This window comes from Paracoccus methylarcula, from assembly GCF_003007735.2.
Lineage (GTDB): Bacteria > Pseudomonadota > Alphaproteobacteria > Rhodobacterales > Rhodobacteraceae > Paracoccus > Paracoccus methylarcula.
Genome location: NZ_PXNQ02000004.1, coordinates 168,735 through 223,353, shown reverse-complemented (window position 1 = coordinate 223,353; position 54,619 = coordinate 168,735). Strand labels below are relative to the sequence as shown.

Here is a 54,619-nt window from a genome sequence, read left to right as displayed (position 1 = left end):
CGCAGTCATCGCCCCTTCGCGGATCAGCCCGGCCTTGCGCAGCTCTCCCATCACCGCCGGCACCCCACCGGCGCGGAAGAAGGACTCGCCCAGATATTCCCCCGCGGGCTGCATGTTGACCAGCAGCGGCACCTCGAATCCGATGCTCTGCCAGTCCTTCACGTTCAGCTCCACGCCCGCATGCCGTGCTACCGCCTGCAAATGCGGCGGCGCGTTGGTCGAACCGCCGATCGCCGAATTGGTGACGATCGCATTCTCGAAGGCCTCGCGGGTCAGGATGTCCGAAGGCTTCAGATCCTCATGCACCATCGTCACGATCCGCTTGCCGGTCTCATAGGCCATGTTCATCCGCTCGCGGAACGGCGCCGGAATGGCCGAATTGCCCGGCAGGCTCATCCCCAGAGCCTCGGCCATGGCATTCATCGTCGAGGCGGTGCCCATCGTGTTGCAATGTCCCAGCGACGGAGCCGAGGCACAGACACGGGACATGAACTCGTCGTAATCGATCTTGCCCTCGGCCAGCAGGCGGCGGCTTTCCCAGACGATAGTGCCCGACCCGGCCCGCTTGCCGCGCCACCAGCCATCCAGCATCGGCCCGCCATTGAGGGCAATCGCCGGGATATCCACCGTCGCCGCCCCCATCAGCATCGCCGGGGTGGTCTTGTCGCAGCCGGTGGTCAGCACCACCCCGTCGATGGGATAGCCATGCAGAACCTCGACAAGGCTCAGATAGGCAAGGTTCCGGTCCAGTGCCGCGGTCGGGCGCTTGCCGGTCTCCTGGATCGGATGGACCGGGAACTCCATCGGGACACCGCCCGCATCGCGGATTCCCGCCTTGATCCGGTCCATCAGGAAGACATGGATCTTGTTGCAGGGCGCAATGTCGCTGCCGGTATTGGCGATGCCGATGACCGGACGCTCGCCCTGCAATTCCCCGCGCGTGAATTGCTGGTTCTGGTAACGCTCGACATATAGCGCCGTCATGCCCGGATTGTTCGGATTGTCGAACCATTCCTGCGAGCGGAATTTTCGGTTCGCGCGCGTATCGCCCATGATCTGATGCCTTTCCCATTGCGGGTAATGCCAAGGCGCATTCCCAGCTTCGGTCTTGAGAAAGGATTGCAGAATGGTATACCAGAATCAAGGGCATTTATCCTGTCCTTCCGCGAAATGAGGAGAATCCGATGGTCCGCAACCTGCTTCTGGCCTTGTGCCTTGCACTGCCCGTCACGGCTTTTGCCGAAGGCGACGAAAACGGGGCCGTGCCGCAATTGAGGGCCTGCGTTGAAGACAGCGCATCGAATGGTGCCGAACTGGCCGGCTGCATCGATGCCGCGCATCGGGAATGCCTGCAATACCCTCCGGATACGGCCCCTGACGCGGCGGCGAAATGCTTTCTCGACCGGAAGAAAACCTGGGGAGACGCCATTTCGGAACAGATGGATTCGCTGAAGGAGGGGACCGGCGGGCAAGCTTTCGAGATCGCGCGTATCGATACCAGATACGACCTGACGGCGAACCTGCTGCAATGCGATCGCCTGACGGAACTGGCGCAACTGCAGGACCTGCCGGATCCGCGGATTAAGGCGCAACAGGCGCGGTGCGAGGCCACTGCAACCGGGTTGACCCTGATAAAGCTGCTGCTGCGGCCCGGAGCCGCGAAATGACTGCACAGCGCAGCGCTTTCCTGGCCGGCTTCCGCGCCTGCGCGCCGTTTTCCCTGATCATCGTTCCCTTCTCCACCCTGTTCGGCGTGGTTGCCCGTGACGCCGGACTGGATGTGCTTCAGGTCATGGCGATGGCGGCGATCGTCATTGCGGGCGCCTCGCAATTCACCGCCATCGCGCTCTTGCAGGACAACGCGCCGGTTTTCATCGCCCTGCTGGCGGCCCTGGCGGTCAATCTGCGCATGGCGCTCTATTCCGCCGCGCTGCAACCGCATCTTGGCCGGGCAAGGATCGGGACGCGCATGCTCATGTCCTATCTGATGATCGATCAAAGCTATGCCGTCGCCGCCAGGCATTTCGACATGACTCCCGCCATGTCCCTCGACGAGAAGGTCGCCTATTACATGGGCTGCGCCATGCTCTGCTGCCCGTTATGGTATGGCGGCTGCCTGGCCGGTGCATTGATCGGACAGCGGATTCCCGCCTCGCTGTCGCTGGATTTCGCGATACCCATCTGTTTCATTTCGCTGATCGCCCCGCTGATGCGAACGTTGCCGCATATCGTCGCGGCCTTGGTCGCGGTGACCGCGGCGATCCTGCTGTCGTCACTGCCCGGCAGTTTCAGCCTGCTGATCTCGGCCATTGCCGCCATGATCGCCGGAGCGCAGAGCGAACTTTGGCTAAGACGGCGGGCAAGGACGGTATCGGAATGATCGGGGACGGAGCATTCTGGAGCCTGACGGTCCTGCTGGGAATCGGGACGTTTCTCATCCGGTTCTCGTTCCTCGGTTTCCTTGGGGACCGCGAATTGCCGGATTGGCTGCTTCTGCATCTGCGCTATGTCCCCGTGGCGGTATTTCCCGCCCTGATCACGCCGCTGATCCTGTGGCCCGAGGCCACCGGCGGCCAACTGGATCCCGCCCGCCTGATCGCCGCCGCAGCCGCCTTTGCCGTCGGCTGCAGAATAAACGTGATCGGTGCGATTCTTGCGGGAATGGCGACGCTTTACCTGATGCAGTACCTGCTGGGATAGAGTGTCACGGCTTGGCGGGAACGGCCCGAAGCCTGCAGATCATACGGACCGGTTCAGCGCCCGCCCGGCATAGGACACTGTCGCATTTTCAAAGGCTCGCCGTGATCCCCCCATCGACATAGAGCACATGCCCGTTGACGAATTGCGAAGCGTCTGAGGCAAGGAAGATGCAGGCCCCGGCCAGTTCCTCGACTTTTCCCCAGCGACCCGCCGGTGTCCGCCTTTCCAGCCACGCGTTGAATTCGGAATCCGCGACCAGCGCGGCATTCAGCGGCGTATCGAAATATCCCGGCGCGATGGCATTGCAATTCAATCCGTATTTCGCCCAATCCGTCGCCATCCCCTTGGTCAGGTTCGCCACCGCACCCTTGGTCGCGGTATAGGGCGCGATACCCGGCCGGGCGAGTTGCGCCTGAACGCTGGCGATATTGACGATCTTGCCCCGACCGCGCCCGATCATGTGCCGTGCGCAAGCCTGACCCACGTGGAAAACGCTGGAAATATTGGTCTGGATCAGCCGCTCGAAGGCGTCCGGCGGAAACTCCTCCAGCGGGGTCCGATGCTGCATCCCGGCGTTATTCACAAGGATATCAATGGCACCGTGCTCGGCCTCGAAGCCGTCGATGGCCCGGCGCACCGCGTCGTGATCGGTCACGTCGAAAGGCAGGGCCAGCGCCTCCGCCCCTTCGTCGCGCAGCGCCTCGGCGGCTTGCTTCAGACGTTCGGCATTGCGAGCGTTCAGCACGATTTCGGCCCCGGCCCGGGCCAGCCCCCGCGCCAATGCAAGACCGATCCCCATGGACGAACCGGTGATAAGCGCCCTCCTGCCCGTCAAATCGAATAGCTTCATGCTTCCCCTTCCTGAAATAACCGGCAGCGGGAAATCGGCCCCTTGATGCTCGCCGCGAATGGTATACCATCCGGGCAGGAAAATTGACAAGCGCCGGATCGGTCTTGCCCTTCCGGCATATTCGGAATGCGTGCCGCGAACATGTCGTCGCGGACGCCCGGCTAGGCCCGAGAGCGAATGGGCAGCACGCCGCAAGCGACAACCAGAGCAGAGGCTTGAAACATGATCCTACCTATCTCCAACCCGCATCCCGATGGATTGTTTGTCGGCCGCCTGTGGCGTCCCGGAATCGGACCATGCGTCGTCGTGTTACGAGGGGACAGGCTGATCGACATCACCTCGCGCGAGGTGCCGACCATGCGCGACCTGATCGAACAGGAGGATGCCGCGGCCCATGCGGCCAGCGCCGAAGGTGAGCAGGTCGGAACCCTCGGCGACCTGTCCGACCCGGCGGAGGACAGGCTGCACCTGCTCGCCCCTTGCGATCTGCAGGCCATCAAGGCCAGCGGCGTCACTTTTGCCGAGTCCATGGTCGAACGGGTGATCGAGGAGCAGGCCGCAGGCAATGCCGACCGTGCGCAGGAGATCCGCCAACGCGTTCAGGCGACCATTGGCGACAGCCTGTCGGGGATCGTGCCGGGTTCGGACAAGGCGATGCAGGTCAAGGAAATCCTGCAGAAGGAAGGTCTTTGGTCGCAATATCTGGAGGTCGGGATCGGTCCCGATGCGGAGGTATTCACCAAGGCCCAACCCATGGCCTCGGTCGGCTACGGGGCGGATGTGGGCCTGCACCCGATCTCGAACTGGAACAATCCCGAGCCGGAAATCGTTCTCGCGGTCGACAGCCGGGGCCGGATTCGCGGGGCGAGCCTGGGCAATGACGTCAATCTGCGCGATGTCGAGGGACGCTCGGCCCTGCTGCTTGGCAAGGCCAAGGACAACAACGCCTCTTGCGCCATCGGGCCGTTCCTGCGGCTGTTCGACGATGGTTTCACGCTGGACGATATGCGCCGCGCGGAATTGACCCTGAAAGTCGAGGGCGAGGACGGTTTCGTGCTGGACGGCCATTCCTCGATGACCAAGATCAGCCGGGATCCGGAAAGCATTGTCGGGCAGACCATCGGCAGACACCATCAATATCCCGATGGCTTCATGCTGTTCCTCGGAACGCTTTTCGCCCCTATTCAGGATCGCGACACACCGGGACAGGGCTTTACCCACAAGACTGGCGACGTTGTGACGATCAGCGAGGCCAACCTGGGCATGCTGCGCAACACCGTCCGGCTTTCGACGGAATGCGCGCCATGGACCTTCGGCACCGGAGCACTGATGCGCAACCTCGCAGGCAGGGGGCTGCTGTGACCGGCAAGGGCCCGGCTTTCCGGTTCGCCGCCGTGATCATGGGCGGTCTTGACGAGCCGATGCAACTCTCACCGCGCCGCGATCGGCGCATGGGACAAATGGGCCGCAGAGATCCGAGGCTGCGGAGCGTAAGTCGAGCCGCAGGAACTGGGGTCTGACAGCGGATGCCGGTTTCCCGGAGATTGAACAAGGTGATCATGCCGACGGACAGGTTCAGGTGGTTTTATGAGGACGTGATGGACTACAAGTTACAGAGGCTTGGGATTGAACCATGCGTTTAGCGATTGCGATTGGAGATGCCTGCGGCATCGGACCGGAGCTGACTGCGGCTCTGCTGGTCCATCAGACCATGCGGGACCGCGAGGTGATCGTTGTCGGCGATGCACGGGTGCTGGACATGGGCAAGAAACATGCGGGCGTCGAATTCGTGCTGCCCATGATCCGGCCGGATGACATCGGCTCGACCTTGCCAGCAGGCCAGGTGATGGTCGATCTCGGAAACTGTCCCACAGATGGCCTGACACTCGGCCACTGGACCATGGAGGCGGGCACCGCATCCCTGCAAAATTTCGCAGCGACACTGCGCCTGGCACAGGCCGGTCTGGTGGATGCGGTGATGTTCACACCGTTCAACAAGCATTCCATGCGTTTAGCGCGGCCTCAATATGTCGATGAGGCCGGCTTCATCGGCGCCATCCTGGACAGCTCGCGCAGCAGTCACGAATTCAACGTCCTGGACGAGGTCTGGAACGCCCGCGTGACATCGCATGTCCCCTTGCGGCAAGTGGCCGAGTTGCTGAGCATCGACCGCATACTGGCGCATATCCGGTTGACGGCTGACGTCATGCAAGGCGCAGGCAAGCCCGGAGCCCGCATCGGGGTGGCGGCACTCAATCCGCATGCGGGCGATGGCCGGAACTTCGGTGACGAGGACGAAGACATCATCGTTCCAGCCGTGGAACAGGCCGCCGCCGAGGGTTTGAACGTCAAGGGACCGATCCCTTCGGACACCGTCTTCGTGCGTGCCCTTCGGGGGGAGTTCGACGCGGTGCTGACGATGTATCACGACCAGGGGCAGATCGCGATGAAACTGATCGGTTTCGACCGGGGCGTGACCCTGATTGCGGGTCACGACTTCCCGATCGTGACCCCTGCGCATGGCACGGCCTTTGACATCGCGGGCCAGGGCAAGGCCGATCTGGGGGCAACGCTGGCGGCCGCCCAACTGGGCGCCGATCTGGCTGCAATCAACCCGCCTCGAACACAGCTTCCCGCACTGCGCCCCGCTTGGGCCGATCCCCTGGACGCCTGACACCCGAACGCGCAGCAGAACGCTTTCCGCCGTGTTTCAAAAGCCAGCGAGCTGCCTGTTTTGCAGGAAAAACCGTGACCGGCGCCTGAACGGGCCCGGTATTCCCGGCCGGGCCATGTATCGGCCCGCACCGCAAAAGCGAGACCGCCAGCCTGTCCGGGATTCCAGGCTGGCGGGATTCGGTGCTGATGATCAGGCGTTGCCGACCTTCTGGGTCTGCGTGCCCAAGCCCTCGATGCCCAGGGACATGACTTCGCCGCCTTTCAGGAAGACCTGCGGCGACTGCCCCATGCCAACGCCGGGCGGAGTTCCGGTGGTGATGATATCGCCCGGCAGCAGGGTCATGAAGGTCGAGCAATAGCTGACCAGTTCCGCGACGCCAAAGACCATCGTCTCGGTCGAGCCTTCCTGGTACCGCTTGCCGTCCACCTCAAGCCACATCTTCAGCTTTCCGGGATCGGGGATCTCATCCGTTGTCACCAGCCACGGGCCGATGGGTCCGAACGTGTCGAATCCTTTGCCCTTGTCCCAGGTTGCCGTGCGTTCCAACTGCCATTCGCGTTCGCTGACATCATTGACGACGCAATAGCCCGCGACATGCTTCATCGCGTCGGCCTTGCCGACGCCCGACGCCCGAGCACCGATGACCACGCCCAGTTCGACCTCCCAATCGGTCTTGGTCGCCCCCCTTGGCACCAGGACCTCGTCATCCGGGCCGGTAATGCAACTGGTCCATTTGTTGAAGACCACGGGTTCGGTGGGCACGGCCATGCCGGATTCGGCGGCATGGTCGGCATAGTTCAGCCCGATGGCGATGAACTTGCGCACCTGGCCCACGCAGGGGCCAAGGCGCAACCCGTTCTGCGGCTCTCCCCCGATCACGGGCAGGTCGGCGGGGTTCAGGGCGCGCAGGCGCTCCAGCCCTTCGGGTGTCAGCACCTCACCGGCGATATCGTCGATATGGTCCGAAAGATCGCGCACCCGGCCCTGATCGTCCAGAGTCCCGGCTTTTCGGCCCCGGCCGGCCCGTAACGCAGCAGTTTCATCCCATCCCCCCAGTTGAAAACTTCGCCGCAGCCTAGTTCACCGGCAAGCGGCTTGCAATCTGGCTGGCAGGTTCTGGCGAAGTCACCGGCAGGGTGATATGTCGAGACCGGGGTATTGGAGATGGGGGAGATCATGCGGCTTTCCGGCAAACGGATTCTCGTAACGGCGGCCGGTCAGGGGATCGGGCGCGCATCGGCGCTGGCCTGTGCGGCCGAGGGCGCAGAGGTCATAGCAACCGACCGCGACCCGCGCTTGCTCGAAGACCTCGCGGCACCCGGATTGCACACACGAGTCCTGGACGTGACCGATGCCGCCATGATCGGGCAGGTGGCGGCAGAGGCCGCTGCCCTGGACGGGCTGTTCAATTGCGCGGGAATGGTGGCCAACGGCACATTGCGGGACTGCACCGAGGAGGATTGGAGCAATAGCTTTCGGCTGAACGTGGATGCGATGTTCCACCTGACCCGCGCGCTGATGCCCGGACTGCTGGAGACCGCTGCGCAAAAGGGCACGGCCAGCATCCTGAACATGTCCTCGATGTGTTCCAGCATCAAGGGCTTCGTCAATCGCTGCGCTTACGGCGCCAGCAAGGCGGCGGTGATCGGTCTGACGAAATCAATCGCCATCGACCATGTCGGGCAGGGATTGCGATGCAATGCGCTCTGCCCCGGCACGGTCGACACCCCCAGCCTGCGCGAACGTATCGCCAGGGCAGACGACCCGGTGCAGGCGGAAAAGGATTTCATCGCCCGCCAACCCATGGGACGGCTCGCCACGGTCGAAGACATGACGCCGATGGTCGTCTATCTGCTCTCGGACGAAAGCCGCTTCGTCACCGGGCAGGCGGTGCTGGTAGATGGCGGCGTGACGATCTGACACGGTCCCCGCGCGGCCATCAAGGCAGCCGACCGGCCCCCGTACGATCGCCACTTGATGGAGGGCTTCCGGATCAGGAATAGCCGGCCATTCGCGACTGTGCCATGCCCCATCTCGCGCTGCGCCGATCTCTGGCGGCGCGGTCGAAACCACCCATGGCTTGCGGATGAAACGGCAAGCAGATCACCGCTGCCTCATGGATTTGCATCGCCTTTCGATGCCAGGGCACCGTGATCCGGTATCTCCATCTCCAGAATGGCGGAGCCAAGGCATTTGCCATGGGCGTCGAGCGCCAGCGATCGCGTCACGCCGCCCCGCAACGCGCCCTTGAGAACGAAATTCAGCGCATGAAGCTGCGGCAGTTCGTAGCGCGTGACCTCGCCCGCGATCTCCGGGCCGAACAGATCTGTGACCCTGGCCACCGTCACGCTTTCGCGGATCAGCGGCCAGTCCTCGGCGCGATAAGCGATGACGGAAATATTCGAGGTGTTACCCTTGTCGCCGGTGCGGGAATGGGCCAGTTCACGCAAACGCATTTATCAGCTCTCCACCATCTGGACGCGGGTTTTCACCAGTTCCTCGGGGATCAATGTCGAGGCGACGCCAAGCATCCGGCGGATGCTGCGGGTTGCACCGCCACCGCCCGAGGGACCGTTGAGATAAAGGCTTTCGACCTCTTCGCCGATACGGGCGGCATCGGCCTGCGTGGCGCAGCGCGCGGCAAAGCGGACGCGAACTTCGCGCGGGCTGCAACCCTGCACCCCGCCCTGCCCGAGTATGGCATCGACGCCGATCAACTCGCCCCGGGTTTCACGGAGGGCGGGTCCGTTTGTGGCGAGACGCTCCCGCAGCAATTCAATGGCCAACCGGCCCCGCGCCTCGGCTCCCGGTCCGGCATATGAGATCTGCCCCTCGCCCAGCCAGCCATCGTCATAGCCCACCGACACTTTCAACATGCCCGTGCGCGGCGCCCCGGCTCCGCCCGAGACGCGGATACGGTCGGGGCCGTCCTCCGTCAGGGTAACGCGGGAGAAATCGGCGACGACATCCGGCTGCAAATAGCGGGACGGATCGTGGATCTCGTAGAGCAGTTGCTCGGTGCAGGTCGCGCGAGTGACCTGGCCCCCGGTTCCGGTAGGCTTGGTGATCACGGCATCGCCGTCCTTGGCGATCTCGGCCAACGGAAAGCCAAGCCGGGCAAGATCCGGGATATCCTTGTAGCCCGGATCGGCGAAATAGCCTCCGGTAATCTGTCCCGCGCATTCCAGCAGATGGCCGACAAGCGTGCCGCGCCCCAACCGGTCCCAATCATCCATCGTCCAGCCAAAGCTGTGGACAAGGGGTGCAAGGAACATGGCCGGGTCGGAGGCGCGCCCGGTCAGAACAACATCCGCGCCCGCCTGCAATGCCGAGACGATGGAAGAGACGCCGATATAGGCATTGGCCGAGATCAACCGGTCGCCCAATGCGCGGGCTGGCGCGCCCGTCTCATCAAGGATGAAATCGCCATCGATCACTGCATCGATCACGTCGTCGCCGGTGACCGCCGCGATCCTGAGATTGCCCAGTCCGAGCCGGTCGGCGATCTGGCGCAGCTTTCTTGCCGCAGCAAGCGGGTTCGCCGCGCCCATATTCGAGATGATCCGCGTGCCGCGCGCAGCGCAGGCCGGAAGCACCGCCCGCATCCGCCGTTCGAGCATCGGGTCAAAGCCCGCATCCGGATCATTCATCCGCGCCAGTTGGGCAAGCGCGATGGTGCGTTCCGCCAGGCATTCGAACACGAGGAAATCGAGTTCTCCCTTTTCGGCAAGCTCCACCGCAGGTTCGATCCGGTCACCGGAGAAACCCGCGCCTGCGCCGATACGGAGCGCCTCATGCCAGCACCTCGCCCTGCCGTCGCCCGATCACCCGGCCCCCGATCAGCAGCGCCAGCGCCGCGAAAGGGGCAGCCGGATGCGGCCAGATCGCAAGACCGACCGCGGCGATCATCAGGGCCAGATCGATGGCCCGCTTTCCGGTCAGGCGAGCGCCGGAGAGAAGGCCAGGGATAGCCAGGACCAGGACAATCCCCGAGGTGACCGCTTCGATGACCGACAACACCCCGCCGCGCATCGTCATGCCCGGATAAAGCAAGAGCATGAACGGCACGACATAGGTCACGGCGCCCAAGCGCACGGCCTCGAAACCGGCAGGCAGCCAATTGGTGCGCGCGATCCCGGCACCGACAAAGACCGCCACGCAGACCGGCGGCGTGATCACCGAGATGGTCGCGAAGTAGAACACGAAGAGATGGGCGACCAGCGGGTCTATCCCGACCGCGGTCATCGCCGGTGCCAGAACGGCGGCGACAAGGACATAGGCGGCGGTCGTCGGCAGTCCCATCCCCATGATCAGGCAGACAAGTCCCACGATCAGCGCCACCAGGGCGGTGGAATCGCCCGCGAGGGTCACGATCAGCGACGACAATGTAACGCCGATGCCGGTCAGGTTGATCATCGAGACCAGCACCTGCGCCCCGGCCAGCAGGACGCCGATGATGACCATGCCCCTGCCCGCGTCGGAAACCCCCGCGATGATACGGCCCGCCATCTCGCGCGGGCTCAGCCGTCCGGCCTGGGTTGCGACAAAGGCCACCAGAAGCCCGGCAATGCCATAGAACGCCGCCGTGGCAACGGAGCGGCCCAGATAGATACCGATACCCAGCCCGGTCAGCGCGGCAAGGATCGGCAGCACCCGGCGCGGCGCGGCAATCGTGGCCCAGGCCGGCAACTCGTCCTCGGGCACGATAGCGAGATTGCGGCGCAAGGCCACGATATGCACGGTGACGAAGACCGACAGGTAGAACAGCGCGGCCGGAATGATCGCCGCGACGATGATGGTGAGATACGGGACCCCGAGAATCTCGGCCATGACGAAAGCCGCCGCGCCCATGATCGGCGGCGCGATCTGTCCGCCGGTGGACGCCACCGCCTCGACCGCTGCCGCGAATGGCCTGGGATAGCCAAGCCGGATCATCATCGGGATGGTGAAATTGCCCGTTGTCGCGACATTGGCAACAGCGGAACCGGAAATCATGCCGAACAGGCCACTGGCGATCGTGGCGATCTTGGCAGCCCCGCCCGGTTGGCGACCGCCAAGGCGCATGGCCAGATCCATGAAGGCCTGTCCCCCGCCCGAATGCAGCAACAGCGCACCGAACAGTACGAATGCCGCGATGACGGTTGCCGCGACGCCGGTCAGCATGCCCCAGATACCCAGGTCTCCGAGGAAAATCGTCTCGGTCACGAAGGCCATGTCGAAGCCGCGATGTCCGAGCGATCCGGGGATATGCTCGCCGAGCAGGGCATAGGCCAGCCCCGCCACCACCAGCGCCGGAAAGACGATCCCCACGGTTCTCCGCCCCAGTTCCAGCACGGCGAGGATCAGACCGGCAGTCATCGCCATGTCCCATCCGGTGGCCCAGGGCAGCGAACCCATGATCGTCTCGTAATTCCAGACGATATAACCGCAGGCGAGGGTCGTGACAGCTGTCAACACAAGGTCGATGGCCAGCCCCACAGGCCGCCAGCGAGTGCCGGCGCCCAGAGGGTAAAGGGCGAATCCGAGTGCCACCACCAGCGCAAGAAATAGGGCCCGCTGGACCAGTCCCTCAAAGGGTCCCGTGGCAGCTGTCCAGAAGACGAACACCCCGACCAGTATTGCCAACCCGTTCTGTATGCGTTCAAGCGTCATGGCCTACTCGACCGGCCGCAGCGTTTCAGGCAGGTCGATCCCCTGCTCTTCGAACCAGCGCGCCGCACCGGGATGAAGAGGGATCGTGCCATAGGTCAGCGTCAATTCCGAGATGTCGTCCTCCTTGAGGCTGGCCATGGCATTGGCCTGCGCGGTCTCATCCTCCATCACCGCCTTGACGATATTGTAGGCGGTCTCTTCGTCCAGCGTGGATGGCGCGCCGACACCGACACCGAAACTCCATGTCGTATAGGCCGGGATGCCCTCTGCCGCGCCCTCGGGAATGTCCACGATCGAGATGTCGGGCATCTTGGTGCGCAAGCTGTCGGCCTGTTCGGGCGTCAGGCCCAGAACCCCGATATCGGTGAAGGTCGCGATATCCATTGTCGAGGCATCGAGCTTCTGCCCCGCCCCGGATTTGACATATCCCGCGACACGGTTGTCCTTGATCGCATCGACGATGTCGGTGGTCGATCCGCGGACATAATCGGCGCCGAGTCCAAGCGTCTCGAACACGGCCTCTGTCGTCGCTTCGGTGGCAGAGCCGCGAATGCCCGGGTTGAAACGCACGCCTTCCAGATCCGCGAGGCTCTCCACCCCGGCATCGGCGCGCATGACCACGTTTTGCGGTGCGCCGGTATAGACCCAGAGCAGCGTCAGATCCTGCGCCTTGCCTTCGAAGTCATTCGTACCGGCCACGGCATGCTGGGCGACATTGGTCGTCACCAGCCCGAGATCGACCTGATCCCGTTCCATCCGTCGGATATTGTCCATCGTCGCGCCGGTCTCCACCACCGAGGCGCTGAGCCCGTCGACCTTTTCGTTGATGAGTTGGCCAACCGCCACGAAATACCCGTAATGGCTGGACGAAGCAGAGGTCGAGCCGATGAGGATATCGGTATCCTGCGCTATTGCCGCCATCGGCAGGGTCAGCATGGATGCGCCGATCAGGGCGCGCGAAATTGTGTTCATGATTTTCCTCCCTCGCGAACCGCACGGGGCCGCAGCATCAGTTTTCCCGAAAAATCCATTGCGATAAATGGCGCATATCGCGATAATTGATGCGAAATGCGCAACAAACTCTCGCTTGACGATTACCAATGCGTCCGCATCCTCACCATCAGCGGCAGCTTTCGGGCGGCAGCCGAAAACCTGGGAATTTCCCCGTCATCGCTGTCACGCCAGATCGGTGCGATCGAGGAATGCCTGGGAACCCGCCTTTTCGACCGCGACACGCGCAATGTCGCGCCGACCGCGCAGGGCCTGCTGCTTACCGATATCGCCGAGCGGATGCTGAACACCGCCGAAAGCGGAATGGTCGAGTTCGAATCCTATCTCGCCGCGCGCAACGGGCGGCTGGTCATCGCGGGTCTTCCCTCGGTCACGGCCAGTCTTCTGCCGGGCCTCCTTCAGCGTTTCACGCTTGAGCATCCGAATGTCGATTTGCGTATCCTCGACGCGTTATCCGACAATGTCCTGCACGCGGTGGAAGCAGGCGAGGCGGATATCGGCTTTACCGCCGGGACGGTCGGCACGCGCGCGCGGTTATCCTTTCACCGCCTCCTCGATGACGAATTCGTCGCCATGGGAACCGCCGACGGACCCCTGGCCGAAGATCGCAACTATTCGTGGCCGGAACTTCTCGACATGCCGTTCATTGCCATGGCACGGGGAACCAGCGTGCGCGAATTACTGGACGGGGCCTGCCTGAGGATAGGCCGCGTTCTCGAACCGCGTTTCGAGGTAGCCCATCTTGCCACCGCCGGCGCATTGGTGGCCCAGGGGCTTGGTATCACGGCGCTGCCGACGCTGACCTTGCCGGTCCTTGGCGCCAACCGGCTTGTCCTCCGTCCCATACCGGATTTCGGAGCCAAGCGACGCATCGGGCTGGTCTGGAGTTCCGGACGGACCCTGTCGCCAGCGGCGCAATCCTTTCTCGACCTTGCCCGAGCCACGCCAATGCGGGCAGGTGATCTTGGGGGCCGCTGATACCCTCCGCCTCAAAGTTTTCCGGCAGCCACGTATTTCAGGGCGCGGGCAACCTCTGAAGGGCTGCGCGCCACGGCATTTGCCGCCGCATCGATTTCCTTCAACGCATGATCATGTTCCGGGGGTTGCAACACGATCAGCGGCTTGCCAAGAGCCGAGGCATAACCGGCATCGAAGGCCGCGTTCCATTGCTTGTATTTCTCGCCGAAACACACCACGACCACGTCGCTGCGGGCAATCGCGGTGCGGGTTCGCACGGCATTCAGCGATGCGCCCTTGCGATCATGCCAGAATTTGCTGTCCTCGGCGCCGAATATCTCGACCCCGCAATCATCCGACGCGGCATGGTCGGTTACCGGACTGTGCCAGTCGATTGCCAGGCCTTCGCAGGCAGTGATGACGCTTTCCCGCCAGTCGGTATGTATCTCGCCAGCCAGATATACACTCAGTTGCATCAGAATTATCCTTGTCTTGCCGCTCGAACCGGGAATTTCGCGCGCCTCGCCGGGTAGCGCGATGATCCTTGACTCTTCGACGATCCCATGGGTTTTCGCAACCGGCGGGATGTTGTTCGTAGCTGGAAAACCCAACCGGGCGCCAAATCCGCGTAGATCGGCGCATGATACCGGCCAAGGGCATCAATGCCGCGGATTCGCGATCTATATTCGGACATCTTTCGCCGATCGGCTATTGCCACGCCCTCCACCACCCTCTTAATTCACAGGGACGGGCAGATGGGATCGGGCAATTCCGTCCTGCGGTCCCGCCTTTCCTGTCTCGACAGGTGGAGTGCATAGCCTTGCGGAACAAGCCGGAAATCGGACGAGAAACCTTGCAGGGCGAATGTCGCGTGCAAGACGATCCGGACGGTTTGATGGTGTTCGACGGGTTGTGCAATTTCTGTTCCGCACAGGTGCGGTTCATCCTGCGAGTCGATCCGGCTGGCGCGATCCGGTTCACCTCGATCCAGTCGCCCTATGGCCGGCATCTGGCAGAGCGTTTCGGCATCGACCCGGACGATCCCTCGACCTTCCTGTTCTTCGATCGTGGCCACCCGCTCCGGGCGAGCGACGCGGTGATCGCGATGCTGGGACGGCTGAGCCGCCCCTGGCGATGGCTGCGCGTCCTACGGATCGTCCCCCGCCCGTTGCGCGATTCCGCCTATCGCCTGATCGCGCGCAACCGCTATCGCCTGCTCGGGCGCAGGGATAGCTGCATGATCCCGCCGCCGCATATTCGGGCGCGGTTCATCGACGATATTCCGCCGGGTGATCCGTGAGGCGGCGCATCGTCCTCGTCGGGGCGACCGGCACGTTCGGCAGCCGATTGGCCGCCATGCTGGCCCGGTTTCCCGGGATCGAACTGGTCCTTGCCGCAAGGCGGGCGAACCCGCTGGAGGTGCTGCGCCGCTCGCTTGAAGAACAAGGCACGGCAGCGCAAATCATCACCCGGATCTTCGACAGATCGCGCCCGGAAGATCTGGCGAGGCTCTCTCCATGGCTCGTGATCGACGCCGCCGGTCCGTTCCAGGGCAGCGATTACCGCCTCGCCCGGGAGGCGATCGGGCTGGGCGCCCATTATGTCGATCTCGCCGACGCACGCGACCATGTCGCCGGTTTCACGGACGCGCTCGACGATGCCGCGCGCAAGGCGGATGTCCTCGCCGTCACGGCGGCCAGTTCCACGCCCGCGCTGTCCCACGCCGCTCTTGAACCGCTGGTCGAGGGATGGTCCCGCATCGACGAGGTGGTGGTGGCGATCTCGCCCGGGGCACGCGCTCCGCGCGGGTTTTCCGTCGTGAAGGCCATTCTGTCCTATGTCGGGCAGCCGGTGCGCATATTCAGGAATGGTGCATGGCGCGATGTTCCCGGATGGTCTGGCACGCGCCGCCTGCACATGCCCGGCCTTGGCACGCGGCTCGCCTCGATCTGCGAGACCCCGGATCTCGACCTGCTGCCGCAGCGCTTTTCCATCCACCGCACCGCACTCTTCATGGCCGGGCTCGAGGTGAGGGCGATGCATATCGGACTCGCGCTGCTCGCCCTGCCGGTTCGCTGGAAGCTAATGCCGTCGCTGCGCCCGCTCGCGAGACCGTTGCGGAGCCTGGCCGGCATCCTTGCCCGGTTCGGCAGCGATCGCGGCGGCATGGTCGTTCAGGCGACCGGCTGCGACCGGAACGACCAGACCGTGCAGGCACGATGGGCACTATGGGCAGAGGCCGGTTCGGGACCGAATACCCCTGCCGCCCCGGCCGCCGCATGGTTCGCGCGCTGCTTGAAGGGCGCGAAACGCGGCGCGGTGCGATGCCCTGTGCCGGGATACTGAAGATTGACGACATCATGCGGGAACTGGCCTCATTCCCGATCCATGCGCGAACCGATGACAGCCTGCCGGACAGCCCTATCCTGTTCGAACGCCTCCTTGGCAGAAGATGGAGAGACCTGCCCGGATCCGTCAGGGCGGTACATGATGGCACTCACCTTTCGGCATCCGGGCATGCCGTCGCCCGCCCGGGAAAAAACATCCCTGCCCTGCTGTTGCGTCGGCTGCTCGGCCTGCCGCGTTCGGGCCATCATGAAGCCTCGGTCACCCTGGAACCGGTTCCCGGCGGAGAAAGATGGACCCGCCGTTTCGGCAGATCCCAATTCTCCTCGCTGTTGACCGATGCGGGACGGAACCGGCTCGGTCTGTTCGAGGAGCGTTTCGGCCCGTTGCGCTTCACCTTCGATCTGCGCCCCGGCCCGGCTGGAGTGACCTGGATATTCCGCAATTGGAGCCTTGCCGGTCTGGCCCTACCCGGATGGATGGCACCGCAGATCAGGGCGGGGGCCGAGGATGCGGGCAAGCTCTATCGCTTCCGCGTGGTGGTGGCACATCGCTGGACGGGGCTTCTTTTTGCCTATCGCGGAACCCTCGTTCCCCCGGTCTCCGGCGCATCCACGGAGGTCACGCGCTCATCGCCAAGCGCAAAGCTGCCGCTGTAACGGAACAATTCGCCGAACAGCGGATGGGTCAATGTCATGCGCATGCTGAAATGCGAGGCGTCCACCGGCCGCTCCTCGATATAGGCGCGGCCCAGCACGAGCCCCACCGGCAACGGCATGTCGATGCCCAGGATCCGCCAGATATAGCCTGCATCGCGAAAGACGAGCGCCCCCTCCTCGGCGGTGACCTTCAGTCGCATGCCGATCCCGAAGCGCACGAATTCGATCACCCGATTGCCGCCGGCCGGCTCCATATGGGAACGGAAATGGAAGGCTGGACGACCGGCAAAATGGAACACCCGGTCCCAATGAATCGTGCTGTCGCCGGGACGGGCACGGTAATCCACCTCGATCGGCACATCCGTGCCGCGATAAGGCACCAGCGCACCGAATATCCGCGCAAACGGGATCAGCAGCCGGGCTGCAGCACCGTGCCAGACCTCGTGCATCCTGCCCCTGACGCAGATATGATCGTCACTGAAGGCTCGCAGGAAGTAATGACGCCGGACGACCCCGCCAAGCCTGTACCAGTCATCGCCCAGTATCTCGTGGAAAACCGGCTGCCGCGGGGTGGCGCCCGATGCCGACGCCTTTGACGAGTCCCGAACGCTATCCGCCATGCCATGCCCCCATCCTTGTTTCACCGCCAGCGTCCCGATCAGGATCAGGCTACCGCTCAAAGCGGGTTTTGCCAGAAATATACATTCGGTGTTAGGGTCATCTCGCCACCACATCCGGAGATCATCATGCGTCTTCTCCTGCCAATCCTTTTCCTCGCCCAGCTCTCGGCATGCGTAGAGGCTGAATCACCGGCGATCCTGCATACCCGGCAGGAGGCCGCATGCACAGCCGTCATCGCCGCGCATATCCAGCGTCCCGCCAGCGAAGTCGCCTCGCGCTGGCTTTCCGAGGCGGGGGGCGTGGCACAAGTCGAGGCGCGGGACGGCAGCCGGCGGCATATCTGTAATCTGGACAGCTCGGCACGGGTCCTGGGCTATTCACATCCGAACGCGTGACCTGAGCCTGTCCGATTGCGCAACTGTATCCGTCGGAAGAGGTAAACCGTCAGTTCGATCCGCCTGCGCCGGACATACCGTGGATGAGCCCCCGGCCCGCCTCATCGCAAGCCAAGGGGCATGTTTCGGCAGGCTTCAATCCGCTGGCAGCATCTGCGGATTCCAGACCACTTCCCACAGATGCCCGTCGGGATCGGTGAAATAGCCCGCGTAGCCGCCATAGAAGGTATCTTGCGGCGCCTTCACGATCTTCGCCCCCGCGCACCGCGCCTTTTCCATGATCTCGTCGACATCCTCGCGGCGCAATACGTTATGGCCGATGCTGACAGCGGTGGAGCAGACCGCATGCCTGGACAACCCGGTGTCATGCGCAAGATCATCCTGCGACCAGATCGCGAGTTTCAGCCCGCCCGAGAGATCGAAGAAAGCCACTGCGCCATGCTCGAACTCGCGCCCGATGATGCCTTCGGTCGGCAGACCCAGCCCATCGCGATAGAAGGAAAGCGATCGTTCGAGATCGATAACGCCAAGTGTCAGAACGGAAATCCGTGGTTTCATGTCCATACCCTTTCCAGCGGCGTCCACATCATGCGGACAGCTCGATAGTCTTGGGCCGTCAACTTGATGACGGAAGGACCCGCCGGGCGGGGGCCGGGCCAACCTTCCCGAACCTAACCTGTTTCAGACAGGACGAGATTATCAACAGGGGGCAGCCCTGGTCAATGCCAGGATCCCCCGCGATTTCGGTGGAGATGTGATCCATTGGCCTTCGATTCTCGGCCATGTCGTCAATCCAGGCATCTTTCCCCGCGGCCATCTCGAAGGCCCGGCGCAAGTTCAGGCCATGTGGCGGGCGGTCACGGCCTGTCGATCCTGGGCGGCAACGGAAATCTTTTCACGAAATCCCCGGCCAACTCATGCCTTCCCTCCAGCCGCAGGTCGCCAGAGGCTTGCGCTTCGCCGATCGGGCGGCCGCCATAGACGACCGAGGCGACCGCTATCGGGGAGCCGCTGAATGTCACATCGGCAGCCTCCGGCTCGTCCCGGCGAATGGCGATCTCGTCGCGGGTGGCACGCGCGATGAACCCCTCCTCCTCCAGCCGGAAACCTATCAGCGCCTCGATCCCGCCCGCATACATCGTCCGGAAGGACAGCATCAAGGACGCCGCCGACAGGGGCAATGTCGGATCATGCGTGGGCGACCTGACCGCCCATCGGCCCAGTGCCTTGATCGCTTCCTCGCTTTCATAGCCCCAGGGCGTCAGCTCGTAGACCCGCACCGAAGCGGGCGGCGGCAGCTTGCGCCGGATCACGATCCCGGCCTGCTCCAGCCCTGCCAGCCTCTGGGTCAGCACATTGGCGCTGATCCCGTTGAGACTGGCCCGAAGATCGCCGAAGCGGCGCGGTCCGAACATGAGTTCACGCACCACCAGCAGCGCCCAACGCTCCCCGATCAGTTCCATCGCGAAAGCTGTGCCACATGCGTCGTCATACCAGCGCTTCATTGCCGATTCACCATTTTAGTTATTATTTTTAACTTTTATGTTGTATTTTATAACTTGCTGGGGAATCCTCGTCAAATACCGAATCTCGAAATTCAGGGAGGCCGAGATGCCCAGGATGATCTTTGTAAACCTGCCCGTCGCCGATGTGGAAAAATCCGCCGCCTTCTACCAGGCGATCGGCGCCACCAGGGACGACCGCTTCTGCCAGGAGGCTGCGGCAGCGATGATGGTCTTTTCGGAGACGATCACATTCATGCTGCTGAGCCATGAGCGTTTTGCCGATTTCACCTCAAAGCAGATCATCGACGCCAAGACCCAGGTCCAGGCCCTGCTCTGTCTCAGCGAAGACAGCCACGAAGCAGTCGATGCCACCCTCGCAAAGGCTGTCGCGGCGGGGGCAAAGGCCGATCCGATGCCCCGTCAGGAGATGGGCGATTACATGTATGGGCGCAGTTTCGAGGATCCCGACGGCCACATCTTCGAATTGGTGTGGATGGATGTCGACAAGGCGATGGCGGCATGGAGCGAAGGGGTGGCGGCGCAGTAACGCCCTGCCAGCTCTGTCGTCGAAACGACAGGACAAGACATACAATGTCTTTCACGAACCGAACCGCGCCGCCGGGCCTCCCGCAGGTTCGCCCGACAGCCAAAAAGGGAAGGAGACAGGATGATGACCGATACCGGAAAACTCGTACCCGCAGCGGAACTTGCGCGATTGAACGATGCCAGCTTCCCCAATGAGACCGCCGAATATCGCAAGGCGCGCAATGCATTGCTTGCCGAAGAGATCGAGCTCCGCCGCCATATCTGGCGCGTCGGGGAAATGCGGCGCGCGCTTCCGCCGGGCGGCGAGGTCACGACGGATTATCGCTTTGTCGGAGCGGATGGCGAGGTTGGCCTCGACGCCCTGTTCGGCAAGCATGATACGCTCGTCATCTACAGCATGATGTATGGCCCCCAACGCAAGCAGGGCTGTCCGATGTGCACCGCGCAGCTAAGCTCGTGGGACCCGGAGGTTCCGCATCTGGAACGGCGGATCGCGCTCGCGGTCGTCGCGCGCTCTCCCTATGAACGGATCGCCGCCTATGGGCGCGAACGCGGCTGGAAGCATCTCAGGCTCTATTCCGATCCAAGCGGGAATTTCACCGAGGATTTCGTCGGCGGTCGAGATGCCGACATGCCTGCCTATACGGTTTTTCAGCGCGACAATGGCAGCATCCGTCATTTCTACAGCGCCGAGGGCAATTCGAAAATGGCCGATCCCGGCCAGGACCCGCATAATGCTCCCGATATGAACCCGCTATGGATCCTGCTCGACACCACCCCCGAGGGCCGGGGCAGCGACTGGTATCCGAAACTGGCATATGACGACTGAACATCCGCGTCCCCGCGTTCTCATTTCGGCAACATGGTGAGCTGCGATCCCGGCTTGATCGGATCGCCGATTGGTTCATGCTGACAGTCAACACGACAGGCGGCATATGAACCATGACAGCGACCGAGACATCCACCCGATTGATCCGCGAAACGGCGGAACTCTTTGCTGCCGAACCGGCCTTGTCCCCGCTGACCGATGCGGCAGCAGAGAATGCGAGGGCAGGATTGTTCCCTGGATCCGGCCACGGTCTGCCGCCACGGAATGCGCAGCCCAGTTCACGGAGTTAATGGAGCACACGGTGCCCGAGGAAGCGCAGGCTTCCATCGACACATTCCTTGTTGATGGGCCAGACGCTGTCCTGATGGGATACCTGTCGGGAACCGTGCGCGCGACGGGCAAATCCTTCGAGGGACCGTTCGCTTTGCGGCTCACAGTCGAGGGTGGCCGGATTACCCGGCATCATCTGCATGAAAACAGCCTGTCGATTGCCGAAGCTTGCACCCCGCGAAAGTTGCGGCGGCGAAGTGCGCGGCTCCCAAACCACTCCGAGTCAACACCAATTATTGTAAGCAGGAGATGGCGCGCCCTGCCGCTCGGATGTATCCGCTTCCGGGATCTTTACCTTCCTCGGCCTGACCGGCTTCATGCCTCGCCGACAGGGACGGGCGCGATCTGGATGAGACCCGCCCACAAATCCGGTTCGAGACGACGGCAAATCACCGAATGTCAGTCGGCGCCGACGAAACGCGCCATCTTGCCCAGGGTTTGCAGCCCCAGTTCCACCGCTCCGAAGCCCTTGGCATCCTGGAACTCGGCAGCCGTGCCGAACACCATGCCAAGCGTCACCTCTGTGGCCCCGTCCACGTCCTCGAACGAAATCCAGGCATCGGCATGCTTCGGTCCGTTCTCGCCCCACAGAAGTGTATAGCCGATCCGCTCTTCGGCCCGGACCTCCTTGTAAAGGTGATGGTTCGGGAAAACCGTTCCATCCGGCGCGGTCATGTCGAAGACCCATTCGCCGCCCTGGCGCAGGTCGATCCTGTGCGTGCGGCAACTGAACCCGTCCGGCCCCCACCATTTTGGCAGCGCCTCGGGATCTGCCCAGGCCCGCCATACCAACTGCCGCGGCGCCCGGATCCTGCGGCGCAGCACCATGGTCCGCTCGGCCACGCCCGCCAGGTTGTCCAGACCCGCGCCAAATCCCTGCTTGTAGCCTGCCTCCATGCCGTCAACCGCAGAGGAAAGCTGAACCGTCAGCATCAACCTGCTGCCCTCGTCCATGCGCGCGAAAGCCGCCGTCACCAGGGCCGAGGATTGCGTCACCTCGCCGGACGATATCACTTCGTAGTTCACGCTGCGCTCCGCAGGCTTCAGTTCCAGCCAACCGCAATCGCAGCGGATATCGGGTTGGCCCTCGACCTTGCAAAGCGAAATCTCGCATCCGCCGACCCTCGTGTCGGCTTCGAGAAACTCGACCGTAACCGCAGGCGAGGGCGCGGCCCAGACCGATCGGGCGGCGGGCGCTGTCCAGGCGTGCCACAGGGTCTCGACCGGGGCGGCGATGTCACGCTCGAAGGTCAGCGTCGCGAAACGGCTGCTCGAGTCGGTATTCGGAACCTGTTCCGGTTTCATTGCGTGCGCTCCTCCATCAGCTTCATCACATATTCATCCATCCGGTCGAGCCGGTCTTCCCATATGGCCCGCTGCTCATCGAGCCATGTCCGCACCGGAACCAGTGCCTCGGGCACGATGGCACAGGAACGCACCCGCCCGTCCTTGGATGTGGCGATCAGCCCCGCCGTCTCCAGCACGGAGAGATGCCGCATCACCGTCGGCAAGCGCAGCCCGGTGGGCCTGGCCAGTTCGGTCACCGGGGCGGGCCCCTCGGCCAGGCGCGTCAGGATCGACCTTCGGGTCGGATCGGCGAGCGCGTGAAAAAGGAGCGAAAGGTCGGGTTCATGCTTAGCCATACGGCTAACTAACACCCTCTCATTCCCGCGGCAAGGAAAAACTTCGCCGATCAGCTAAGTTTTACGCCATGGCCGTTCCCTTGCCCTGCCGCAGCCGGCCGATGGAAGGCATGTCCGGACATCCACAGGCCGGCCAGCCGTGGCTCTGGAAGGCCGCGCTTGCGTCAGCTTCGAATGCCCGCACGCCGCTGGCCGGACACCTCGTGAGACGCCCCCGGCAAGAGCGCCCTGACAGCGCGCTTGAGTGCCACGAAGCACCGGCGAACAATTTTCGCCCGCTCGATCCGTCCCTGCTCGCGGATCCGGTGAATTGCCTCCCGGTCGATACCGGAAGCGGGAACCTGACGGATGAAGGATTTCTCGGGACGATTGTCAGAAAAACTGTCTGTCATTTCGATCTTGCTCCGCTTGATGATTAGCAAAATCTAGCAATTATTGGCGCGAAGGACTTGTCAGAAAAGCTGGATTTCCGTTAGTTTTTCTATCATGAAAAGACAGAACGATATCGCCTGGCTGCCGTTGAACTCCCTTCGCGCTTTTGCGGCGGTGCATGAAACCGGCTCTGTCGGTGCCGCAGCGGATGAGCTCAGGGTGACGCATGGCGCAATAAGTCAGCATCTGCGGGGGCTGGAAGATCGCTTGCAGCGCAAATTGTTCACCCGCTCCGGCACTCGCCTGGTCATGCTGCCGGAAGCCGCGGACCTGGCCGACAATCTCGTTCGGAATTTCAGGGCGATGGCCGGTGATATCGACCGATTCCGACGTGACGATAATATTCTCAATATCACCGTGACGCCGCATTTCGCCCAACACTGGCTGCTGCCCCGCCTTGGCGAATTTCTGCAACGTCACCCGGAAATCGATCTGCGTATCAATACCGATGCAACGGTGCATGATCTTGAACAAGGCGATTTCGATGCCGCTGTTAGGCATGGTGACGGAAACTGGCCGGGGTTGAGTTGCGAAAGGCTGCTGGAAGGTTGGGATGCGGTCGTGGCGGCGCCTTCGGTCCTGGAGTCCATATCCATTCAAACCCCCCGGGATCTGACCAAGCTGCCATGGATCCTGGACGAGGACCGGGACATCGAAATGTCCAGATGGTTCGACGATCATGGCATAGCACATCGCGCTCATACACGGATCACCCGGCTACCCAGTGCGCTGACGCTTGTCGCGGCACTGGACGGGTATGGCGTGGCATGGCTGCCCCATGTCTATGCAGCGCCCTATCTGGCCAGCAAGCGCCTGGTGCAACTATTCGGCGACGATCTTTGGTCGGCAGGGAACACACGCCACTATTACCTGTGCTGGGCAGAGGGCAGGAGCCGCCCGGGCTTTCGGACGTTCCGGCAATGGATAAGGCAGCAAATCTCGGAATAGCCGAGCAATTCGGCGTCTGTGGCCGGAGGGTGAAGCTGTCGCCAAAGGGCGACGTCGTTGCGGCAAGCGAATTTTTCTCTTTACTCACCTGTGAAAAAGCGGGCTGAAACCACAGAAAGCCGTTACTCGAGCCCATGAAGGCCCGCGAGAGGTTGATCTTTGCTCCCGTCTTTGTCTATGAGACCCGCATACGCACGGACCCGGTGAAAGCCCGGGTGGCTCTTCCGGCCGCTGATCCGCCGGATAATCCTTTGGCAAACCCAAACTGCAATGCCGGAACGCTCTCTCAGGGGCTCACCGACACGGGATATCGGACTGCATATGATCTCACTCTCCGCCTACCGCCAGCAATGGTTCGGGAATATTCGCGGCGATCTTCTGGCTGGAATCGTCGTCGCGCTCGCACTCATTCCCGAAGCGATTGCCTTCTCCATCATCGCGGGCGTCGACCCGAAGGTCGGGCTCTACGCCTCTTTCTCTATCGCTGTCATAATTGCCTTCGTGGGCGGACGACCGGGCATGATCTCGGCCGCCACCGCAGCAACCGCCGTCCTGATGATCACTCTGGTCAAGGATCACGGGTTGCAATATCTGCTGGCGGCCACCGTGCTGGCCGGGCTCTTGCAGATCGGCGCCGGTCTGCTGAAACTCGGGCGCTTCATGCGCTACGTGTCGCGTTCGGTGATGACCGGCTTCGTGAACGCGCTGGCGATCCTGATCTTCATGGCGCAACTGCCCGAACTGGACCTGGGCAAGCCGGATGTCACGTGGCTCACCTATGCGCTGGTGGCGGCGGGGCTGGCGATCATCTACCTGTTCCCGCGCATCACCACGGCGATTCCGTCGCCGCTTGTCACCATCGTGCTGCTGACAGCACTGGTCGCGGCGACCGGTTGGGATGTGCGCACGGTCGGCGACATGGGCGCGCTTCCCGACACGCTGCCGGTGTTCCTGATTCCGCAGATCCCGCTGAATTTCGAGACCCTGCTGATCATCTTTCCCTATTCCATGGCCGTCGCGATCGTCGGTCTGCTGGAAAGCCTGATGACCGAGAATATCGTCGATGACCTGACGGACACCAGGTCGGACCGCAACCAGGAATGCATCGGACAGGGCATCGCCAATACCGCCACCGGCTTTATCGGCGGCATGGCGGGCTGCGCGATGATCGGGCAATCGATGATCAACGTCAAATCCGGCGGGCGCGGGCGCCTGTCCACGTTCACTGCGGGATTTGCCTTGTTGATCATGGTCGTCGGGCTTGGCGGCCTGGTGGGTCAAATCCCGATGCCCGCATTGGTCGCGATCATGATCATGGTCTCGATCGGGACGTTCAGTTGGTCTTCGATCAAGGCGCTGCGCGTGCATCCGCGTTCATCCTCGATCGTGATGATCGCGACCGTGGTGACGGTCGTCTACACGCATAACCTCGCCATCGGCGTTCTGGTCGGTGTGCTGCTTTCGGGCATCTTCTTTGCCGGCAAGATCGCGCAGCTGTTCCGGATCAGAACCGACCTGTCATCCGATGGCCGCGAACGGACCTATGTCATCGAGGGGCAATTATTCTACGGTTCAACCGAGGCATTCGCCAATGCGTTCGATTTCAAGGAAGCGGTCGACCGGGTCGTCATCGATGTCAGCCGGGCGCATATCTGGGATATCAGCTCTGTCCAGGCACTCGACATGGCGATCCTGAAATTCCGCCGCGAGGGTGCCGATGTCGAACTGATCGGCATGAACAAGGCCTCGGAAACGCTCGTCGACAAGCTTGCCATCCATGACAAGCCCGGCGCGATGGAAAAGCTGATGGGACATTAGGGAGGGAAAGACGATGAGCAAGATACTCGCATTGGTGGACGGGTCCATCTACTCGGAAAGCGTCTGCCATCATGCTGCCTGGATCGCCAAGCGCCTGAACGCGATGGTCGATATCATGCATGTGCTGGGACGCCGGGAAACCGCGGCCGGCTCAGACCTGTCCGGGGCATTGAAACTCGGCGCGCGCTCGGCATTGCTGGACAAGCTCTCGAAGCTCGACGAAGAGCGCGCGAAGCTTGCACAGGCCCAGGGACATGCCATTCTTGAGGACGCGAAGGCGATCCTTGAGCAGGACGGTGTCGGGCCGGTGGTGTCCCGGCTCCGCAAGGGCGATCTGCTGGAAGCCGTGAAGGATTTCGAGCAGGAGATGCGTGTCATCGTGATCGGCAAACGTGGAGAGGCCGCCGATTTCGCGAAGGGGCATCTGGGCTCCAACCTCGAACGTGTCGTGCGTTCCGCGAAAGTGCCGGTTCTTGTCGCATCGCGGGCCTTCAAGCCGATCAACAAGGTTCTGGCCGCTTATGACGGCAGTAAAAGTGCCGAAGCCGCGATCGCCCGAATGGCCAGCAGTCCGACCTTCAAGGATCTCGACATAACCCTGGTCTATGCGGGCGAGGAGCAGGCGGCGATCCGGAGCAAGCTTGACGATGCAGCCGGGAGGCTGACAGCTGCGGAACGCAAGGCGACAACGCGGATCGTGCCGGGGGAACCTGAAACGGCCCTTGAAAAGCTGGTATCAGAGGAAGGCTTCGAACTTCTCGTCATGGGCACCCATGGTCACCGCCGCATCCGCAGCCTGATCATCGGCTCGACGACGACGGCGATGATCCAGGCCTGCAAGGTTCCGGTTCTGCTTTATCGCTGAGATTTCGCCTGCCCCCGGAATGTCCGGGTGCAGGCGCTTCGACGTTTCGGCAGATCGGCAACGGCTCGGCACGACCGGCAAGGCACCGTGGTCGGGGGATACGCCCCTAATGAAAAGAAGCGTTCACCGTGCCCGGCCTGAAGGGAAGCGGACTCCCATCATTTCACTACCGTTTTATCATCCAGACCATTGCCGTCCTGTATCCGACGCTCTCGAGAAGTGCGATCTTGGAAGTCCAGGCGGCGGGACAGACGGCGAATGCGGTCGTGATTCCGCGCGTGGTGAAAGATGCCTCGGCCGCTTGAAGGAGAGCCTGCCCGCCGGCACCGTTCTTCTGCATCGCGACCGGATCGGCATATTGACGATGGAAAAAATCGTCGATTACGCCGGTTGCGGAAATATCATGCGCTGGAGGGAAATGCAGCCTTGATGCCGGTTGCGCGACGACATATCCATCCAGCCCCCCTTCATCCCCGATAACCAGCATATCCCGGTCCGTGAAGGTGAGACTCTTCCGCATCCAGGCCCCAAACCTGGCATCGGCTTCGGGATGAGGTGCCCAGAACGCGTCCAGTTGATGGAGAACCGCCCCGTTCTCGGCGCTACGCGCCACGATCCCGCCCATATCCCGATCCGTCGCGGCTCGAACGTCCGAAGGCTGCGTTATGTTGTCGAGACCGGATCTGGACATGTATAGGGTCAGGGGCTCATAGCCCCGGCCTCGGAAAGATTCGTGCCATTCGCCACCACAGACAAACGAGGCCAGCAGAATCCTTGCCCCCAACGCGCGCAGATCGGCTTCGGCCGCGTCAATCAGGGCATCCAGAGTGCCTTCGGGCGCGTCCCGGGTGACAAAGCTTTCCGGCATCAACAGGCCGGGATCGCCCCATTTGCCCGCGTAAATGGGAGGCACGGGCAGGCGCGCATCATGGATGATACCGACCAGCCTGCCATCGGCCTCCGCGACCAGCCATTGCTGCCGAAAAGGCTGCTTTTCGGCCGTCAATGCGAAGGTTACCGCATCCGCGATCTGGCTGCGGGCATCATTCGCAAGCACCCATAGCGCAGGATCATGTGCCTGGCGGCGTTCGGCATCCTGCATCAGCAGTTCCACCATGGACGGCAAATCGGGGAGCGTGGCGGCTCTGATCTCGGCGTTCATGCGATTCTCCGGCCATACAGGTGACATGATGTTATGATCCCGGGACGGAGAATGCATCCCGAGGGTAGAAAATCACCGCCAATGGCTGAAAGCCGGTCCTTGCTCCGCATCATCGCATCGCAATAGTCCCTGCGCGCGATATGGAAAACGGACGCCGCGCGGGTCTCCCCGACGCGACGCCCCTTTTTTCGACCGGCTCTCCATCTCCGTGCAGGTCAGCTCCGCAGTTCCTCCAGCATATGCGCGCGGTAATCGCCCTGGCGTTCCAGCATCCAGCCGGGATATTCCGCCGGAAGCCTGGTGGCGGCATCCAGCGCCTCCAGTTCCCCTGTGGTCAGGGAAACCCCTGTCGCGCCGATATTGTCGGTAAGCTGATCGACCCGTTTCGCACCCAGGATCACGCTGGTCACCACATCCTGGTGCAACAGCCAGGCCAGTGCCACCTGGGCAACCGAGCAGTCCTTGCCGGCGGCAATGCCGCGCATCACCTCGATGGCGCCATGGGCGCGATCCTTGTCGATCGGCGGGAAATCGAACTCCACGCGACGGCCTTCCGCCGTTTTCCCTTCCCGGTCGTATTTCCCCGAAAGGTAACCACCGGCCAGAGGGCTCCAGACCATCAGGCCGATGCCCTCAGATTGCAGCATCGGCACGACTTCCCGTTCGAGATCGCGGCCCGCGAGGGTATAATAGGCCTGCAGCGACACGATCGGCGCCAGTTTCCGCGCTTCGGCTATCCCCACTGCCTTGACGATCTGCCAGGCCGCCCAGTTGGACAGGCCCAGGTAGCGGACATATCCCTGCCGAACCAGCGTATCGAGCGCCTCCAATGTCTCGACCATCGGTGTCGCCGGGTCGAAGCCATGGATCTGGTAGAGATCGACATGATCGAGCTGCAGCCGTGCCAGACTGGCCTTGGCCTGGTCCAGGATATGCCCGCGCGAGGCCCCCCGCGCGTTCGGCCCCTCTCCCATCGGGCCAAGGACCTTGGTCGCGATCACCACCTCTTCGCGGGCGATGCCGAGATTCTTCAATGACTGACCAAGGATCGTCTCGCTTTTCCCGTTTGCGTAGACATTCGCCGTGTCGATGAAATTGATCCCCGCGTCGAGCGCGGTCCGGACGAGGCTGTCCGCCTCTTCCTGCTGAAGCTGGCCGATCTGGCCCCATAGCCCGTCAGACCCGCCAAAGGTCATTGTGCCGAGGCAAAGTTCGGAGACGAAAAGGCCGCTATGGCCAAGGCGACGATAACGCATGAGATATGTCCTTCGATAGAATGCCGGTCCAGGTGATCGCGGCACGGTTCCTATCTATGGCCGGATGGCCTGACCGGGCCACGCCGATCCTCGCGAAATCCTGCCCGATCCTCTCATTCCCTTCGGCTTGGCTCTGGCATGGCATCATTGTCCGGCTATATTGACACCATGAAGGAAACCCGTCTGGACACCCTGAAGGCCAGCGCATTGGCGATCTGGCGCGACCATGGGCGAGAAACCCCTTTGCCCGGGCTGTTCGTGACGGTTACCGAGACTCCGACCGGCCCGTTTCATGGCGTCTACCGGCCTTCTCTGATCGTCGTGCTGCAAGGTGCCAAGATCAGCCGTCTCGGGGACCGCGTCTATCGATACGACCAGGGCAAATGCCTGATTGCATCGCTTGACGTTCCGATCCGGGCCGAGATCGTCACCGCGTCGCGTGAGACCCCCTATATTGCCTTCGCCCTCAATATCGATCCCGCAGTCATCGCCGATCTGCTGCTGGAAATGGCGCGCGATCCCGACCGCCCCGCACCCGCACCGGCCGCCCTTGACGTGCATCCCCTCCCCGGCATTGTGATCGACCCGCTCGAAAGGCTGCTGGCACTGGCCGGGAAACCCTGGGACATTCCGGTTCTGGCGCCGATGATCCGGCGCGAGATCGTCTGGCAGCTTCTGAACAGCCCTCAGGGAACAATGCTGCGGCAGATCGGCCTGGCCGATAGCCGGATGGCGCGCATCGGCCGGTCCATCGCCTGGGTCCGCGACAATTTCACCAGCACGATCAGCGTGCCGCATCTCGCGGCATTGGCGGGCATGAGCCCGGCCACATTCCACCGCCATTTCAAATCCGTGACGGCAATGACCCCGGTGCAGTTCCAGAAACAGTTGCGCCTGCAAGAGGCAAGGCGGCTCCTGCTCCGCGACGGCGCGGATGTCGCGCAGGTGGGATTTTCCATCGGCTACGAAAGCCCCTCGCAGTTCAGCCGCGAGTATCGCCGCATGTTCGGTGCTCCTCCGGGACGGGACAGCGTCGAAATCCGCCGTTCCGTCGCCCGGGAAACCTACGCCTGAAGCCGTATCGCGCGGTGCGGATAGGTGATGATCGGCCCCGCCATCGCGTGGCCAGTGCAGGACTTGTTCAACGCCTATCCGATATGGAAGCGCTGCCTGTATTCGCTTGGCGTCAGGCCCACGATGCGCCGAAACACCTTTCGAAAGGTTGCCGGATCGGAATAGCCCACCTCCCATGCGATCGTGTCCACCGGAAGGGTCCCGAACTGCAAGCGCTCCCGCGCCCTGCCGACCCGCAATCGCTGCGCATATTCCGACGAGGTCAGGCCGGTCGCCCTATGAAAGCGGCGCAGAAATGTGCGCTCCTCCAACCCGGCCTGCTTTGCCAATACGGTCAGGCTCGTGTCCCTGGCGCCCGTGGTCTGTAGCCAGTGTTGCGCTTTCAGGATGGCGGCATCGCCGTGGTTCAGCCGAGGCGTGAAACCGCTGTAATATCGCTGCTCCCGTCCCGGGGGATCGACCAGCAGCATCTGGGCGGTTTCCAGCATGACGGTCGGTCCCAGGAAACGGTCTACCAGCTTCAACCCGATATCGGTCCAGGACATCAGGCCGCCAGCGGTCAGGATATCGCCATCGTCGATGATCAACCGGTCGGTATCGACCGCCACGCGCGGAAAGCGGCGACTGAACGCCTCGGTATAGACCCAATGTGTGGTGGCGCTCCGCCCGTCCAGAAGCCCGGTTTCAGCCAAAAGAAACGCACCGCCGCAGATCGACGCGAGAATGCATCCGCCTTCATGGCGCTCACGCAGCCAATGCGCGATCGGCCGGGCTGCCTCGGGTGAAGCCGGTGCGTTCAGGGTGGGAGGCAGGATCAATACGTCGCTGTCACCTCCGGTCTCCGGTGGCGAGGGAAGGCTGCGCCCTTCCTCGAAGGTCCATTGGCCAACGCAAAGCCGTGGCAAATCGGTATCGGGCCGTTTTGCGGCGGCTCGATCCGCGATCTCGAACAGGTCGGCCAATCCCAATACGGCCGAGATCTGTGCGCCGGGATAGAGCACGAGCCCGATGTCGATCTGCGTCTTTGCGGTCATGCCGGCCTCGCAATATGGCGATATCGCCTTGTATTATGTCGATACCGCCAATGGCGGCGCAAGCCATATATGCGGATATTCGTTGCCGCAACCGTTCCAATCGAAATCAAAGGACCATGATATGAGCAAGCGCGCCATCCTCGTCGTCGACCTCCAGAACGAATACTGGCCTTCGGGAAAGCTGCCCCTCACCGGGATCGAGGCCGCCTCGGCCAATGCCGCAAAAGTAATCGCGGCGGCCCGTGACAAGGGGGACATGGTGGTGAACATCCGTCATGAGATGCCCGCGTCTGACGCCCCGATCTTCACTCCCGGTTCCGACGGTGTGCAGATCAACGAGGCGGTGCAGCCGGCCGATGGTGAAGCCGTCATCGTCAAGAACTTCCCGAACTCCTTCCGCGACACCGGGCTGAAGGCCATGCTGGACGAAAAGGGCATCGATGACGTGGTTATAGTTGGCGCCATGAGTCACATGTGCGTTGACGCGACCGTCCGGGCTGCCTCGGATTTTGGCTACAAGACCACCACAATCCACGATGCCTGCGCCACAATGAATCTGGAATTCGGCGAGAGCACGATCCCGGCGGCACAGGTTCACGCCACGATGATGTCGGCGCTGGCCTTCGCATATGGCGATGTGATCGACACCGAGACCTGGCTTGCCAGCTAAGCAAGACCTGACGATCTGCCGGACCTCCGACCTCGGCAAGACGAGGTCCGGCCCTCTCGCGGGATTGAAACACAGCGGTCGGTTTTCGTTTTCATGTCCCGTGCTTGTTGCACTTGGCACGATGCTATTCGTAGTCGTGTCAAGATCCGGGATATGGCGCGGCAGCCTGTTCGAAAGCGCCACGACAACCAGGATGAGAAGCTGCGTGATGTCGTCCACGGTAGCAAAGGCTGGAAACGCGGAGACTGACGGGATCACGGCAAACGCCACCAGAACATCTGCCAAGCTGTTGGGGTATTGGAGTTTGCCTCGTTTCTCCCCAAAGCGACTTTCCCCGCTTTGATTGACGTCGATGTGAGGGCTGCTTGCCGGTTTCGACATCGACAGGATGGGGTTTCCGGTTTATCACCATGTCATGCGGAAGTTTGCGCACATCGTCATGACGCTCTTCCTCGCCCTTTATGCGGCGGGTGCCGTGGTCCATTCGGCAAGCGCTTCCGCGATGACGATCGAAATGGTTACATCGGCAGAGCAGGGCATGGAGATGTCCGGCTGCGAAGGCTGTGAAATCGACGAGGATGCCGCAACAGGCGGACCGGCCTGCGACATGATCTGCACCACCCCTGTCGCCGCTACATTTGCCGTATTGCCCGGACCAGTCCTGGAGGCATCATTGCTGCGGGAACGGCCGCTAGGCGAAATATTGTCGATTGGCCGCACGGGCTCCCCGGAGCCTTTCCCTCCCCGAACCCCCATCTGAAACGGTGCCGACACGCGCTCATGCGTGTCAGGGCATCGCGCTGCGCCTTGTCGGCCCGACTGCCGACGGCGCGCATTCCAATCCATTGGCGCATGCCGCGCATGCATCCAATGCCTTTTGGTGATCAGATGAGACGATCAAATGTCAAAAATTTCCTGTCCCGGATTGTCACGCCGGGGATTCCTTGCCGCTGGTGCCGGAGCATGGCTTACGGTCGCGGCGAAACCGCTGCTCGCGCAAGCCACGGCGCCTGATCCGGCCCTGGCCTTCGATGGTAACCATATTCTCGTCGCCTCAAGCCGCATCCGGCGGTACGACCTGACCGGCGATGCACAGGGGGAATGGGCCGCACCGGGCATCATCCGTGCCCTGGCCACGCATCCCGACCGCTCCGGCCATGTCATTGCCGGGCTCGCTTCGGGAGGGGTCAGCATTTCGGAGGATGGTGGTCAGACCTGGGAAACCCGTGCGACCGGGCTGTCCGAGGGAACGGTTGACGCCGTCGCCATCGCGGCCGGAAACCCGGAACTACTTTATGCGGCGGTGCGCGGGGACGGGCTCTGGAAAAGCGAGAATGCCGGGCGCAGCTGGGTTCTGGCGATGGATCGTCCCTGGCTGAACGAGGCAGAGCATGATCCGCTGACCCTCACCTCGGTCAATCTCGAAACCGGAATGGGCGGCATCTGGATATATGCCGGGACCGGGGCCGGGCTGACCCGCGTGCCCGACTGCTTCTGCCGGTGGCAGGATGTCCAGCCCGGCAACGCCATGGACGCGCTCGTGTCAGGCGAGGCCCCGCCCGCCGAAGCGCCACTGCCCGAGGGCGAGCCGGTTCGAGCCCTCGCCACCGCCCCCTCGGCACCCAAGGTCCTGTACGCCGCCCTGCCCTCGGGCCTGTGGATGTCAGCGGACGCGGGCGTGGTCTGGTCACGTCTCGCCCAAGGTTCGGCAAGCGCGGTCGCGGTTCATTCCGGGAACGCGGACCTGCTGGCCGCCCTCATCGATGGACATCTGAAACTCAGCCGCGATGGCGGCGCGAACTGGGCGGCCATCGCGGCCGCATGAAGGAGCAAGACATGAAAAGACGGACAATCATCGCCTCGTTTGCCACAGTCGCTATCGGCGGAACCTTCGCGTTCACCTCGCTTAGTGGTGCGCAAACCGGCAGTAAAACCATCACGAAAGCACAGACGGGCGAGATGTCGAAGGACATCACCATCTGGCGTGATCCCGGCTGCGGCTGCTGCGACAGCTATGCCGATTATCTCGAAACGAATGGCTACAACGTGACGCGTATCGATGACGTGAATTTCGACAAGCGCTCGATAGAGGCTGGCGTCCCCGCGCAGGGGCTGGGCTGCCATCTGGCCAAGATCGACGGCTATTATGTCAGCGGGCTGGTTCCGGCGGATATCATCGAGCGGCTGCTGACCGACCGTCCGGACGTCACCGGCATCACCCTGCCCGGCATGCCCGCCAATGCCCCGGGCATGGCGCGGGAAAAGACCGGCACCCTCAAGACCTATGCCTTTGGCGAGGGCGGGGTGTCCGTCTATGCAGATGAGTGATTGCATGGGCGGCATGATGATCGTGATGATGGCCAGTGGCGGGCTGATCCTGTTGCTGGCCGTTGCGTTGCTGGTTCTGGGTATCCTGGCCCTGGTCAAATATCTTCGGAGGCCGGTATGACACGCGGTTTGGTGGCTGTGGTCTCGGCTGCGGCGCCGTTTGTGGTGGCTGCGATCACAATGGTGTGGGCAGACGACAGCATAGGCGATGCGGAGGAACTGACCTTCCTCGGCACATCCATGACAAGCGAGGATATCGCGCTCGGACAGCGGCTCTACGGCGAGAACTGCGCTTCCTGCCATGGCACCGATCTGGAAGGGCAGCCCGATTGGAAACGGCGCCTGCCCTCCGGACGGATGCCCGCACCGCCCCATGATGAGACCGGCCACACATGGCATCATTCCGATCAGGACCTGTTCACCATGACCAGTCAGGGCGTCGCGGCCGTCGTGCCGGATTACGAAAGCGACATGCCAGCCTTCGAGACTGTTCTGACCGATGCCGAGATCAAGGCGGTGCTGGCCTTCATCAAGAGCACCTGGCCCGAACGACAGCGTAAGGTTCAGGCCCGGATCAATGGCGAGGGTGAGTCATGAGTGTAGCAGGGAAACGAGGAGGTCTGCTTGGAACCTGCGGCATGATCGCGGGGCTGCCGCTGGCGGTGTTTGCAGGGCTCGGCACCGCCTTTCACTGGGGGCTTTGGAACAAGGATGACGACCTGCCATCGGCATTGATCGGACACGCGGGTCAGGGAACCCAGCCGGTATATCGATCCGGTCGATTGGAGCCGCCCCGCGACGATCACGCAACTCGAACCCATCATCTCGCAAACGGAAAGATGAAACATGACCGAAACATCTGAACCCATGCGGACCGGGCGGTCCGCCTTCATGCAGTTTTTATCGGGTCGCAGGAAACTCTTGATCCTCGCTCTGATCGTCATCGGGGCAGGCGCGGCGTTCAACTGGAGCTGGCTGACCGCGGTCGGGGCCGCCCCCCTGATCCTGAGCTTGGCACCATGTGCTATCATGTGCGCGGCCGGGTTTTGCATGATGTGCCGTTCGAAATCCTGCGCCACCGGTTCGAAATCCTGTTGCGCAGACAGCAATCCGGCCTCGGAGGCCGGTGCAACGAGGGACTAAACCCCAACAGATCAGCAAGGAGAAGACGATGAAACACCTGACACGAATTTCGCTTGCGACTGCTCTTGCGCTTATGGCCGCAACATCCTTGGCCCAGACCCAGGAGAGCGGCACAGAAGAGATGCAGCCGAGTGAAATGATGAAGAACCACGGCATGATGGGTGATGGCGACATGTCCGGAATGATGGGCATGATGCAGATGATGAGTCAGATGGGGCCGATGATGGAGGCCTGTACCGAGATGATGCAGGTCATGAATGACAAGGCCGGGGCAGAGAAACCCGCGCAGCAAGACGGCTGATCCCTCGCCCGCCCGGGCGATACCAGTCCGGGCGGCTCAGCGCGCTCTCCTATTGGCTGCCGGATGTATTCCGGGATGCTGGGACGGATCGGGTGACGAACCGCCTCGTTTCGGGGCCGTGACAGGGGAGGCACAGAATGAAGGAGATATTTTCGTAACAAACGCGGCGCGACCCGCGAATAGGCACATAAGCGGTTTCTGCCTGCATTTACCGTAAAGCCGAAACCGCTCCATTCTTGGACAGGGGGGAGGCCCGTTATGCAACTATTCAAACCAGGAAATAGCGATACGTCTGAAACCCACGATATTCCAACAGCAAGACCGGTTGCGGCGATCATCGGCGGAGTCGCCTGGTCGATGACGATGGCCGTCATCATCGCGATACCGTCGCCTGCACCGGCCGGCGACCTCGCGAATTGCACGCTGTCTGACCCTGCTGCAGAGGTCGGCGACGAGGATGCCGCTGCGTTGTATGATTGCCTGAGCGATGCGCTACAAGAGCAACTGGCAGTCCTTGAGGCGGGCGATAAGATCGACGGGCCGTCCTGGCTGTTGTCGGATCTGCCCGAAGCGCGCGCCTTCCTGTCCTGGGAAAGCGTGACACGCTCGCCCTACATTTCCGCGACCCATGGCGAGCGTTATGTCGTGAACCTTGCCGATCCGGCCGCGATGCCGACCTATAGCCGGTTCGAAGAAGGCGGCCCGATGCCGGTGGGCGGAATTCTCGGCAAGCCGAGCTTCACCATATCGGACAAGGGTCAAGCCAAGCCCGGGCCGCTTTTCCTGATGGAAAAGGCGGAAGAGGGCGCGTTTCCCGATACCGGCGACTGGATATATACCGCGATCAAGCCGAGCGGGGCGTTGATGGGACGAACCGGTGCTGAAAATAGCGGGGGAATGCAGTTCTGTGCCGACTGCCATATGGGAATTGGTGCCGAAACCGACAGCATGACCTATCTGCCCGAAGAATACCGTATCGGGAATTGATCGACCCCACGGATGGCACACGCGTGCTGCGCTTCCGGTCCATGACCTCCTGACCCGTTTCCGCTCGGTATGCGGCAGGTTTCCCGATGCTCCGCCAGGCCGATATACCGCTCCGATCTGCTGGGCCGAGTTCTTTTCTGTTGCAGTATGTCCGGCGTTTGGCTATGTCCCGCAGCGGGACACCCCTCCCCAACGAGGGGCTTTTAGCTGGAAGGCTGAGTTACATGACCGATCATCCGATCCCGGCCACGCGGCCGGTCAACCCGCGTTTTTCCTCTGGCCCCTGTGCCAAATTCCCCGAATATGACCTGAACCTGCTGGCGGATGCTCCGCTTGGCCGTTCGCATCGTGCCGCTGTCGGCAAGGCGAAGCTGGCCGAGGCGATCGAGCTGACCCGCGAGGTGCTGGGCGTGCCGGTCGATTACCGGATCGGCATCGTGCCTGCCTCGGATACCGGGGCGGTCGAGATGGCGATGTGGACCATGCTCGGCGAACGCCCGGTCGAGATGCTGGCATGGGAAAGCTTTGGCGAGGGCTGGGTGACCGACGCCGTCAAGCAGCTCAAGCTGGATGCGGCCGTGCGCAAGGCCGATTATGGCAAGATCGTCGATTTCACGCAGGTCGATTTCTCGCGCGATGTCGTTTTCACCTGGAACGGCACGACCTCGGGCGTGCGGGTTCCGAATGGCGACGCGATCCCGGCGGATCGGGACGGGCTGACGATCTGCGATGCGACCAGCGCCGCCTTCGCCATGGACCTGCCCTGGGACAAGCTGGATGTGGTGACCTTCAGTTGGCAGAAGGTGCTGGGCGGCGAGGCTGCGCATGGCATGTTGATCCTGTCGCCACGTGCAGTCGAGCGGCTGGAAAACTTCACGCCGGACCGCCCCTTGCCGAAGATTTTCCGGCTGACCAAGGGCGGCAAGCTGAACGAGGGCATCTTCCGGGGCGAAACGATCAACACCCCCTCGATGCTGGCGGTCGAGGATTACCTTGCCGCGCTGAAATGGGCGCAGGGGATCGGCGGGCTGCAGGGACTGATCGCCCGCGCCGATGCCAATGCCGCCGCCATTCGCGACTTCATCGCCGACAAGGACTGGATCGCCGACCTGGCCGAGGATCCCGCGACGGCATCGACGACCTCCGTGTGCCTCAAGTTCACCGATCCCGCGATCACGGACGGCGCGGTTTTCGCCAAGGCCGTGGCGAAACGGCTGGAAAAGGAAGGCGTGGCCCTGGATGCAGGGGCATATCGCGACGCGCCCCCGGGGTTGCGGATCTGGTGCGGCTCGACCGTCGAGGCATCCGATGTTGCGGCGCTTATGCCGTGGATCGAATGGGCCTATCGTGCCGAACTGGCGGCGCAGGATTGAACCATCGAACCGGGGGCTGTCTGCCCCCGGACCCCCGAGGATATTTTCATGAAGAAGAAAGCTGAGCCGAAAAGGCTGACAGCTTCTGGTGAAAGGATGACAGACATGCCGAAGGTTCTCGTGTCCGACAAGCTGTCGGAAACCGCCGTCCAGATTTTCCGCGATCGCGGGGTCGAGGTGGATTACATGCCCGATCTGGGCAAGGACAAGGAAAAGCTGGCCGAGGTGATCGGGCAATATGACGGGCTGGCCATTCGCTCGGCCACCAAGGTCACGGAAAAACTGTTGGAGCACGCGGCCAATCTGAAGGTCGTGGGACGCGCCGGGATCGGGGTCGACAATGTCGATATTCCGGCAGCCTCGAAAAAGGGCGTGATCGTGATGAACACGCCTTTCGGCAACAGCGTAACGACGGCCGAGCATGCCATCGCGATGATGTTCGCGGTTGCCCGGCAATTGCCCGAGGCAAGTATCTCGACCCATGCCGGGAAATGGGAGAAGAGCCGTTTCATGGGCGTCGAGCTGTTCAACAAGACGCTTGGCGTGATCGGTGCGGGCAATATCGGATCGATCGTCATCGACCGGGCCCTGGGACTGCATATGAAGGTGCTGGCCTTCGATCCTTTCCTGTCCGAGGAACGCGCCAAGGAGATCGGCGTCACCAAGGTCGAGCTGGATGACCTGCTGGGCCGTGCCGATTTCATCACCTTCCACGTGCCGCTTACCGACAAGACCCGCAACATCCTGTCGCGTGAGGCCATCGCCAAGCTGAAGCCGGGTGTACGGATCATCAACTGCGCGCGTGGCGGCCTGGTTGACGAGGAGGCGCTGGCCGAGGCATTGACGGACGGACGGGTCGCCGGGGCGGCCTTTGACGTCTTCGCGGTGGAGCCGGCCACCGACAGCCCGCTTTTCAACCTGCCGAATGTCGTTGTGACGCCGCATCTGGGGGCCTCGACCACCGAGGCGCAGGAGAATGTCGCCCTGCAGGTAGCCGAACAGATGTCGGATTACCTGCTGACCGGCGCCGTGCAGAACGCGCTGAACATGCCCTCGGTGACCGCCGAGGAGGCCTCTGTCATGGGGCCGTGGATCAAGCTGGCCGGCCATCTGGGCGCCTTTGTCGGGCAGATGACCGATGAGCCGATCAAGGCGATCAACGTGCTGTATGACGGCTGCGTCTCGGAGATGAACCTGAACGCGCTGAACGCTTCGGTGATTGCCGGGGTGATGAAAGCCACGAACCCGGATGTGAACACGGTTTCCGCCCCCGTCATCGCCAAGGATCGCGGCATCCAGGTCGCGACTACGCGGCAGGACCAGGCCGGGGTGTTCGAAGGCTATATCAAGCTGACGGTGGTGACCTCCGAGCGCGAGAGATCCATCGCCGGCACCGTGTTCAGCGATGGAAAGCCGCGCTTCATCCAGATCCGCGGGATCAATGTGGATGCCGAGATCGGCGAGCATATGCTCTATACCCGCAACAAGGACGTTCCCGGCGTGATCGGCGCATTGGGCGGAACGCTTGGAGACCTGGGCGTGAATATCGCGAACTTTACGCTTGGCCGTTCGGCGAATGGCGAGGATGCCATCGCGATCCTGTATCTGGACGAGGCGATCAGCGACGCGGCATTGGCGGCATTGCAGAATACCGGTAAGTTCCTGCAGGCACGCAGACTGCAATTCGAGGTCTGATCGTCCTCTGCGCGCCGTCCTTCGGGGCGGCGCGATACCTGCCCATTTCCGCAGCCGCAGGGAGGCCGCATGCGACTTTACGCCATCGGGGATATTCACGGCCAGTTGGAGCTGCTGAAAGGCGCGCATGCGCGGATCATGCGCGATGGCGGACGGGATGCGCTGATCGTCCATGTCGGCGACCTGATCGATCGCGGCCCGGATTCCCGTGGCGTCGTGGAATACCTGTCCAGGGGTCAGCGCGATGGCCGGTCATGGATCGTGACCCGTGGCAATCACGATCGCTTCCTGGCGAATTTCCTGCGCGATCCCGACTGGATCGATCCCGGCCTGAGTTCGCCAGAGCATTGGGTCGATCACCCGGGGCTGGGCGCTGCGGCAACGCTTGCCTCCTACGGTGTCGATCCCACGCTGCCGCGGGACCGGCTGCATGCCGAGACGCAGCGCGCCGTGCCCCCCGAAGATGCGGTGTTCCTGTCCTCCCTGCCGCTCTGGTTCCTGCATCCGCTGGCCCTGGTCGTCCATGCCGGGATCCGCCCCGGCATAGACCTGCAGGATCAGGCCGAGCTGGACCTGGTCTGGATCCGCAAGGGTTTCCTGGAAAGCGACGCGGATCACGGCCCGTTGGTGGTTCATGGCCATACCGCGATTCGCAGCACCACCCATTACGGCAATCGCCTGAATATCGATGGCGGCGCGGCCTATGGCCGTGATCTTTGCGCCGTCGTGATCGAACCGGAAGGGGCGTGGCTTCTGACCGACGAGGGCCGCGCGCCCCTGCTGCCGGAACCGGCCGGCAAGGCGGGCTAAGACCCGCACAAGCCGACCGGGACATCCTGCGAACCGGATGCCTTCCGGTTCAATACTCGTCATGCAGCCGCACCCAGCTCATCGTGCCGCCGGTCTCGTTCCGCCCCCTGGGCGCCATGTCGAGCCAGTTGAATGCACCCATGAGCAATTCGGTGCCGCGCTGATAGGTCGAGTAACTGTGGAAAATGCCGCCATCCTCATCCTTCACGAAGATGCTGACGCCATGCATGTCCTCGCTGTTTTCGATCACCGTGCCGTAATTGTAGATCGCACATCCGGCGGCACGATCTTCGGCGGTGAAGGACACGCCGAAATCATAGTTGAAATCGCTGTCTCCCGAGGACACCCAGGGGAAAGTCCAGCCCATCCGGGTCTTGACCTCGCCGATCCGGCCGATCGGGGCGCGCGAGACTGCGGCGAATGCCAGATCCGCCTGCTCGAAATGCTGCCGCGCCGCATCGACATGATCGGCGGTATAAGAGCAGCCGGGGCAGATGTGATCCGAGCCCGGGGCCAGCATGAAGTGATAGACGGCAAGCTGACTGCGGCTGCCGAACAGGTCACCAAGCGTGCATTTTCCCTCGGGGCCCGTGAAGACATAGGGTTTCTCGATCCGGACCCAGGGCAGTTTCCGGCGTTCGGCCCGCAATTCGTCGAGCCGGTGGGTCATGTCGCGTTCCCTGGCGAGCAGCGCCTTGCGGGCTTCCAGCCATTCTTCGCGTGAAACGATCGCATGAGTCATGGTTCAGTCTCCTTCTGTTGTCGGTTGAATATTTGTCCTCGATCCGTGGGGGCCGCGCTTCAGCCAGGCCGACAGGTGAAACAGGCTCATCAGCAGATACATGATGCTCATGCTGCCGATGGGCAGGATACCCATGCCCGGTGAGCAAACTGCGCCCATCTCCCCGGCCTCGACCCAGGCCATGACGGCGAAGACCGGCGAGGCGGCAAGGGCAAGCAGATTGCGGGCTTGCGATAGGGCCGAGCCCGTGCTGTCTGCGGCTGAAAAGCTTGTCATTTTCCGGCTCCCGATCAAATCTTCCGTAGGACCAGTTCGGAAGTTACGGCAAAGCGGAGGCCGGGTGAGAGTAACAAGCGTGACGGGATTTCGATGGACAGGCTGATCGCGGCGGCGGCCCGGGCGCTGGCGGCGGGCGATCCGCTGACCGCGATGAAGCGGGTCGCCCTGCGCGAGGATCCGCCCGCGCTTGCCCTGCGCGGTATCGCCATGGCCCAGATCGGCGATCTTTCCCTCGCGCGGGAATTGCTCCGGCGTGCCGCCCGGGCCTTCGGATCGGCTGAGCCGATGGCCCGGGCGCGCTGCATTCTCGCCGAGGCCGAAATCGCGCTCGTGCTGCGCGATCTTGGCGACACCCTGCAGACCCTGGGCCCTGCGCGAAAGGAGCTCGAAGCGCATGGGGACCGAACCAATGCCGCGCATGCCGCCTATCTGGAAGCGCGCCGGTCCCTGCTGATCGGGCGGCTCGAAGAGGCCGAGCAGGCGCTTGACCGGCTCGATCCCGAAATACTCCCGCCTGCCTCGCGCTGCGGATACTGGCTGGTCGCCACCGGCATAGCCATGCGGCGCATAAGGACAGAAGACGCCCGGTCGGCGCTTGACCGCGCGTGCGACGCCGCCCGAAAGACCGGGATCCCATCGCTTGCCGCCGAAACCGACCGCGCCGCTTCCATGCTCGCCGCCCCCGCAGCCCGCCTGATCGCGGATGGGCGAGAACGGCCACTCGTTCTCGCCGAGGTCGAGGCGCTGATCCAATCCGGGATGCTGGTCATTGATGCCTGCCGCAGCATCCTGCGCAGCCGCAATACCGTGATCCCACTCACCGGCCGGCCGGTGCTTTTCGCACTGGCACGCGCGCTCGCCGAGGCATGGCCACAGGATGTCTCGCGCGAAAGCCTGCTTGCGGTCGCCTTTCGCGCCAAAGAGGCCGACGAATCGCATCGGGCAAGGTTGCGGGTCGAGATGGGCAGGCTTCGCAGGATCATCCGGCCTCTCGCCGGATTGCAGGCGACGGAGCGAGGATTCCGGCTCGAACCGAATGGAACGGCGGCGGTTGCCCTGCTGGCGCCGCCGGTCGATGGGGAACATGCCGGATTGCTGGCATTGCTTGCAGATGGCGAGGCATGGTCCAGCTCGGCCCTCGCCCTGGCGATGGATGTCAGTTCCCGCACCGTTCAGCGAGCGCTTGAAGCTTTGGCCGAAGCGGGTAAGGTCGAGTGGTTCGGTCACGGGCGCGCACGCCGCTGGATCGCATCGAATGTGCCGGGCTTCCCGACAAGCCTGTTACTCCCGGCGCCGCTGCCGAAAGGTTAGGATCAGGTCATGAAACACCGTCATGCGGAAATCCTTCGCGAATATGGCCCATTCCCGGGCACCGATGCCGTGCACGGGGTCAGTTTCGACGGGCGGAACGTCTGGTTCGCCAGCGATGCGGGCTTGCAATCCCTCGATCCCGATAGCGGAGAGACGGCCCGCAAGCTGGCGGTCCCCGCCGACGCGGGAACGGCTTTCGACGGAAAGCACCTGTTCCAGATCGCCGAAGCGGTGATCCGCAGGATCGACCCGGAAACCGGCGATGTCCTTCACACGATCCCTGCACCGGGCAATGGCGAGGATTCCGGTCTTGCCTGGGCAGAGGGCTCCCTATGGGTTGGTCAGCATCGCGGCCGCAGGATCCACCAGGTCGATCCGGAAACCGGAACCGTGCTTCGGACGATCGAATCCGATCGTTTCGTCACCGGCGTCACCTGGGTCGATGACGAGCTTTGGCACGGCACCTGGGAGGGCGAGCAAAGCGATGTCCGGCGCATAGACCCCGAGACGGGCGAGGTGTTCGAGCGCATCGAGATGCCGGAAGGATACGGCGTATCCGGGCTTGAATCGGATGGTGGCGACCGGCTGTTCTGCGGCGGCGGGCCAAGCGGAAAGATCAGGGCGATTCGCCGATAGGCCAAGCCTCCGGGCAGGAATGCGGCGCGCGGGACATGCCGTTTTGCATCCTGGCATGTCCAGCATCCGCCGCTCGGTGGCTTTTCTTTGCCGATCCGGCGCCTGCCAAAACACGTCTATCAGCGGATATCCGCGCCGAAACCAAATCACCGGCGAGTTGCCCGAACCATTCCCCGAGCACGGTGTTAGGGCAGAGTGCGCGTCACGGCACGCGCATCCAAATGACGGAAAAGGAGTTACACATGTTCCGCCAATTCGCATTCGCTCTGGGCGTTTCGCTCGCCGCTTCCGCCGCCTTCGCGCAGGACACGGCCGAGACGCAGGAGGCCCCGGCAGCGGGTGCTACCGATCCGGCTCTCGCCTATGAGGCGGCGCGTAATCAACTCGGCATCCTGAAATTCTGCGAAACGCAGGGATTCACCGGCGCGAGGCAATCGCCGCCCAGGAGAAGATGATCGGCATGCTGCCCGAAGGCGACACCGAGGCCGGTGCCGCAGCCGAACAGAAGGGCGGCGAAGGCACGGTCTCGGCAGGAGGCGCCGAAATATCCCTGGAAGAGGCCGCCAGCCAGCAGGATACCACGGTCGAGGCCCAGTGCCAGCAGATCGAGGCTGCGGTCAATCAGGTCGCGGCACAGCTGCCCGAAGGGTAAGTCCCTCCCCTACCTCCCTGATTGGACGCGAAAGAACGGGCCGGTGCACTTACCGGCCCGTTCGATATTCCGGGAACCCGGCAACAGTTCAGATCGCGTGATCGCCCTTGGCATCGATGACCCGCGTGGGCAGCCCCATCTCGCCCAGAAGTTCAAGGAAGGGGCGCGCGGGCAATTCCTCGACATTGACCATCTTCTTCACGTCCCAGTCTCCCCGCGCGATCAGGATCGCGGCGGCGACCGGGGGCACACCGGCGGTATAGCTGATGCCCTGGCTGCCAACCTCTTCATAAGCCAGCTTGTGATCGGCGACATTGTAGACGAAAACCTCGCCCTCCTTGCCGTTCAGGCTGCCCTTGACCAGATCGCCGATGCAGGTGTTGCCCTCGTAATCGGGCGCAAGGCTGGCAGGGTCGGGCAGCACCGCCTTGACCACCTTGAGCGGCACGACCTCCTGCCCCTCGGCGGTCTTGACCGGGTGCTCCGAGAGCAAGCCAAGGTTCTGCAAGACGGTGAACACGTTGATATAGTGATCGCCGAAGCCCATCCAGAAACGGACATCCGAATCCTTGTAGCGGGCAGAGAGGCTGTGCACCTCGTCATGCCCCGACAGATAGGCGGTGCGCTTGCCGACCACGGGCAGGTCCCATTCGCGGCCCACCTCGAACATCCTGTTCTCTTTCCACTCGCCGCCCTGCCATGAATAGACGGTGCCGGTGAACTCGCGGAAATTGATCTCGGGGTCGAAATTGGTGGCGAACCAGCGGCCATGGCTGCCGGCATTGATATCCACGATGTCGATGGAATCGATCTTGTCGAAATACTCGTCCTCGGCAAAGCGGGCATAGGCGTTCACCACGCCCGGATCGAAACCGGCGCCAAGGATGGCGGTGATCCCGGCTTTCTCGACATCGCCGCGCCGCTTCCATTCGTAATTGGCATACCACGGCGGCGTTTCGCAGACCTTGGCCGGATCCTCGTGGATGGCCGTGTCGATATAGGCGGCACCCGCACGGATACAGCCTTCCAGCACGGTCATGTTGATGAAGGCAGTGCCGACATTGATGACGATCCCGGCGTCGATCTTTTTCAGCAGCGCCTCGACATTGTCGGGATTCATCGCGTCCAGCGCATGGCTGGTGAAGGGCATCTCGTGCCCTTTCTCGCGCAGGCTGGCGATGATCGCATCGGCCTTGGCCTTGGTGCGGTTGGCGATATGCAGCTCGCCGAATTCGGGCGCCCATTGCGCGAGTTTGTGCGCCGATACCTGGGCGACGCCCCCGGCGCCGATGATGAGGATGTTCTGCTTGGCCAATTCTGTCTCCATTTTCCCGGTGGCAGAGGTGGGGTCGCCTCAGGAGAGGCTGCCTTTGTAATCGTCGTAACCGAAGCTGCGGACGCTGCGGATGCTGCCATCCTCTTCGCGGATGGCGATGGCGGGCATGGCCACGCCGTTGAACCAGTTCTTCTTGACCATCGTATAGCCCGCCGCGTCGGCGATGCTGATCCGGTCGCCGATCTTCAGCGGCTGCGCGAAACGCGCGTCGCCGAAGATATCGCCCGCAAGGCAGGTCTTGCCCGCGATCTGGTACTCGTGCTCGCCATGCTGCGGCAGTTTCGCGGTCTCGCGATAGATCAGCAGATCCAGCATATGCGCCTCGATACTGCTGTCCACGATAGCCACGTCCTTGCCGTTATTGATCAGGTCAAGGACCGAGACCTCCAGCGTGGTGGATTCGGTGATGCTGGCCTCGCCCGGCTCCAGATAGACCTGCACACCGAATTTCCGGCTGAACGCCGCCAGCCGGTCCGCAAGGCGGTCCAGCGGATAGCCTTCGCCGGTGAAATGGATTCCGCCGCCAAGGCTGACCCAGTCCAGCTTGTGCAGGATATCCCCGAACTCGGTCTCAATCCGCGCAAGCTGGTGGTCGAACAGCTCGAAATCGCCATTCTCGCAATTGTAATGGATCATCACGCCGCTGATCCGGCCCATCGCGGCCTCCAGCCGGGCGGTGTCCCATTCCCCAAGGCGCGAGAAGGGCCGCGCCGGATCCGCCAGATCAAAACCGCTGGTCGAAAAGCGCGGATTCAGGCGCAAACCCGTGGTGATGCCCTTCGCCCGGTCGCCGAAACGATCAAGCTGCCCCAGGCTGTTGAAGATGATCTTGTCGGCATAGCCGACCGCCTCGTCGATCTCGTGATCGGCCCATGCCACGGAATAGGCATGGGTCTCCTTGCCAAATTCCTCGTGCCCAAGCCGCAATTCGAACAGCGAGGACGAGGTCGTGCCATCCATGAAATCGCGCATGAAGTCGAAGACCGACCATGTCGCGAAACATTTCAGCGCCAGCAGGGCCTTCGCGCCCGAACGTTCGCGCAGGCGCGCCACCTTTTCCATGTTACCCCGCAGACGGGCCTTGTCGATCAGGTAATAGGGCGTCTGCAGTTCGGACATGGCGCAACCTCGGGTCAAAGCGAAAGCCCGATATAGCTTCCGCCCCCGCTTTTCGCAAGGAATGGTGACGCCCGGGTGACGGCGGGAATATCCGTTCAGCCGGGTGTCGCGAGGCGGCGGAACTCGCGCTTGAGCAGCTCCAGCTCCGACCGCAAAAGCTGCACTTCGGCCAGCAGCGCATCGTCAAGCGGCGCCCCGGCCATCACGTTCAGCCGGTCCAGTTGCGCGGCATCCGACTGAGGTGCCTCGCTTCCCTCTCCGTCATCCGCGAACAGGATGAAACTGTGTACCCCGTCGGCAAGCAGTTCGGACGGCAGATCGACCGAAACCTGCCATTGGCCGTCGCCGGCCCCGGTCACATGCGCAACTGACACGACCTCGCCCAGATGGGCCAGGAAAACACGGCCGGGCGCAGCCTCTGCGGTCAGAATCCCCGACCATGCGCCAGCCTTCAACCCATGACTCTCGAATTGCGGCATACCCTCTCCTACAGCTCGGCGCGCGGATAGCGCGACAACACCATGTCGCTCACCGTCACGGCGTTCATATATGGTTCGGCAAAGATCAGATCCAGCCAGACCTTCTCGATCGGGCGGTCGGACAGATCGGCATAGGCCAGGTCGTATTCCGCCGTTCTCCGGCATCTGTCCCGCGAGATCGGGTCCCCCAGTTGACGCAGCACCTGCTCGGTATTCGGGCCCTGCACCAGGTTCAGCCGGCCATAGACGGTGATCGGTGTCTCGGCCTCCAGGCCGGTTTCGAGCCGCAGGATGTGATCCTTGCCAAGCTGGTCCAGGACATCCCCGGGCAAATCCAGCGACAGTGAAAGGTAGCTGCCCGAAAAGCCCATGACCTCCAGCCGCAATCCGAACGGGGCCTGGTCATCGGAATGACGATTCATCACCTGCCGCAAGAGCAATGCGCGATGCGCGCAATCATGCCATACCGCGATCTCGTCGCCGAGCGTCTCGCCCGCCTCGGGCTCGACCAGTCCCGCGGGCGCGACCGGCCCGCATAGAAGCGCCGACCGCCAGCGCCAATCGGTGCCCGGCTGGCTGATCAGCTTGGCCAGCCCCCCGCGAGCGCGAATCGCGCGCGGATCGGAAAGCTGCAGGAAGGTTCCCAATTCACGATACAGACCCACCGCCTCGTCGCGCAGGCCACGCGCGGGCAGACGCCCTCCGTTCCTCAGCGATTCGGCGAGAGAGGCCCATTTATGCGCGGTCTTTTCGCGGGCGACAGGCTTTGGCCAGCCCTTCAGTCCAAATGCCATTCAAATGCTTCCTCGGTCAAAAACTACTGCCGGAATAAACCGGCTGGACCGAAGGAACAAGCGTCAGGCGACCAATGCGTTAAGCCTTGCGGCGCAGATGAAATCATTCTCGGTCAACCCGCCTGCCTCATGGGTTGTAAAGGCAACTTCGCAATAACCCCAACCGAAAGCGATATCAGGATGATGCCCCTGTTTATTGCCCAGCCATGCCGCGAGATTCGCCATCTCGACGGCCTTGGCGAAACCCTTGAATTCAAAGCGCCGGCGAATGGTCGTGCCGTCATCCGACAAGCTCCAGCCGTCCAGTTGCGCCAACATCTGCCGAGCATCATCCCCCGGCATCGGCGGAACTCCGCCCTTGCAGGGCTCGCAAGTCTTGTTGGCCAGATCACAAGTTGTCATGGGCTTCTCCTCAGGCGGCATCTTTCGGCGGATATTTCGGCGCGTGCAGTCCCATCGCGCGGGCCTCGGCGATATCGGCCAGAAGGTCGCGCTTTGCCGCGGCGAACAGATCCTCCAGATTGTCTATCACGAAATAGACCGGCTGGTGAATGTCGATCCGGTAAGGCGTGCGCAGGATGTCGATCACGTCGAAGGGCCGATGCTCCGGCTTGTCCGAGATCGACCAGGGCAGTTCCGTCACCGAACTCGCCAATCCCGAACCGAGCGCCTTGAGTCGCCCGCCCTCACGCATCAGCCCGAATTCGATCGAGAACCAGTAAAGCCGAATCAGCCAGCTGTAATCGGCCTTGTCACAGCGCGTCCCCGCCTCGCCGATAACCTGGCTGAAGGCCGCGAAGGCCGGATCGGTCAGCAGCGGCGTGTGACCGAAGATCTCGTGGAAGATATCCGGCTCCTCGATATAGTCGAAATGCTCGCGGTTGCGGATGAAGCTGGCCGCCGGAAAGGTCCGGTTCGCCAGCATCCCGAAGAATTTCCCGAAACCGATCAGCGCCGGCACCGGCTCCACCTGCCAGCCGGTCAACGCCCTCAGCTTGCTGGATATCTCGGGACATTGCGGCACCCGGTCGGTGGGCATGTCCAAAAGCTCCAGCCCCTTCAGATAGGGTTGCGCCATATTGGCCCGGACGGCGGGAAGCTGACGGGTGATCAGGTCATGCCAGACGGAGTTTTCCTCGGCGTCATAGCTGATGAAGCCGTTCCGGTCAGGGGTCTTGGCCTGGTATTGGGTCGATTTTGGCATCCGAGTCTCCTCCTTGCCAATATTCTACCCCAATGAAGAAGAATTTCTTGTCAGATTCGCCTTGATTTGGCATTATCTGGAAAATTATTACCTTCAATAAAGAGAAATCAGGCAAGATATGCCCGACCTGGACGAGACAGATCTCCGCCTGTTGCGGCTGCTGCAAAGGGACGCCACCCTGTCCAACCAGGCCTTGGCCGAAAAGACCGGCCTCTCGACCTCTCCGGCATGGCGGCGGATCCGCAGGCTGATCGAGGACGGGGTGATCGAGCGTCAGGTGGCCTTGGTGCGCCCGCGCCGGGCCGGGCTGCACGCGATGGCCTATGTGCAGGTCTCCCTGCTCGATCATACCGAGGATTCGATCGCCCGTTTCGACCTGTTCGTGCAGACCGAAGACCAGATCATCGAATGCGCGACGATCACCGGCACCTCGGATTACCAGCTGAAGATCGTCGCCCCCGATCCGGAGGGGTTGGAGCATTTCATCATGCGCCGGATGCTGGCACTCGGGATCATTCGCGACACGGTGACCCATTTCGTGCTGCGGCAGACGAAATACACCACCGCGATGCCGATCTGACGGCCGTGGCGCATCACCTGCCCCGGTTTCAACCCTTGGCTTTCGCGGCAAAAAGCCCGTCGAAACGCTTCAACGCCGCCTCTTCGACGGCCACGCCGGGCCGGACGGCCTCGACATCCGGAGGAAACAGTTCGGGCCGGTCCGGGAACCATTCCTCGCGCAGGCGCCGATTCGATTCGGCATGGTGATCCATCAGGGCCCGCGCCAGCTCCGGCGGCAGCATGTCGCCCCGGCCTGCCGCCGCCTCGCCGAATTCCTCCATCACCTGCCGGTTGGCCTTGCGCAGCGACCGCCCCCGATCCGAGGGGATGGTGTTGTAATGCGCGATCAGCTCTGCCCCGGGGGACAGGTTCCTGCGCCATTCCGCGCTGTCCGCGGGGATCAGGTCGGGCCGCCCGATGGCGGCAAGCAGGGCTGCCACACTGTCGGGCTTCTCGCCGGAACTGGCCTCGGCATAGATTTGCGGAACGAGGCCGACATCGGGAAACGCTTTCCGCCAAGCCTGCAGCAAAGCGGCGTAATCGAGCTGCCTCAGCCGTCCGGGCCGGGCGAATTCCTCGATGCTGCCGGTGCGGCCGCTCCACTTGACCGCCTGCTTGTACAGCGCCTCGGCAAAGCGATCCTGGCGGCGCAGCCATATCAGGATGGAAATCTCGTGCCCGCGAAGGGCATCCACCAGGGGCGCCAGCGAATGCGGGCCATGATTGGAAAAGGCCTCGGACGAGATCAGCACGTCATCGACCTCACCGCCCGCCTCGTCGATCTGTTGCAGCACCTTGGCGATCAGCTTCTCACCCTCCGGGCCACGCCGGGCGAGGGCATCCGCCATCGGCCCGCAGGCCGGCAGATGCTTGCGCACCCGCACGTAAAGCAGCCGCTGCCGGCGCAGCTCGTCCTCATGCTCGGCGCACCATTGCTGCATCGCAGTGGTTCCGGTCTTCAACATCCCGATATGCAGCCAGATGCGTGGCACGGCACTTTCCCCGCTTCAAACCTAGCGAAATCCCGCTATGCGCCACCACTATCGGATCACGGGCCGGCGGCCAACGGCTAGAGCAACGGCGAAGCCAGTGCCAGCAGGTTATTGCGCAGCCGCCTGAGCCAACTCCAGTCGCGAACCTCCTGCAACGAGATCTCGTGCGCACGCTCGGCATAGCTTTGCTGACGCTGGTCCAACCCGGCCACGAAATCCGGATCGAACAGCGCCATGTTGACCTCGTAATTCAACTCGAAGCTGCGGCGGTCCAGGTTGGCGCTGCCCACCATCGCCATGCGCCCGTCCACCGTCATGATCTTGGCATGCAACAGGCCGGGCCTGAACAGGTGCAACCGGACACCGGCAGCCAGCAGCCCGTAATAGAACCCTTCGCTGGTCGCCCCCACCACCAGCGAATCGTTGCGGGCGGGCAGGATCATGTTCACCTCTACCCCGCGCCGCGCCGCCGCCCGGATCGCCGCATCCAGGGCCGCGTCCGGCACGTAATAGGGCGTGGTGATCGTCACCCGCTCCCGCGCGGCATGGATCATCGCGCTCAGGCAGTCCGAGACAGTGCCCGCCCGCCGATCCGGCCCGGTCGCCACGATCTGCGCGGCCATGCCCGGATCCTCGACCGCCTCGACAATTTCCAGCATGTCGCCCAGGTCGCGCCCGGTATAGCTCATCCAGTCGGCCAGGAAGACCGATTGCAACTGCCGCACCAGGGGACCCTCGACCGAGATCAGGATATCGACCCATGGCGCGAAGCGCGGCTTGACCGCGAATGCCATGTCCGAGCAGTTCCGGCTGCCGGTAAAGGCGATCCGGTTGTCCACCACCACGACCTTGCGGTGATTGCGCAAATCCAGCCGCTGGAACAGGAAGCTGATGAAGGGCAGCCCCCAGGGAAAGGCGGTCACGCAATCGGCCCCCGCCCCCTTCATCCGCCGCCACAGTTCCGAACGCACCAGCCCGCGCGAACCCAGGGCATCCACGATCACCCGGCATTCGACGCCACGGGTCTTGGCGCGGATGATCGCCTCGGCGATCTTTTCACCGCTGCGGTCGGGCAGCCAGATATAGAACAGCACATGGACATGATCCCGCGCCCCGTCGATGGCATCCACCATGTCATCGATGGCCGCATCCGATTCGTCCAGCAGGCGCAGCCGGTTCCCGTCCACCGCCGGCATCCCGCCCACGGCGGCATTGGCGGCGATCACCGGGCGGGCAAGGTTCGGAGGCTCGCGCAGCACCCGGCTGCTGGGCTTGCGCAGCCCGGTCAGCCGGTCGCGCACATCGGCCATGCGCTGCACCTCGGCGTGGTTCATCCGCACCTCGCCGAACAACAGGTAGGCGATGATCCCGACCAGCGGCACCGCTTCGATCACCATGATCCATGCCAAGCGCGCCGCAGGCTCCAGCCGCGGCCGCAGCAGCACCCGGCCCACCAGCGCCAGGGCAATCGCGGTATGTACGAAAACGAAGATCGAAGCCCACATGCCGACATCTATTCAGCACCACGCGACAATTGCAATTCCCGTCGTCGCCGCCTATCTGGGGCCTGCAACAGCAAAGGCCGTACGCGATGAACTGGATCACCAATTACGTCCGCCCGCGCATCAACTCGCTCTTTTCGCGCCGCGAGGTGCCCGAGAACCTGTGGACGAAATGCCCCGAATGCGGAACCATGCTGTTCCACCGCGAGCTGTCGGACAATCTCAATGTCTGCACCAATTGCGACCACCATCTCGCGATCACCCCGCGCGAGCGCTTTGCCGCGCTCTTCGATGGCGGCGTCTTTTCCGAGGTGAAGGTCCCCGAGCCGCTGGCCGACCCGCTGCAATTCCGCGACCAGAAGAAATACCCCGACCGGATGAGGGCGGCGCAGAAATCCACCGGCGAGAAAGAGGCGATGCTGGTCGCCGAGGGCGAGATGGGCCGCACCCCGATCGTCGCGGCCGCACAGGATTTCAGCTTCATGGGCGGCTCCATGGGCATGTATGTCGGCAATGCCATCATCGCCGCCGCCGAACGCGCGGTGAAACTCAAGCGCCCGCTGGTGCTGTTCTCGGCAGCCGGCGGCGCCCGGATGCAAGAGGGCATCCTCAGCCTGATGCAGATGCCCCGCACCACCGTCGCGGTCGAGATGCTGCGCGAGGCCGGTCTGCCCTATATCGTCGTGCTCACCCATCCCACTACCGGCGGCGTCACCGCCAGCTACGCGATGCTCGGTGATATCCAGATCTCGGAACCCGGCGCGCTGATCTGCTTTGCCGGTCCCCGCGTCATCGAGCAGACCATCCGCGAGAAACTGCCCGAGGGCTTCCAGCGCGCCGAATACCTGCTGGAACATGGTATGCTGGACCGGGTGACGCATCGCATGCAGCTGCGCGACGAGCTGATCTCGATCCTGCGGATGCTGGGCGGCATGCCCGCGCCGACAAGGGCGGATCTGCCCGCCCCGGCGGAAACAGCCGTTCCCTCGCCAGAGGACAACGTGAAACCCGAAGAAAAACCGGCTTCCTGACTTCTTCTTCATGCAAATATCCCGGGGGTCCGGGGGCTGGCCCCCGGCTTGTGCGACAATGAGCCATTCCGACGCCATCCTTGCCCGCCTCATGTCGCTGCACCCCAAGGTCATCGACCTGTCGCTTGACCGGATGCACCGCATCCTCGCCGCCCTCGGCCATCCCGAGCGCGACATCCCGCCGGTGATCCATCTCGCCGGAACCAATGGCAAGGGCTCTACCCAGGCCATGATCCGCGCCGGGCTGGAGGCAGGCGGCGCCCGCGTCCACGCCTATACCTCGCCGCATCTGGCCCATTTCCACGAACGCATCCGCCTTGCGGGAGAGCTGATCGCGGAATCCGAACTCGCCAGCGCCCTCGAGGAATGCGAGACCGCCAATGACGGCCAACCGATCACCTTCTTCGAGATCACCACGGCCGCCGCTTTCCTCGCCTTCTCGCGCAGCCCGGCCGATTACACCCTGCTCGAGGTCGGACTCGGCGGGCGGCTCGACGCGACCAATGTGATCGACGCCCCGCGCCTGACGGTCATCACCCCGATCAGCATCGACCACACCCAGTATCTGGGCGAGACCCTGCCCGAGATCGCCGGAGAAAAGGCCGGGATCATCAAGCCGCGCGTGCCCTGCATCGTCGGCCCGCAACAGGACGAGGCCCTGCGGGTGATCGAGGCCCGCGCCTCGGGCCTGACCGCGCCGCTCTCGGTCCATGGCCAGCACTGGCAGGTCGCGCCCGATCGCGACGGCATCATCTGGCAGGACGATCACGGGCTCTGGGATCTGCCGCGCCCCAACCTGATCGGCGACCACCAGGTCCAGAATGCCGGAACCGCGCTGGCCGCCCTGCGCGAACTCGGCGCGACCGAGGCGCAGGCCCGTGCTGCCGTCACCCGCGCCGAATGGCCCGCCCGGATGCAGCGCCTGACCCGTGGCCCGCTGATCGATGCCGCAGCTCCGCAGGCCGAGCTCTGGCTCGATGGCGGCCATAACCCGGCGGGAGGCGAGGCATTGGCCGCCATCCTCGGCAACCTGCCGCCCCGTCCGACCCATCTGGTCTGCGGAATGCTGAACACCAAGGATGTCACCGGCTACCTGCGCCCGCTGGCTCCGCATGCGGCCAGCCTCACCGCCATCGATATCGAGGGCGAGCCGAACACCCTGCCCGCCTCTGACACCGCCAGCTTTGCGAAACAGGTCGGAATGCAGGCAGGCACCGCCGACAGCGCGCAAGATGCGGTCCAGCGCATCACCGACGCCGATCCCCGCGCCCGCATCCTGATCTGCGGCTCTCTCTACCTGGCCGGGCGGATCCTGCGCGAGAACGGGTAAGACTATCCCTTCATCCGGCGGATTTCAGGCCGTT

At 63.0% G+C, this 54,619-nt stretch carries 62 protein-coding genes, 1 pseudogene and 1 other annotated feature (2 of these 64 only partly in view); of the genes and pseudogenes, 34 read left to right on the top strand and 29 right to left on the bottom strand.

What is annotated here, in order from left to right:
* Positions 1-1,053: pseudogene (locus A7A09_RS08550) on the bottom strand (IlvD/Edd family dehydratase) (it extends 727 nt beyond the left edge of the window).
* Positions 1,054-1,184: 131 nt separating this feature from the next.
* On the opposite strand from A7A09_RS08550, the gene A7A09_RS08545 reads away from it, so the two are divergent.
* From A7A09_RS08545 to A7A09_RS08535, 3 genes are read left to right on the top strand one after another with little or no spacing between them, the layout of a single operon-like run.
* The gene (locus A7A09_RS08545; RefSeq protein WP_106690987.1) at positions 1,185-1,667 is read left to right on the top strand and encodes a hypothetical protein; all 483 of its coding nucleotides are present in this window, start codon (positions 1,185-1,187) and stop codon (positions 1,665-1,667) included.
* On the top strand, positions 1,664-2,380 hold the full coding sequence (locus A7A09_RS08540; protein WP_106690986.1) for an AzlC family ABC transporter permease: 717 nt from the start codon (positions 1,664-1,666) through the stop codon (positions 2,378-2,380). The genes A7A09_RS08545 and A7A09_RS08540 overlap by 4 nt, the downstream gene beginning before the upstream one ends.
* The gene (locus A7A09_RS08535; RefSeq protein WP_106690985.1) at positions 2,377-2,700 is read left to right on the top strand and encodes an AzlD domain-containing protein; all 324 of its coding nucleotides are present in this window, start codon (positions 2,377-2,379) and stop codon (positions 2,698-2,700) included. Before A7A09_RS08540 ends, A7A09_RS08535 begins: the two co-directional genes overlap by 4 nt.
* Before the next feature lie 88 nt (positions 2,701-2,788).
* Here the strand turns inward: A7A09_RS08535 and A7A09_RS08530 are convergent, their stop codons facing one another.
* On the bottom strand, positions 2,789-3,550 hold the full coding sequence (locus tag A7A09_RS08530; RefSeq protein WP_106690984.1) for an SDR family oxidoreductase: 762 nt from the start codon (positions 3,548-3,550) through the stop codon (positions 2,789-2,791).
* A 222-nt stretch (positions 3,551-3,772) separates the two neighbouring features.
* On the opposite strand from A7A09_RS08530, the gene A7A09_RS08525 reads away from it, so the two are divergent.
* Positions 3,773-4,912, top strand: coding sequence for a fumarylacetoacetate hydrolase family protein (locus tag A7A09_RS08525; protein ID WP_106690983.1), 1,140 nt, complete (start codon positions 3,773-3,775; stop codon positions 4,910-4,912).
* A gap of 271 nt (positions 4,913-5,183) precedes the next feature.
* The gene (locus A7A09_RS08520) at positions 5,184-6,224 is read left to right on the top strand and encodes a 4-hydroxythreonine-4-phosphate dehydrogenase PdxA (protein ID WP_106690982.1); all 1,041 of its coding nucleotides are present in this window, start codon (positions 5,184-5,186) and stop codon (positions 6,222-6,224) included.
* 192 nt (positions 6,225-6,416) lie between these two features.
* Here A7A09_RS08520 and A7A09_RS08515 read toward each other — a convergent pair whose 3' ends face one another.
* A complete protein-coding gene (locus A7A09_RS08515) occupies positions 6,417-7,205 on the bottom strand; it encodes a fumarylacetoacetate hydrolase family protein (RefSeq protein WP_436277791.1) in 789 nt (262 codons plus the stop codon).
* A 186-nt stretch (positions 7,206-7,391) separates the two neighbouring features.
* On the opposite strand from A7A09_RS08515, the gene A7A09_RS08510 reads away from it, so the two are divergent.
* Positions 7,392-8,147 carry an SDR family oxidoreductase gene (locus A7A09_RS08510; RefSeq protein ID WP_245999232.1) on the top strand — a complete coding sequence of 252 codons (756 nt, stop codon included), beginning with the start codon at positions 7,392-7,394 and terminating at the stop codon, positions 8,145-8,147.
* 194 nt (positions 8,148-8,341) lie between these two features.
* Here the strand turns inward: A7A09_RS08510 and A7A09_RS08505 are convergent, their stop codons facing one another.
* The 4 genes from A7A09_RS08505 to A7A09_RS08490 are packed head-to-tail and all read right to left on the bottom strand — an operon-like array spanning position 8,342 to position 12,851.
* Complete coding sequence (locus A7A09_RS08505; RefSeq protein ID WP_106690981.1) at positions 8,342-8,683, bottom strand: AtuA-related protein; 342 nt, start codon at positions 8,681-8,683, stop codon at positions 8,342-8,344.
* 3 nt (positions 8,684-8,686) lie between these two features.
* The gene (locus tag A7A09_RS08500) at positions 8,687-10,009 is read right to left on the bottom strand and encodes an acyclic terpene utilization AtuA family protein (RefSeq protein ID WP_106690980.1); all 1,323 of its coding nucleotides are present in this window, start codon (positions 10,007-10,009) and stop codon (positions 8,687-8,689) included.
* A gap of 10 nt (positions 10,010-10,019) precedes the next feature.
* A complete protein-coding gene (locus A7A09_RS08495; protein ID WP_106690979.1) occupies positions 10,020-11,879 on the bottom strand; it encodes a TRAP transporter permease in 1,860 nt (619 codons plus the stop codon).
* A 3-nt stretch (positions 11,880-11,882) separates the two neighbouring features.
* A complete protein-coding gene (locus A7A09_RS08490) occupies positions 11,883-12,851 on the bottom strand; it encodes a TAXI family TRAP transporter solute-binding subunit (RefSeq protein ID WP_106690978.1) in 969 nt (322 codons plus the stop codon).
* 96 nt (positions 12,852-12,947) lie between these two features.
* Between A7A09_RS08490 and A7A09_RS08485 the strand changes: the two genes are divergently transcribed.
* Positions 12,948-13,868 carry a LysR family transcriptional regulator gene (locus tag A7A09_RS08485; RefSeq protein ID WP_106690977.1) on the top strand — a complete coding sequence of 307 codons (921 nt, stop codon included), beginning with the start codon at positions 12,948-12,950 and terminating at the stop codon, positions 13,866-13,868.
* An 11-nt stretch (positions 13,869-13,879) separates the two neighbouring features.
* Here the strand turns inward: A7A09_RS08485 and A7A09_RS08480 are convergent, their stop codons facing one another.
* Positions 13,880-14,323, bottom strand: coding sequence for a YtoQ family protein (locus tag A7A09_RS08480; protein WP_106691078.1), 444 nt, complete (start codon positions 14,321-14,323; stop codon positions 13,880-13,882).
* Between the two features lie 395 nt (positions 14,324-14,718).
* Here A7A09_RS08480 and A7A09_RS08475 point away from each other — a divergent pair, with 395 nt between their 5' ends.
* Genes A7A09_RS08475 through A7A09_RS21055 form a run of 3 tightly spaced genes read left to right on the top strand, consistent with a single transcriptional unit; the run spans position 14,719 to position 16,852 of the window.
* Positions 14,719-15,147, top strand: a complete 429-nt coding sequence (locus A7A09_RS08475; RefSeq protein ID WP_211341079.1) for a thiol-disulfide oxidoreductase DCC family protein — start codon at positions 14,719-14,721, stop codon at positions 15,145-15,147.
* The gene (locus A7A09_RS21060) at positions 15,144-16,193 is read left to right on the top strand and encodes a saccharopine dehydrogenase NADP-binding domain-containing protein (RefSeq protein ID WP_211341078.1); all 1,050 of its coding nucleotides are present in this window, start codon (positions 15,144-15,146) and stop codon (positions 16,191-16,193) included. Before A7A09_RS08475 ends, A7A09_RS21060 begins: the two co-directional genes overlap by 4 nt.
* Positions 16,127-16,852 carry a DUF4166 domain-containing protein gene (locus A7A09_RS21055; RefSeq protein WP_211341077.1) on the top strand — a complete coding sequence of 242 codons (726 nt, stop codon included), beginning with the start codon at positions 16,127-16,129 and terminating at the stop codon, positions 16,850-16,852. The genes A7A09_RS21060 and A7A09_RS21055 overlap by 67 nt, the downstream gene beginning before the upstream one ends.
* Here A7A09_RS21055 and A7A09_RS08465 read toward each other — a convergent pair.
* Positions 16,768-17,532, bottom strand: a complete 765-nt coding sequence (locus A7A09_RS08465; RefSeq protein WP_211341076.1) for a DUF4166 domain-containing protein — start codon at positions 17,530-17,532, stop codon at positions 16,768-16,770. The two genes, A7A09_RS21055 and A7A09_RS08465, sit on opposite strands and share 85 nt — an antisense overlap.
* A gap of 66 nt (positions 17,533-17,598) precedes the next feature.
* Here A7A09_RS08465 and A7A09_RS08460 point away from each other — a divergent pair, with 66 nt between their 5' ends.
* Entirely contained in the window at positions 17,599-17,868 is a 270-nt protein-coding gene (locus A7A09_RS08460; protein WP_106690976.1) for a hypothetical protein, read from the top strand.
* Positions 17,869-18,003: 135 nt separating this feature from the next.
* Here the strand turns inward: A7A09_RS08460 and A7A09_RS08455 are convergent, their stop codons facing one another.
* Positions 18,004-18,426 carry a VOC family protein gene (locus A7A09_RS08455; RefSeq protein ID WP_106691075.1) on the bottom strand — a complete coding sequence of 141 codons (423 nt, stop codon included), beginning with the start codon at positions 18,424-18,426 and terminating at the stop codon, positions 18,004-18,006.
* Between the two features lie 299 nt (positions 18,427-18,725).
* Positions 18,726-19,373 (bottom strand): winged helix-turn-helix transcriptional regulator, encoded by a 648-nt coding sequence (locus A7A09_RS08445; protein ID WP_245999230.1) that lies wholly within the window; start codon positions 19,371-19,373, stop codon positions 18,726-18,728.
* A 106-nt stretch (positions 19,374-19,479) separates the two neighbouring features.
* Here A7A09_RS08445 and A7A09_RS08440 point away from each other — a divergent pair, with 106 nt between their 5' ends.
* Complete coding sequence (locus A7A09_RS08440; RefSeq protein WP_106690974.1) at positions 19,480-19,920, top strand: VOC family protein; 441 nt, start codon at positions 19,480-19,482, stop codon at positions 19,918-19,920.
* A 123-nt stretch (positions 19,921-20,043) separates the two neighbouring features.
* Entirely contained in the window at positions 20,044-20,748 is a 705-nt protein-coding gene (locus tag A7A09_RS08435; protein ID WP_106691074.1) for a DUF899 family protein, read from the top strand.
* Between the two features lie 729 nt (positions 20,749-21,477).
* On the opposite strand, the gene A7A09_RS08425 is transcribed toward A7A09_RS08435, so the two are convergent.
* The 3 genes from A7A09_RS08425 to A7A09_RS08415 all read right to left on the bottom strand — a co-directional run bounded on the left by A7A09_RS08425 (position 21,478) and on the right by A7A09_RS08415 (position 23,113).
* Complete coding sequence (locus A7A09_RS08425) at positions 21,478-22,383, bottom strand: SRPBCC family protein (protein WP_106690973.1); 906 nt, start codon at positions 22,381-22,383, stop codon at positions 21,478-21,480.
* Positions 22,380-22,721 carry an ArsR/SmtB family transcription factor gene (locus A7A09_RS08420; RefSeq protein ID WP_211341075.1) on the bottom strand — a complete coding sequence of 114 codons (342 nt, stop codon included), beginning with the start codon at positions 22,719-22,721 and terminating at the stop codon, positions 22,380-22,382. Before A7A09_RS08420 ends, A7A09_RS08425 begins: the two co-directional genes overlap by 4 nt.
* A 164-nt stretch (positions 22,722-22,885) precedes the next feature.
* Positions 22,886-23,113 carry a hypothetical protein gene (locus A7A09_RS08415; protein ID WP_148043630.1) on the bottom strand — a complete coding sequence of 76 codons (228 nt, stop codon included), beginning with the start codon at positions 23,111-23,113 and terminating at the stop codon, positions 22,886-22,888.
* A gap of 94 nt (positions 23,114-23,207) precedes the next feature.
* Here A7A09_RS08415 and A7A09_RS08410 point away from each other — a divergent pair, with 94 nt between their 5' ends.
* From A7A09_RS08410 to A7A09_RS08400, 3 genes are all read left to right on the top strand, one after another.
* Positions 23,208-24,101 carry a LysR substrate-binding domain-containing protein gene (locus A7A09_RS08410; RefSeq protein WP_106690970.1) on the top strand — a complete coding sequence of 298 codons (894 nt, stop codon included), beginning with the start codon at positions 23,208-23,210 and terminating at the stop codon, positions 24,099-24,101.
* A 193-nt stretch (positions 24,102-24,294) separates the two neighbouring features.
* Positions 24,295-24,350, top strand: a sequence feature (sul1 is cis-regulatory element that is thought to sense ions involved in sulfur or methionine metabolism; They are found in Alphaproteobacteria).
* 72 nt (positions 24,351-24,422) lie between these two features.
* Complete coding sequence (locus A7A09_RS08405; RefSeq protein WP_106690969.1) at positions 24,423-25,919, top strand: SulP family inorganic anion transporter; 1,497 nt, start codon at positions 24,423-24,425, stop codon at positions 25,917-25,919.
* A gap of 13 nt (positions 25,920-25,932) precedes the next feature.
* Positions 25,933-26,784 carry a universal stress protein gene (locus A7A09_RS08400; RefSeq protein WP_106690968.1) on the top strand — a complete coding sequence of 284 codons (852 nt, stop codon included), beginning with the start codon at positions 25,933-25,935 and terminating at the stop codon, positions 26,782-26,784.
* A gap of 166 nt (positions 26,785-26,950) precedes the next feature.
* Here A7A09_RS08400 and A7A09_RS08395 read toward each other — a convergent pair whose 3' ends face one another.
* On the bottom strand, positions 26,951-27,946 hold the full coding sequence (locus A7A09_RS08395) for a GNAT family N-acetyltransferase (RefSeq protein WP_106690967.1): 996 nt from the start codon (positions 27,944-27,946) through the stop codon (positions 26,951-26,953).
* Between the two features lie 215 nt (positions 27,947-28,161).
* Complete coding sequence (locus A7A09_RS08390) at positions 28,162-29,202, bottom strand: aldo/keto reductase (RefSeq protein ID WP_106690966.1); 1,041 nt, start codon at positions 29,200-29,202, stop codon at positions 28,162-28,164.
* A gap of 168 nt (positions 29,203-29,370) precedes the next feature.
* Between A7A09_RS08390 and A7A09_RS08385 the strand changes: the two genes are divergently transcribed.
* Positions 29,371-30,276, top strand: a complete 906-nt coding sequence (locus A7A09_RS08385; protein ID WP_106691073.1) for an AraC family transcriptional regulator — start codon at positions 29,371-29,373, stop codon at positions 30,274-30,276.
* A gap of 74 nt (positions 30,277-30,350) precedes the next feature.
* Here A7A09_RS08385 and A7A09_RS08380 read toward each other — a convergent pair whose 3' ends face one another.
* A complete protein-coding gene (locus A7A09_RS08380; RefSeq protein WP_106690965.1) occupies positions 30,351-31,310 on the bottom strand; it encodes a GlxA family transcriptional regulator in 960 nt (319 codons plus the stop codon).
* 121 nt (positions 31,311-31,431) lie between these two features.
* On the opposite strand from A7A09_RS08380, the gene A7A09_RS08375 reads away from it, so the two are divergent.
* From A7A09_RS08375 to A7A09_RS08355, 5 genes are all read left to right on the top strand, one after another.
* Positions 31,432-31,980 carry a cysteine hydrolase family protein gene (locus tag A7A09_RS08375; protein ID WP_106691072.1) on the top strand — a complete coding sequence of 183 codons (549 nt, stop codon included), beginning with the start codon at positions 31,432-31,434 and terminating at the stop codon, positions 31,978-31,980.
* 388 nt (positions 31,981-32,368) lie between these two features.
* Complete coding sequence (locus A7A09_RS08370; RefSeq protein WP_106690964.1) at positions 32,369-32,740, top strand: hypothetical protein; 372 nt, start codon at positions 32,369-32,371, stop codon at positions 32,738-32,740.
* Positions 32,741-32,881: 141 nt separating this feature from the next.
* Positions 32,882-33,805 (top strand): WD40/YVTN/BNR-like repeat-containing protein, encoded by a 924-nt coding sequence (locus tag A7A09_RS08365; protein WP_245999229.1) that lies wholly within the window; start codon positions 32,882-32,884, stop codon positions 33,803-33,805.
* An 11-nt stretch (positions 33,806-33,816) separates the two neighbouring features.
* Positions 33,817-34,308, top strand: a complete 492-nt coding sequence (locus A7A09_RS08360; protein ID WP_106691070.1) for a DUF411 domain-containing protein — start codon at positions 33,817-33,819, stop codon at positions 34,306-34,308.
* Positions 34,309-34,425: 117 nt separating this feature from the next.
* Positions 34,426-34,905 carry a c-type cytochrome gene (locus tag A7A09_RS08355; protein ID WP_106690963.1) on the top strand — a complete coding sequence of 160 codons (480 nt, stop codon included), beginning with the start codon at positions 34,426-34,428 and terminating at the stop codon, positions 34,903-34,905.
* On the opposite strand, the gene A7A09_RS21050 is transcribed toward A7A09_RS08355, so the two are convergent.
* Complete coding sequence (locus A7A09_RS21050) at positions 34,872-35,387, bottom strand: hypothetical protein (RefSeq protein ID WP_211341074.1); 516 nt, start codon at positions 35,385-35,387, stop codon at positions 34,872-34,874. The genes A7A09_RS08355 and A7A09_RS21050 overlap by 34 nt on opposite strands.
* 92 nt (positions 35,388-35,479) lie before the next feature.
* On the opposite strand from A7A09_RS21050, the gene A7A09_RS08340 reads away from it, so the two are divergent.
* The 5 genes from A7A09_RS08340 (at position 35,480) to A7A09_RS08320 (ending at position 40,617) form a co-directional block, all read left to right on the top strand.
* The gene (locus tag A7A09_RS08340) at positions 35,480-35,752 is read left to right on the top strand and encodes a hypothetical protein (protein ID WP_106690960.1); all 273 of its coding nucleotides are present in this window, start codon (positions 35,480-35,482) and stop codon (positions 35,750-35,752) included.
* Between the two features lie 258 nt (positions 35,753-36,010).
* Complete coding sequence (locus tag A7A09_RS08335; protein WP_148043629.1) at positions 36,011-36,739, top strand: hypothetical protein; 729 nt, start codon at positions 36,011-36,013, stop codon at positions 36,737-36,739.
* Positions 36,740-36,963: 224 nt separating this feature from the next.
* Positions 36,964-38,112: a phosphoserine transaminase gene (locus tag A7A09_RS08330; protein WP_106690958.1), complete on the top strand. Its 1,149-nt coding sequence runs from the start codon at positions 36,964-36,966 to the stop codon at positions 38,110-38,112.
* Between the two features lie 105 nt (positions 38,113-38,217).
* Complete coding sequence (gene serA, locus A7A09_RS08325) at positions 38,218-39,807, top strand: phosphoglycerate dehydrogenase (protein WP_170167051.1); 1,590 nt, start codon at positions 38,218-38,220, stop codon at positions 39,805-39,807.
* Positions 39,808-39,876: 69 nt separating this feature from the next.
* Entirely contained in the window at positions 39,877-40,617 is a 741-nt protein-coding gene (locus A7A09_RS08320) for a metallophosphoesterase (RefSeq protein ID WP_106690956.1), read from the top strand.
* 49 nt (positions 40,618-40,666) lie between these two features.
* On the opposite strand, the gene A7A09_RS08315 is transcribed toward A7A09_RS08320, so the two are convergent.
* Together A7A09_RS08315 and A7A09_RS08310 are read right to left on the bottom strand one after the other, a co-directional pair.
* Positions 40,667-41,359, bottom strand: coding sequence for a DUF899 domain-containing protein (locus A7A09_RS08315; protein WP_106690955.1), 693 nt, complete (start codon positions 41,357-41,359; stop codon positions 40,667-40,669).
* 3 nt (positions 41,360-41,362) lie between these two features.
* Positions 41,363-41,635, bottom strand: a complete 273-nt coding sequence (locus tag A7A09_RS08310; RefSeq protein WP_106690954.1) for a hypothetical protein — start codon at positions 41,633-41,635, stop codon at positions 41,363-41,365.
* 93 nt (positions 41,636-41,728) lie between these two features.
* Between A7A09_RS08310 and A7A09_RS08305 the strand changes: the two genes are divergently transcribed.
* The 4 genes from A7A09_RS08305 to A7A09_RS08290 all read left to right on the top strand — a co-directional run bounded on the left by A7A09_RS08305 (position 41,729) and on the right by A7A09_RS08290 (position 44,237).
* Positions 41,729-42,949 carry a helix-turn-helix domain-containing protein gene (locus A7A09_RS08305; protein WP_106690953.1) on the top strand — a complete coding sequence of 407 codons (1,221 nt, stop codon included), beginning with the start codon at positions 41,729-41,731 and terminating at the stop codon, positions 42,947-42,949.
* A 9-nt stretch (positions 42,950-42,958) separates the two neighbouring features.
* On the top strand, positions 42,959-43,585 hold the full coding sequence (locus A7A09_RS08300; RefSeq protein WP_106690952.1) for a Vgb family protein: 627 nt from the start codon (positions 42,959-42,961) through the stop codon (positions 43,583-43,585).
* Between the two features lie 242 nt (positions 43,586-43,827).
* Positions 43,828-44,040, top strand: a complete 213-nt coding sequence (locus tag A7A09_RS08295) for a hypothetical protein (protein WP_148043628.1) — start codon at positions 43,828-43,830, stop codon at positions 44,038-44,040.
* Positions 44,037-44,237: a hypothetical protein gene (locus tag A7A09_RS08290; protein WP_106690950.1), complete on the top strand. Its 201-nt coding sequence runs from the start codon at positions 44,037-44,039 to the stop codon at positions 44,235-44,237. The genes A7A09_RS08295 and A7A09_RS08290 overlap by 4 nt, the downstream gene beginning before the upstream one ends.
* 88 nt (positions 44,238-44,325) lie before the next feature.
* On the opposite strand, the gene A7A09_RS08285 is transcribed toward A7A09_RS08290, so the two are convergent.
* From A7A09_RS08285 to phhA, 6 genes are all read right to left on the bottom strand, one after another.
* A complete protein-coding gene (locus A7A09_RS08285; RefSeq protein ID WP_106690949.1) occupies positions 44,326-45,552 on the bottom strand; it encodes a saccharopine dehydrogenase family protein in 1,227 nt (408 codons plus the stop codon).
* 39 nt (positions 45,553-45,591) lie between these two features.
* On the bottom strand, positions 45,592-46,692 hold the full coding sequence (locus A7A09_RS08280; RefSeq protein WP_106690948.1) for a carboxynorspermidine decarboxylase: 1,101 nt from the start codon (positions 46,690-46,692) through the stop codon (positions 45,592-45,594).
* A gap of 95 nt (positions 46,693-46,787) precedes the next feature.
* A complete protein-coding gene (locus A7A09_RS08275; protein ID WP_106690947.1) occupies positions 46,788-47,171 on the bottom strand; it encodes a hypothetical protein in 384 nt (127 codons plus the stop codon).
* 8 nt (positions 47,172-47,179) lie between these two features.
* Positions 47,180-47,965 (bottom strand): DUF6478 family protein, encoded by a 786-nt coding sequence (locus A7A09_RS08270; RefSeq protein WP_106690946.1) that lies wholly within the window; start codon positions 47,963-47,965, stop codon positions 47,180-47,182.
* Positions 47,966-48,028: 63 nt separating this feature from the next.
* Positions 48,029-48,367 (bottom strand): 4a-hydroxytetrahydrobiopterin dehydratase, encoded by a 339-nt coding sequence (locus tag A7A09_RS08265; protein WP_106691069.1) that lies wholly within the window; start codon positions 48,365-48,367, stop codon positions 48,029-48,031.
* 10 nt (positions 48,368-48,377) lie between these two features.
* The gene (gene phhA / locus A7A09_RS08260) at positions 48,378-49,169 is read right to left on the bottom strand and encodes a phenylalanine 4-monooxygenase (protein ID WP_106690945.1); all 792 of its coding nucleotides are present in this window, start codon (positions 49,167-49,169) and stop codon (positions 48,378-48,380) included.
* A gap of 118 nt (positions 49,170-49,287) precedes the next feature.
* Here phhA and A7A09_RS08255 point away from each other — a divergent pair, with 118 nt between their 5' ends.
* The gene (locus A7A09_RS08255; RefSeq protein ID WP_106690944.1) at positions 49,288-49,749 is read left to right on the top strand and encodes an Lrp/AsnC family transcriptional regulator; all 462 of its coding nucleotides are present in this window, start codon (positions 49,288-49,290) and stop codon (positions 49,747-49,749) included.
* A 28-nt stretch (positions 49,750-49,777) separates the two neighbouring features.
* On the opposite strand, the gene A7A09_RS08250 is transcribed toward A7A09_RS08255, so the two are convergent.
* A complete protein-coding gene (locus A7A09_RS08250) occupies positions 49,778-50,722 on the bottom strand; it encodes a hypothetical protein (protein ID WP_106690943.1) in 945 nt (314 codons plus the stop codon).
* Between the two features lie 77 nt (positions 50,723-50,799).
* Positions 50,800-52,227, bottom strand: a complete 1,428-nt coding sequence (cls, locus tag A7A09_RS08245; protein ID WP_106690942.1) for a cardiolipin synthase — start codon at positions 52,225-52,227, stop codon at positions 50,800-50,802.
* Positions 52,228-52,313: 86 nt separating this feature from the next.
* Here cls and accD point away from each other — a divergent pair, with 86 nt between their 5' ends.
* Complete coding sequence (gene accD, locus A7A09_RS08240) at positions 52,314-53,255, top strand: acetyl-CoA carboxylase, carboxyltransferase subunit beta (protein ID WP_106690941.1); 942 nt, start codon at positions 52,314-52,316, stop codon at positions 53,253-53,255.
* Positions 53,256-53,313: 58 nt separating this feature from the next.
* A complete protein-coding gene (locus A7A09_RS08235) occupies positions 53,314-54,585 on the top strand; it encodes a bifunctional folylpolyglutamate synthase/dihydrofolate synthase (RefSeq protein ID WP_106690940.1) in 1,272 nt (423 codons plus the stop codon).
* A gap of 24 nt (positions 54,586-54,609) precedes the next feature.
* Here A7A09_RS08235 and A7A09_RS08230 read toward each other — a convergent pair whose 3' ends face one another.
* Positions 54,610-54,619, bottom strand: partial view of an HPP family protein gene (locus tag A7A09_RS08230; protein WP_106690939.1) — the final stretch only. 1,103 nt of this gene lie beyond the right edge of the window; only the last 10 of its 1,113 coding nucleotides appear in the window; its start codon lies off the right edge, out of view; the stop codon is at positions 54,610-54,612.

Coding starts and splice junctions, on each gene's coding strand:
- A7A09_RS08485 (WP_106690977.1), top strand. CDS start 12,948: ATGCGCAACAAACTCTCGCTTGACGATTACCAATGCGTCCGCATCCTC.
- serA (WP_170167051.1), top strand. CDS start 38,218: ATGCCGAAGGTTCTCGTGTCCGACAAGCTGTCGGAAACCGCCGTCCAG.
- A7A09_RS08535 (WP_106690985.1), top strand. CDS start 2,377: ATGATCGGGGACGGAGCATTCTGGAGCCTGACGGTCCTGCTGGGAATC.
- A7A09_RS08340 (WP_106690960.1), top strand. CDS start 35,480: ATGAAACACCTGACACGAATTTCGCTTGCGACTGCTCTTGCGCTTATG.
- A7A09_RS08310 (WP_106690954.1), bottom strand. CDS start 41,635: ATGACAAGCTTTTCAGCCGCAGACAGCACGGGCTCGGCCCTATCGCAA.
- A7A09_RS08455 (WP_106691075.1), bottom strand. CDS start 18,426: ATGAAACCACGGATTTCCGTTCTGACACTTGGCGTTATCGATCTCGAA.
- A7A09_RS08445 (WP_245999230.1), bottom strand. CDS start 19,373: ATGAAGCGCTGGTATGACGACGCATGTGGCACAGCTTTCGCGATGGAA.
- A7A09_RS08315 (WP_106690955.1), bottom strand. CDS start 41,359: ATGACTCATGCGATCGTTTCACGCGAAGAATGGCTGGAAGCCCGCAAG.
- A7A09_RS08255 (WP_106690944.1), top strand. CDS start 49,288: ATGCCCGACCTGGACGAGACAGATCTCCGCCTGTTGCGGCTGCTGCAA.
- A7A09_RS08300 (WP_106690952.1), top strand. CDS start 42,959: ATGAAACACCGTCATGCGGAAATCCTTCGCGAATATGGCCCATTCCCG.
- A7A09_RS08435 (WP_106691074.1), top strand. CDS start 20,044: ATGACCGATACCGGAAAACTCGTACCCGCAGCGGAACTTGCGCGATTG.
- A7A09_RS08405 (WP_106690969.1), top strand. CDS start 24,423: ATGATCTCACTCTCCGCCTACCGCCAGCAATGGTTCGGGAATATTCGC.
- A7A09_RS08360 (WP_106691070.1), top strand. CDS start 33,817: ATGAAAAGACGGACAATCATCGCCTCGTTTGCCACAGTCGCTATCGGC.
- A7A09_RS08290 (WP_106690950.1), top strand. CDS start 44,037: ATGATCGGCATGCTGCCCGAAGGCGACACCGAGGCCGGTGCCGCAGCC.
- A7A09_RS08460 (WP_106690976.1), top strand. CDS start 17,599: ATGCGTCTTCTCCTGCCAATCCTTTTCCTCGCCCAGCTCTCGGCATGC.
- A7A09_RS08280 (WP_106690948.1), bottom strand. CDS start 46,692: ATGTCCGAACTGCAGACGCCCTATTACCTGATCGACAAGGCCCGTCTG.
- A7A09_RS21055 (WP_211341077.1), top strand. CDS start 16,127: ATGGTTCGCGCGCTGCTTGAAGGGCGCGAAACGCGGCGCGGTGCGATG.
- A7A09_RS08265 (WP_106691069.1), bottom strand. CDS start 48,367: ATGACAACTTGTGATCTGGCCAACAAGACTTGCGAGCCCTGCAAGGGC.
- A7A09_RS08525 (WP_106690983.1), top strand. CDS start 3,773: ATGATCCTACCTATCTCCAACCCGCATCCCGATGGATTGTTTGTCGGC.
- A7A09_RS08410 (WP_106690970.1), top strand. CDS start 23,208: ATGAAAAGACAGAACGATATCGCCTGGCTGCCGTTGAACTCCCTTCGC.
- A7A09_RS08440 (WP_106690974.1), top strand. CDS start 19,480: ATGCCCAGGATGATCTTTGTAAACCTGCCCGTCGCCGATGTGGAAAAA.
- A7A09_RS08380 (WP_106690965.1), bottom strand. CDS start 31,310: ATGACCGCAAAGACGCAGATCGACATCGGGCTCGTGCTCTATCCCGGC.
- A7A09_RS08270 (WP_106690946.1), bottom strand. CDS start 47,965: ATGGCATTTGGACTGAAGGGCTGGCCAAAGCCTGTCGCCCGCGAAAAG.
- accD (WP_106690941.1), top strand. CDS start 52,314: ATGAACTGGATCACCAATTACGTCCGCCCGCGCATCAACTCGCTCTTT.
- A7A09_RS08545 (WP_106690987.1), top strand. CDS start 1,185: ATGGTCCGCAACCTGCTTCTGGCCTTGTGCCTTGCACTGCCCGTCACG.
- phhA (WP_106690945.1), bottom strand. CDS start 49,169: ATGCCAAAATCGACCCAATACCAGGCCAAGACCCCTGACCGGAACGGC.
- A7A09_RS08330 (WP_106690958.1), top strand. CDS start 36,964: ATGACCGATCATCCGATCCCGGCCACGCGGCCGGTCAACCCGCGTTTT.
- A7A09_RS08495 (WP_106690979.1), bottom strand. CDS start 11,879: ATGACGCTTGAACGCATACAGAACGGGTTGGCAATACTGGTCGGGGTG.
- A7A09_RS08275 (WP_106690947.1), bottom strand. CDS start 47,171: ATGCCGCAATTCGAGAGTCATGGGTTGAAGGCTGGCGCATGGTCGGGG.
- A7A09_RS08295 (WP_148043628.1), top strand. CDS start 43,828: ATGTTCCGCCAATTCGCATTCGCTCTGGGCGTTTCGCTCGCCGCTTCC.
- A7A09_RS08400 (WP_106690968.1), top strand. CDS start 25,933: ATGAGCAAGATACTCGCATTGGTGGACGGGTCCATCTACTCGGAAAGC.
- A7A09_RS08390 (WP_106690966.1), bottom strand. CDS start 29,202: ATGCGTTATCGTCGCCTTGGCCATAGCGGCCTTTTCGTCTCCGAACTT.
- A7A09_RS08375 (WP_106691072.1), top strand. CDS start 31,432: ATGAGCAAGCGCGCCATCCTCGTCGTCGACCTCCAGAACGAATACTGG.
- A7A09_RS08395 (WP_106690967.1), bottom strand. CDS start 27,946: ATGAACGCCGAGATCAGAGCCGCCACGCTCCCCGATTTGCCGTCCATG.
- A7A09_RS08235 (WP_106690940.1), top strand. CDS start 53,314: ATGAGCCATTCCGACGCCATCCTTGCCCGCCTCATGTCGCTGCACCCC.
- A7A09_RS08520 (WP_106690982.1), top strand. CDS start 5,184: ATGCGTTTAGCGATTGCGATTGGAGATGCCTGCGGCATCGGACCGGAG.
- A7A09_RS08355 (WP_106690963.1), top strand. CDS start 34,426: ATGACACGCGGTTTGGTGGCTGTGGTCTCGGCTGCGGCGCCGTTTGTG.
- A7A09_RS08510 (WP_245999232.1), top strand. CDS start 7,392: ATGGGGGAGATCATGCGGCTTTCCGGCAAACGGATTCTCGTAACGGCG.
- A7A09_RS08530 (WP_106690984.1), bottom strand. CDS start 3,550: ATGAAGCTATTCGATTTGACGGGCAGGAGGGCGCTTATCACCGGTTCG.
- A7A09_RS08420 (WP_211341075.1), bottom strand. CDS start 22,721: ATGGCTAAGCATGAACCCGACCTTTCGCTCCTTTTTCACGCGCTCGCC.
- A7A09_RS08335 (WP_148043629.1), top strand. CDS start 36,011: ATGCAACTATTCAAACCAGGAAATAGCGATACGTCTGAAACCCACGAT.
- A7A09_RS08415 (WP_148043630.1), bottom strand. CDS start 23,113: ATGACAGACAGTTTTTCTGACAATCGTCCCGAGAAATCCTTCATCCGT.
- A7A09_RS08385 (WP_106691073.1), top strand. CDS start 29,371: ATGAAGGAAACCCGTCTGGACACCCTGAAGGCCAGCGCATTGGCGATC.
- A7A09_RS08320 (WP_106690956.1), top strand. CDS start 39,877: ATGCGACTTTACGCCATCGGGGATATTCACGGCCAGTTGGAGCTGCTG.
- A7A09_RS08490 (WP_106690978.1), bottom strand. CDS start 12,851: ATGAACACAATTTCGCGCGCCCTGATCGGCGCATCCATGCTGACCCTG.
- cls (WP_106690942.1), bottom strand. CDS start 52,227: ATGTGGGCTTCGATCTTCGTTTTCGTACATACCGCGATTGCCCTGGCG.
- A7A09_RS08425 (WP_106690973.1), bottom strand. CDS start 22,383: ATGAAACCGGAACAGGTTCCGAATACCGACTCGAGCAGCCGTTTCGCG.
- A7A09_RS08540 (WP_106690986.1), top strand. CDS start 1,664: ATGACTGCACAGCGCAGCGCTTTCCTGGCCGGCTTCCGCGCCTGCGCG.
- A7A09_RS08365 (WP_245999229.1), top strand. CDS start 32,882: ATGTCAAAAATTTCCTGTCCCGGATTGTCACGCCGGGGATTCCTTGCC.
- A7A09_RS08305 (WP_106690953.1), top strand. CDS start 41,729: ATGGACAGGCTGATCGCGGCGGCGGCCCGGGCGCTGGCGGCGGGCGAT.
- A7A09_RS08370 (WP_106690964.1), top strand. CDS start 32,369: ATGGGGTTTCCGGTTTATCACCATGTCATGCGGAAGTTTGCGCACATC.
- A7A09_RS08505 (WP_106690981.1), bottom strand. CDS start 8,683: ATGCGTTTGCGTGAACTGGCCCATTCCCGCACCGGCGACAAGGGTAAC.
- A7A09_RS08480 (WP_106691078.1), bottom strand. CDS start 14,323: ATGCAACTGAGTGTATATCTGGCTGGCGAGATACATACCGACTGGCGG.